The organism is Ruegeria sp. BB10 (genome assembly GCF_056535725.1).
Genome location: NZ_JBQFIW010000001.1, coordinates 3,310,345 through 3,365,731, shown reverse-complemented (window position 1 = coordinate 3,365,731; position 55,387 = coordinate 3,310,345). Strand labels below are relative to the sequence as shown.

57 protein-coding genes and 1 tRNA gene (2 of these 58 running past the window's edge) are annotated in these 55,387 nt (G+C 58.1%); 27 read left to right on the top strand and 31 right to left on the bottom strand.

The genetic code is table 11. The annotated features are described in order from the left end of the window. The 3 genes in view from ACR3EP_RS17325 to ACR3EP_RS17315 are tightly spaced (each overlapping or abutting the next) and all read left to right on the top strand, a layout consistent with a single transcriptional unit that may run on beyond the window. Nucleotides 1-733, top strand: partial view of a hypothetical protein gene (locus tag ACR3EP_RS17325; protein ID WP_480638780.1) — the 3' portion only. 599 nt of this gene lie to the left of the window's left edge; only the last 733 of its 1,332 coding nucleotides appear in the window; its start codon lies beyond the left edge, outside the window; the stop codon is at nt 731-733. Further along, the gene (locus ACR3EP_RS17320) at nt 730-1,575 is read left to right on the top strand and encodes a hypothetical protein (protein ID WP_480638779.1); all 846 of its coding nucleotides are present in this window, start codon (nt 730-732) and stop codon (nt 1,573-1,575) included. The genes ACR3EP_RS17325 and ACR3EP_RS17320 overlap by 4 nt, the downstream gene beginning before the upstream one ends. Next, nucleotides 1,568-2,989, top strand: a complete 1,422-nt coding sequence (locus tag ACR3EP_RS17315) for an AMP-binding protein (RefSeq protein ID WP_480638778.1) — start codon at nt 1,568-1,570, stop codon at nt 2,987-2,989. Before ACR3EP_RS17320 ends, ACR3EP_RS17315 begins: the two co-directional genes overlap by 8 nt. A 139-nt stretch (nt 2,990-3,128) precedes the next feature. On the opposite strand, the gene ACR3EP_RS17310 is transcribed toward ACR3EP_RS17315, so the two are convergent. From ACR3EP_RS17310 to ACR3EP_RS17300, 3 genes are all read right to left on the bottom strand, one after another. After that, nucleotides 3,129-3,205: transfer RNA gene (locus ACR3EP_RS17310), tRNA-Arg, on the bottom strand. 21 nt (nt 3,206-3,226) lie between these two features. Further along, nucleotides 3,227-3,721 (bottom strand): GNAT family N-acetyltransferase, encoded by a 495-nt coding sequence (locus tag ACR3EP_RS17305; RefSeq protein WP_480638777.1) that lies wholly within the window; start codon nt 3,719-3,721, stop codon nt 3,227-3,229. After that, nucleotides 3,718-4,029 (bottom strand): ETC complex I subunit, encoded by a 312-nt coding sequence (locus ACR3EP_RS17300; RefSeq protein WP_170350520.1) that lies wholly within the window; start codon nt 4,027-4,029, stop codon nt 3,718-3,720. Before ACR3EP_RS17300 ends, ACR3EP_RS17305 begins: the two co-directional genes overlap by 4 nt. Nucleotides 4,030-4,182: 153 nt before the next feature. Between ACR3EP_RS17300 and uvrB the strand changes: the two genes are divergently transcribed. From uvrB to ACR3EP_RS17285, 3 genes are all read left to right on the top strand, one after another. Further along, entirely contained in the window at nt 4,183-6,453 is a 2,271-nt protein-coding gene (uvrB, locus tag ACR3EP_RS17295; RefSeq protein ID WP_480638776.1) for an excinuclease ABC subunit UvrB, read from the top strand. Further along, nucleotides 6,454-6,981 (top strand): hypothetical protein, encoded by a 528-nt coding sequence (locus ACR3EP_RS17290; protein WP_480638775.1) that lies wholly within the window; start codon nt 6,454-6,456, stop codon nt 6,979-6,981. It abuts the gene before it with no gap. A 461-nt stretch (nt 6,982-7,442) separates the two neighbouring features. Then, entirely contained in the window at nt 7,443-8,150 is a 708-nt protein-coding gene (locus tag ACR3EP_RS17285; RefSeq protein WP_480638774.1) for an ORF6N domain-containing protein, read from the top strand. Here ACR3EP_RS17285 and ACR3EP_RS17280 read toward each other — a convergent pair. The 4 genes from ACR3EP_RS17280 to ACR3EP_RS17265 all read right to left on the bottom strand — a co-directional run bounded on the left by ACR3EP_RS17280 (nt 8,147) and on the right by ACR3EP_RS17265 (nt 9,743). Beyond that, the gene (locus ACR3EP_RS17280; protein WP_170350525.1) at nt 8,147-8,500 is read right to left on the bottom strand and encodes an MmcQ/YjbR family DNA-binding protein; all 354 of its coding nucleotides are present in this window, start codon (nt 8,498-8,500) and stop codon (nt 8,147-8,149) included. The genes ACR3EP_RS17285 and ACR3EP_RS17280 overlap by 4 nt on opposite strands. A gap of 77 nt (nt 8,501-8,577) precedes the next feature. Further along, nucleotides 8,578-8,985, bottom strand: a complete 408-nt coding sequence (locus tag ACR3EP_RS17275) for a hypothetical protein (protein ID WP_480567532.1) — start codon at nt 8,983-8,985, stop codon at nt 8,578-8,580. Between the two features lie 63 nt (nt 8,986-9,048). Further along, a complete protein-coding gene (locus ACR3EP_RS17270; RefSeq protein WP_480638773.1) occupies nt 9,049-9,339 on the bottom strand; it encodes an antibiotic biosynthesis monooxygenase family protein in 291 nt (96 codons plus the stop codon). A 98-nt stretch (nt 9,340-9,437) separates the two neighbouring features. Continuing rightward, nucleotides 9,438-9,743, bottom strand: a complete 306-nt coding sequence (locus ACR3EP_RS17265; RefSeq protein WP_254438779.1) for an excalibur calcium-binding domain-containing protein — start codon at nt 9,741-9,743, stop codon at nt 9,438-9,440. Between the two features lie 242 nt (nt 9,744-9,985). Between ACR3EP_RS17265 and ACR3EP_RS17260 the strand changes: the two genes are divergently transcribed. After that, nucleotides 9,986-10,489 carry a HugZ family pyridoxamine 5'-phosphate oxidase gene (locus ACR3EP_RS17260; RefSeq protein WP_170350531.1) on the top strand — a complete coding sequence of 168 codons (504 nt, stop codon included), beginning with the start codon at nt 9,986-9,988 and terminating at the stop codon, nt 10,487-10,489. Here ACR3EP_RS17260 and ACR3EP_RS17255 read toward each other — a convergent pair. Together ACR3EP_RS17255 and ACR3EP_RS17250 are read right to left on the bottom strand one after the other, a co-directional pair. After that, entirely contained in the window at nt 10,474-10,881 is a 408-nt protein-coding gene (locus ACR3EP_RS17255; RefSeq protein WP_170350532.1) for a universal stress protein, read from the bottom strand. The genes ACR3EP_RS17260 and ACR3EP_RS17255 overlap by 16 nt on opposite strands. A gap of 62 nt (nt 10,882-10,943) precedes the next feature. Next, nucleotides 10,944-11,270 carry an antibiotic biosynthesis monooxygenase family protein gene (locus ACR3EP_RS17250; RefSeq protein ID WP_170350533.1) on the bottom strand — a complete coding sequence of 109 codons (327 nt, stop codon included), beginning with the start codon at nt 11,268-11,270 and terminating at the stop codon, nt 10,944-10,946. A gap of 146 nt (nt 11,271-11,416) precedes the next feature. Between ACR3EP_RS17250 and ACR3EP_RS17245 the strand changes: the two genes are divergently transcribed. Further along, entirely contained in the window at nt 11,417-12,079 is a 663-nt protein-coding gene (locus ACR3EP_RS17245; protein ID WP_480638772.1) for a hypothetical protein, read from the top strand. Between the two features lie 45 nt (nt 12,080-12,124). Here the strand turns inward: ACR3EP_RS17245 and ACR3EP_RS17240 are convergent, their stop codons facing one another. The 5 genes from ACR3EP_RS17240 to phhA all read right to left on the bottom strand — a co-directional run bounded on the left by ACR3EP_RS17240 (nt 12,125) and on the right by phhA (nt 17,858). Then, the gene (locus tag ACR3EP_RS17240) at nt 12,125-14,413 is read right to left on the bottom strand and encodes a glycosyl hydrolase family 28-related protein (protein WP_480638771.1); all 2,289 of its coding nucleotides are present in this window, start codon (nt 14,411-14,413) and stop codon (nt 12,125-12,127) included. Between the two features lie 134 nt (nt 14,414-14,547). After that, nucleotides 14,548-14,949, bottom strand: coding sequence for a DUF4864 domain-containing protein (locus ACR3EP_RS17235; RefSeq protein WP_170361506.1), 402 nt, complete (start codon nt 14,947-14,949; stop codon nt 14,548-14,550). Nucleotides 14,950-14,997: 48 nt separating this feature from the next. Next, a complete protein-coding gene (locus tag ACR3EP_RS17230; protein WP_480638770.1) occupies nt 14,998-16,572 on the bottom strand; it encodes a lysine--tRNA ligase in 1,575 nt (524 codons plus the stop codon). Nucleotides 16,573-16,696: 124 nt separating this feature from the next. Beyond that, nucleotides 16,697-17,050 (bottom strand): 4a-hydroxytetrahydrobiopterin dehydratase, encoded by a 354-nt coding sequence (locus ACR3EP_RS17225; RefSeq protein WP_480638769.1) that lies wholly within the window; start codon nt 17,048-17,050, stop codon nt 16,697-16,699. 7 nt (nt 17,051-17,057) lie between these two features. Beyond that, entirely contained in the window at nt 17,058-17,858 is an 801-nt protein-coding gene (gene phhA, locus ACR3EP_RS17220; RefSeq protein ID WP_480638768.1) for a phenylalanine 4-monooxygenase, read from the bottom strand. A 109-nt stretch (nt 17,859-17,967) separates the two neighbouring features. On the opposite strand from phhA, the gene ACR3EP_RS17215 reads away from it, so the two are divergent. Continuing rightward, nucleotides 17,968-18,435 carry an Lrp/AsnC family transcriptional regulator gene (locus tag ACR3EP_RS17215; protein WP_480638767.1) on the top strand — a complete coding sequence of 156 codons (468 nt, stop codon included), beginning with the start codon at nt 17,968-17,970 and terminating at the stop codon, nt 18,433-18,435. 80 nt (nt 18,436-18,515) lie between these two features. Beyond that, the gene (locus tag ACR3EP_RS17210) at nt 18,516-18,938 is read left to right on the top strand and encodes a tellurite resistance TerB family protein (protein WP_170350540.1); all 423 of its coding nucleotides are present in this window, start codon (nt 18,516-18,518) and stop codon (nt 18,936-18,938) included. A 2-nt stretch (nt 18,939-18,940) separates the two neighbouring features. Here the strand turns inward: ACR3EP_RS17210 and dacB are convergent, their stop codons facing one another. The 3 genes from dacB to ACR3EP_RS17195 all read right to left on the bottom strand — a co-directional run bounded on the left by dacB (nt 18,941) and on the right by ACR3EP_RS17195 (nt 21,609). Then, the gene (dacB, locus tag ACR3EP_RS17205; RefSeq protein WP_480638766.1) at nt 18,941-20,419 is read right to left on the bottom strand and encodes a D-alanyl-D-alanine carboxypeptidase/D-alanyl-D-alanine endopeptidase; all 1,479 of its coding nucleotides are present in this window, start codon (nt 20,417-20,419) and stop codon (nt 18,941-18,943) included. A gap of 66 nt (nt 20,420-20,485) precedes the next feature. Beyond that, nucleotides 20,486-21,106 (bottom strand): nicotinate-nucleotide adenylyltransferase, encoded by a 621-nt coding sequence (locus ACR3EP_RS17200; RefSeq protein WP_480638765.1) that lies wholly within the window; start codon nt 21,104-21,106, stop codon nt 20,486-20,488. Between the two features lie 32 nt (nt 21,107-21,138). Further along, nucleotides 21,139-21,609: an MOSC domain-containing protein gene (locus ACR3EP_RS17195; RefSeq protein ID WP_170397262.1), complete on the bottom strand. Its 471-nt coding sequence runs from the start codon at nt 21,607-21,609 to the stop codon at nt 21,139-21,141. Nucleotides 21,610-21,744: 135 nt separating this feature from the next. Between ACR3EP_RS17195 and ettA the strand changes: the two genes are divergently transcribed. The 5 genes from ettA (at nt 21,745) to ACR3EP_RS17170 (ending at nt 26,225) form a co-directional block, all read left to right on the top strand. Beyond that, a complete protein-coding gene (gene ettA, locus ACR3EP_RS17190; RefSeq protein WP_170327107.1) occupies nt 21,745-23,412 on the top strand; it encodes an energy-dependent translational throttle protein EttA in 1,668 nt (555 codons plus the stop codon). Beyond that, on the top strand, nt 23,409-24,155 hold the full coding sequence (locus ACR3EP_RS17185) for a hypothetical protein (RefSeq protein ID WP_170361491.1): 747 nt from the start codon (nt 23,409-23,411) through the stop codon (nt 24,153-24,155). The genes ettA and ACR3EP_RS17185 overlap by 4 nt, the downstream gene beginning before the upstream one ends. Nucleotides 24,156-24,301: 146 nt before the next feature. Continuing rightward, complete coding sequence (locus ACR3EP_RS17180) at nt 24,302-24,739, top strand: hypothetical protein (RefSeq protein WP_480638764.1); 438 nt, start codon at nt 24,302-24,304, stop codon at nt 24,737-24,739. Nucleotides 24,740-25,266: 527 nt separating this feature from the next. Continuing rightward, nucleotides 25,267-25,473, top strand: coding sequence for a cold-shock protein (locus ACR3EP_RS17175; RefSeq protein ID WP_170350547.1), 207 nt, complete (start codon nt 25,267-25,269; stop codon nt 25,471-25,473). A 191-nt stretch (nt 25,474-25,664) separates the two neighbouring features. After that, a complete protein-coding gene (locus ACR3EP_RS17170; protein ID WP_170350548.1) occupies nt 25,665-26,225 on the top strand; it encodes a L,D-transpeptidase in 561 nt (186 codons plus the stop codon). Here the strand turns inward: ACR3EP_RS17170 and ACR3EP_RS17165 are convergent, their stop codons facing one another. Further along, nucleotides 26,226-26,885 carry an arylesterase gene (locus ACR3EP_RS17165; RefSeq protein ID WP_480638763.1) on the bottom strand — a complete coding sequence of 220 codons (660 nt, stop codon included), beginning with the start codon at nt 26,883-26,885 and terminating at the stop codon, nt 26,226-26,228. It abuts the gene before it with no gap. 26 nt (nt 26,886-26,911) lie between these two features. Between ACR3EP_RS17165 and ACR3EP_RS17160 the strand changes: the two genes are divergently transcribed. Further along, nucleotides 26,912-27,607, top strand: coding sequence for an ABC transporter ATP-binding protein (locus ACR3EP_RS17160; RefSeq protein ID WP_480638762.1), 696 nt, complete (start codon nt 26,912-26,914; stop codon nt 27,605-27,607). Then, a complete protein-coding gene (locus ACR3EP_RS17155; protein ID WP_480638761.1) occupies nt 27,604-30,132 on the top strand; it encodes an ABC transporter permease in 2,529 nt (842 codons plus the stop codon). Before ACR3EP_RS17160 ends, ACR3EP_RS17155 begins: the two co-directional genes overlap by 4 nt. A 2-nt stretch (nt 30,133-30,134) precedes the next feature. Here the strand turns inward: ACR3EP_RS17155 and ACR3EP_RS17150 are convergent, their stop codons facing one another. After that, entirely contained in the window at nt 30,135-30,581 is a 447-nt protein-coding gene (locus ACR3EP_RS17150; RefSeq protein ID WP_170350551.1) for an RrF2 family transcriptional regulator, read from the bottom strand. A 94-nt stretch (nt 30,582-30,675) separates the two neighbouring features. Between ACR3EP_RS17150 and ACR3EP_RS17145 the strand changes: the two genes are divergently transcribed. Beyond that, on the top strand, nt 30,676-31,287 hold the full coding sequence (locus ACR3EP_RS17145) for a gamma-glutamylcyclotransferase family protein (RefSeq protein ID WP_480638760.1): 612 nt from the start codon (nt 30,676-30,678) through the stop codon (nt 31,285-31,287). A gap of 26 nt (nt 31,288-31,313) precedes the next feature. Here ACR3EP_RS17145 and gltX read toward each other — a convergent pair whose 3' ends face one another. Then, nucleotides 31,314-32,639 (bottom strand): glutamate--tRNA ligase, encoded by a 1,326-nt coding sequence (gene gltX / locus ACR3EP_RS17140; RefSeq protein WP_480638759.1) that lies wholly within the window; start codon nt 32,637-32,639, stop codon nt 31,314-31,316. Nucleotides 32,640-32,698: 59 nt separating this feature from the next. Further along, the gene (locus ACR3EP_RS17135; RefSeq protein WP_170397254.1) at nt 32,699-33,133 is read right to left on the bottom strand and encodes a DUF1801 domain-containing protein; all 435 of its coding nucleotides are present in this window, start codon (nt 33,131-33,133) and stop codon (nt 32,699-32,701) included. Between the two features lie 116 nt (nt 33,134-33,249). On the opposite strand from ACR3EP_RS17135, the gene ACR3EP_RS17130 reads away from it, so the two are divergent. Continuing rightward, a complete protein-coding gene (locus ACR3EP_RS17130; protein ID WP_480638758.1) occupies nt 33,250-34,182 on the top strand; it encodes an MBL fold metallo-hydrolase in 933 nt (310 codons plus the stop codon). 3 nt (nt 34,183-34,185) lie between these two features. Here the strand turns inward: ACR3EP_RS17130 and ACR3EP_RS17125 are convergent, their stop codons facing one another. The 3 genes from ACR3EP_RS17125 to ACR3EP_RS17115 form a co-directional block, all read right to left on the bottom strand. Then, nucleotides 34,186-35,514, bottom strand: coding sequence for an NAD(P)/FAD-dependent oxidoreductase (locus ACR3EP_RS17125; protein ID WP_480638757.1), 1,329 nt, complete (start codon nt 35,512-35,514; stop codon nt 34,186-34,188). 160 nt (nt 35,515-35,674) lie between these two features. Further along, nucleotides 35,675-35,908: a hypothetical protein gene (locus tag ACR3EP_RS17120; protein WP_480638756.1), complete on the bottom strand. Its 234-nt coding sequence runs from the start codon at nt 35,906-35,908 to the stop codon at nt 35,675-35,677. Nucleotides 35,909-36,222: 314 nt separating this feature from the next. Further along, on the bottom strand, nt 36,223-37,881 hold the full coding sequence (locus ACR3EP_RS17115; protein ID WP_480638755.1) for an NAD+ synthase: 1,659 nt from the start codon (nt 37,879-37,881) through the stop codon (nt 36,223-36,225). A 146-nt stretch (nt 37,882-38,027) separates the two neighbouring features. Between ACR3EP_RS17115 and ACR3EP_RS17110 the strand changes: the two genes are divergently transcribed. Beyond that, entirely contained in the window at nt 38,028-39,473 is a 1,446-nt protein-coding gene (locus tag ACR3EP_RS17110; protein WP_170551526.1) for an MORN repeat-containing protein, read from the top strand. A 4-nt stretch (nt 39,474-39,477) separates the two neighbouring features. Here ACR3EP_RS17110 and ACR3EP_RS17105 read toward each other — a convergent pair whose 3' ends face one another. Continuing rightward, on the bottom strand, nt 39,478-40,143 hold the full coding sequence (locus tag ACR3EP_RS17105) for an SDR family NAD(P)-dependent oxidoreductase (protein ID WP_480638754.1): 666 nt from the start codon (nt 40,141-40,143) through the stop codon (nt 39,478-39,480). Between the two features lie 291 nt (nt 40,144-40,434). Between ACR3EP_RS17105 and ACR3EP_RS17100 the strand changes: the two genes are divergently transcribed. Then, on the top strand, nt 40,435-42,003 hold the full coding sequence (locus tag ACR3EP_RS17100) for a 2-isopropylmalate synthase (RefSeq protein ID WP_170377680.1): 1,569 nt from the start codon (nt 40,435-40,437) through the stop codon (nt 42,001-42,003). Between the two features lie 164 nt (nt 42,004-42,167). Here the strand turns inward: ACR3EP_RS17100 and ACR3EP_RS17095 are convergent, their stop codons facing one another. Continuing rightward, the gene (locus ACR3EP_RS17095) at nt 42,168-42,953 is read right to left on the bottom strand and encodes a 23S rRNA (adenine(2030)-N(6))-methyltransferase RlmJ (protein ID WP_170350562.1); all 786 of its coding nucleotides are present in this window, start codon (nt 42,951-42,953) and stop codon (nt 42,168-42,170) included. Between the two features lie 154 nt (nt 42,954-43,107). Between ACR3EP_RS17095 and ACR3EP_RS17090 the strand changes: the two genes are divergently transcribed. Genes ACR3EP_RS17090 through ACR3EP_RS17065 form a run of 6 tightly spaced genes read left to right on the top strand, consistent with a single transcriptional unit; the run spans nt 43,108 to nt 49,672 of the window. After that, a complete protein-coding gene (locus ACR3EP_RS17090; RefSeq protein WP_008756832.1) occupies nt 43,108-44,154 on the top strand; it encodes a rod shape-determining protein in 1,047 nt (348 codons plus the stop codon). A gap of 56 nt (nt 44,155-44,210) precedes the next feature. Beyond that, complete coding sequence (gene mreC / locus ACR3EP_RS17085; RefSeq protein ID WP_170350563.1) at nt 44,211-45,113, top strand: rod shape-determining protein MreC; 903 nt, start codon at nt 44,211-44,213, stop codon at nt 45,111-45,113. After that, on the top strand, nt 45,106-45,642 hold the full coding sequence (locus ACR3EP_RS17080) for a rod shape-determining protein MreD (protein WP_480638753.1): 537 nt from the start codon (nt 45,106-45,108) through the stop codon (nt 45,640-45,642). Before mreC ends, ACR3EP_RS17080 begins: the two co-directional genes overlap by 8 nt. Then, nucleotides 45,639-47,588: a penicillin-binding protein 2 gene (gene mrdA / locus ACR3EP_RS17075; protein ID WP_480638752.1), complete on the top strand. Its 1,950-nt coding sequence runs from the start codon at nt 45,639-45,641 to the stop codon at nt 47,586-47,588. Before ACR3EP_RS17080 ends, mrdA begins: the two co-directional genes overlap by 4 nt. Continuing rightward, nucleotides 47,585-48,724, top strand: coding sequence for a rod shape-determining protein RodA (gene rodA / locus ACR3EP_RS17070; RefSeq protein WP_170350566.1), 1,140 nt, complete (start codon nt 47,585-47,587; stop codon nt 48,722-48,724). Before mrdA ends, rodA begins: the two co-directional genes overlap by 4 nt. A gap of 15 nt (nt 48,725-48,739) precedes the next feature. Further along, a complete protein-coding gene (locus ACR3EP_RS17065; protein ID WP_480638751.1) occupies nt 48,740-49,672 on the top strand; it encodes a 2-hydroxyacid dehydrogenase in 933 nt (310 codons plus the stop codon). Here ACR3EP_RS17065 and ACR3EP_RS17060 read toward each other — a convergent pair. The 5 genes from ACR3EP_RS17060 to ACR3EP_RS17040 form a co-directional block, all read right to left on the bottom strand. Continuing rightward, nucleotides 49,669-51,684, bottom strand: coding sequence for a M3 family metallopeptidase (locus tag ACR3EP_RS17060; protein ID WP_480638750.1), 2,016 nt, complete (start codon nt 51,682-51,684; stop codon nt 49,669-49,671). The two genes, ACR3EP_RS17065 and ACR3EP_RS17060, sit on opposite strands and share 4 nt — an antisense overlap. Before the next feature lie 198 nt (nt 51,685-51,882). After that, on the bottom strand, nt 51,883-52,932 hold the full coding sequence (locus ACR3EP_RS17055; protein ID WP_480638749.1) for a HesA/MoeB/ThiF family protein: 1,050 nt from the start codon (nt 52,930-52,932) through the stop codon (nt 51,883-51,885). Then, the gene (gene dut / locus ACR3EP_RS17050) at nt 52,932-53,387 is read right to left on the bottom strand and encodes a dUTP diphosphatase (RefSeq protein WP_425081650.1); all 456 of its coding nucleotides are present in this window, start codon (nt 53,385-53,387) and stop codon (nt 52,932-52,934) included. The genes ACR3EP_RS17055 and dut overlap by 1 nt, the downstream gene beginning before the upstream one ends. 15 nt (nt 53,388-53,402) lie before the next feature. Then, on the bottom strand, nt 53,403-54,599 hold the full coding sequence (gene coaBC / locus ACR3EP_RS17045; RefSeq protein WP_480638748.1) for a bifunctional phosphopantothenoylcysteine decarboxylase/phosphopantothenate--cysteine ligase CoaBC: 1,197 nt from the start codon (nt 54,597-54,599) through the stop codon (nt 53,403-53,405). A 63-nt stretch (nt 54,600-54,662) separates the two neighbouring features. Then, nucleotides 54,663-55,387 carry the 3' portion of a ChaN family lipoprotein gene (locus ACR3EP_RS17040; RefSeq protein ID WP_480638747.1) on the bottom strand. Its footprint extends 91 nt past the window's final position, so the window shows 725 of its 816 coding nt (coding positions 92-816); its start codon lies beyond the right edge, outside the window — the gene reads right to left on this strand; it ends in the stop codon at nt 54,663-54,665.

The window sequence follows — 55,387 nt, the reverse complement described above, 5'->3', positions numbered from 1 at the left end:
GGCCCAAAGCTGGCGGGGTTTTGACAACCTGTTCCTCCCACTTGGTCTCCTGATTTTTCTGAGCGTACACTTCGACAGTTCCTTGATTGAGCTGGCGACCATAGCCTTGGTTTTTCTGGCCTCGCTCGGCGGTTTCAGCATCCTGGGCGCAAGGCTGGGTCTTACCAAACATGCCACACGGGTTTACGTCATCACCGTTTTCCTCTTGCTGGCAGTCACTGCACTTCAAAATGCGGTCCTGCCTATTTTGGTACTAGCGACGCATCTTTGGGCACGGGTATCGACCCCCTGTGACAGCAAATACCCGGATCTGGATGTCGTAGCGTCTCTGGGGTTGTTCAGTTTCGGATGGCTGGCGCTTGGCAATGCGACCGGGTGGAATGCCGTATCGTTTTATGGCCTCAGTGCGATGGGGCTGGCCATGGGGTTCAGCGTTCTGGCGCTGCGAGGCAAAATCCTTGCGATCCTTGTGGTGGCCACAACATTATTCTTAGTCAGACACTTTGCTACTGCGCTGAACCCGGAACCTGCACGCTGGGCCGAACCGCTGACAATTCTGGCGCTGCTTTCCTTAATCTGCATGACGGCCGTACCGTGGATCAGACCGCAGTGGTTTGAAAAAGATCGGGTGCTGAGGTTAACAGTATTGGCCCTTGCCCTTCCGTTGATCTATTACGCGTACTCCGTGGCGGGATCGATCGGTGCAGGTTTTTTTGCCGGAGTCGCGTCATGACCAAAGAGACAATCAAAACCGCTGATGCGAAGCTGACCGTTTACCTGAACGGCCCCAATTGGGAGGGCGTACAAGCGGCAACATTCGGTGACTTTTCATGCAAATCACCCGAAGCCGGTGCCGAAATTCTGGATACGGGTATAGAACTGGTCAGAAACGCAGGCACCGACCGGGTCATTGGGCCGATGTCGGGGGACACCTGGCACAGTTACCGGTTCGTCTCCTACAGCGACGGTTCCTCTCCGTTCCTGATGGAGCCGACCAACAAAGCGCATGAACCCGAAGTCTTCCGGTCCGCGGGTTTTTGCGAAATCAGCCGGTATTTCTCGGCCCGTGTAGAGTTGGAAGATACCGACACAGTGGCACCGCCTGAAAACGATGGTTTTGAGGTGGAAGCGTGGGATGGAAATGATCCTGAGGGCTTGTTTCGCCAAGTGTTCGCGCTGTCTGCACAGGCGTTTTCGGAAAACGCGTTTTACAAACCGATTTCCGAGTCCGAGTTCCTGGCCATGTACCTGCCTGTCGTGCCGATGATGAAGCGTGAACTGATCCTGTTTGCGCGTCGCCACGATGACAATTTGGCGGGTTTTCTGTTCGGCATTCCCAACTATGCCGAAGGGCCCACCCCCAGTTCCGCGATCCTCAAAACCTATGCAAGCCTGGAACCGGGCGCAGGGCGGCATCTGGCCCACACGTTTCACAAAGCGGCTGCAGAGATGGGGTGCAAAACCGCCATCCATGCCCTGATCCACGACGACAATAAGTCCGCTGATCGCAGTGCGGCAGAAGGGGCGACTATATTCCGGCGATACTCTCTGCTTGGACGTAAGCTGAATGGCTGATTTGATAGCACATTTTGCTGCTGCGGTTGAACGGTTTCCGAACAGAACCGCCATAGTGGACGGAAAAGGCCGTCAGATCAGTTTTCAGCAACTGCACTCTCGCATGCAGAAACTGGCAGGCCGATGGCACGCAAAAGGTATCAGGCCAGGCGACCGCGTATTGCTGGCAATGCCCGTCGACGCGGACCTATATGCAAGCCTGGCGGCCCTGTGGTCGTTGGGTGCAACCGTTGTGCTGCCGGAACCGGCAATGGGACTGGCCGGTTTGCGCCACGCTGCGCGGGCCACTTCGCCCAAGGCGTTCTGCGCAGCTGGCGTGTACTCTTTGCTCAAGTTTCTAATTCCAGAGCTTTGGAGGCTGCGTCTTTTGACACCCAATGAAAGCCCTGGCTCGCCGCCCAATCATCAGATTCGGGCGGATGACACAGCCTTAATCTCATTTACCTCTGGAACGACATGCCAGCCCAAGGCCATCCCGCGCACGCATGCGTTTTTAATGGCGCAACACGACGCCATTGCGCCCCTTCTAGAAAGCGACAAGGCCGAAAGGGATTTGGTGGCCTTTCCGGTGTTCACCCTGATCAACCTGGCCGCAGGGCGCACCACAGTTATGCCAAACTGGCGGCTGAGCAAGCTTGACCGCCTTGCGCCCACCCACTTGGCGGACTGGATTCAAAAGCAGCAGGTCACCCGCGCCCTCATTCCACCCTCAATTTGCGAAAAACTGACCCAAACCCAAAATACCGGACAGTTGAACACGGTCTTCACGGGTGGCGGTCCGGTTTTTCCGGACCTTGTCGACACGCTGCAAACCAGAAACGAGCTTTCAGTGGTTTGTGTTTATGGATCGACCGAGGCTGAGCCGATTGCCCACCTTGATGCCACAGATATCTCGGAAAACGATCACCGACAGATGGCCGAAGGGAAAGGTCTACTTGTGGGGTATCCGGTTCCTGAAATCATACTCCGCATCTGCGACAACGAGATACAGGTCGCCGGGGCGCACGTGAATGACGGCTATCTTGATCCCGCACATTCGGGCGAAAATAAAATCATAGAAGGCGCCGTCATCTGGCATCGCACCGGAGACGCCGGCACGTTGGATGAAGAGGGACGCTTGTGGTTGTGGGGTCGGGTGGGGTCTGAAATAGAAGTGAAATCGGGCCTGCTCTTTCCCTTTGCGATTGAAGTCGCGGCAAGACAATGGCCGGGTGTTGCGCGCTGTGCGTTGATCAACACTGGGACCAGACCGACGCTATGTGTCGAAGGGCGGCGTGATCACCTTCAGGATTGGCGTAAATTCGCGTCTGAATTTGGCGTGCCCAATGTGATTTCAGTTCACAAAATCCCCATGGACAAACGCCACGCATCTAAAGTTGACCGCTCGGAACTTGAACGTATCGTTGCCCGCTAGTGCAACACGGGTCGAAATCATGGCGAAGCACCTTCCCACTGAAATCCAAGTAATCTCCAACAATTGCGACCGGCCTTGGTACAGCGACAACGGACGTGATCAAGATTTCTTTCTTTGGTATTTCGTTGATTTGGCGAAATGGCGATCCCTGAAGGACTCGAACCCTCAACCTGCTGATTAGAAGTCAGCTGCTCTATCCAGTTGAGCTAAGGGACCGCTGCGCCCTTCTTGCGGTTTTTACGGGCGGGGTTCAAGACCCAAGCGCATGAAGGCGCTGTTCGGGTCGACTTCATATCCAAATATCGGTCCGCAATAGGTATATCCCAGCGCCTCATAAAGTTTGCGCGCGGCATCATATTCCGTCAGATGTTCCGCCCCAGTTTCCAGCACCAGGGCCGTCACACCTTCTGAACGGGCAAGGTCAGCCAGGTAGGTCATGATCACTCGCGCCAGACCACGGCCACGTGCGGCGGTCACGACATGCACTGATTTTACCTCAGAGGTGCCATCGGGCAAGGCTTTAAGCGCTCCGCATCCCAGCGGTTTACCCGCTTCATACAATGCCCAGAATCGAATGCCGGGCTCTCGCAATGCATCGACGTCCAGGGTGTGGTTCGAGGTCTGGGGCGTGGCATCCCAGCTATGGGCCAAATGCGCTTGAATGATCGGGCGCATGTCCTGCGCTCCGGGATCCACTTCGCGGATGTCGATCATTCCAAGGGTTTTGGTCAATGGGTCCAGGGTGCCCGACGACTCGGGGCGAAGTTTTCACCATACCCACCTGCGCGCACGTTGGGCTTGCGCTTATGCGGTTCGCTGACCTGCGCATCAATCCCGTTGTCCTTGGCGTAATCCAACGCCTCTTCCTTGGTGTCGAACTTCAGGCGCACCTGGGTCTGCGTGTCATTGGACGAGGTCCAGCCCATCAGCGGATCAACCTCGCGCGATGACGCGGGGGCGTATTCCAAAACCCACTTGCGGGTCTTGGCCATTCCCGAAGTCATTGCATTTCTTGCGGGCTGGTAAATCCGTGCGCGCATGTCGCCTCTCCGTACTCACTTGGCTAGGGATGTTTATGCGTCAGGCAGGCGGCGCGGACAAGTCCGCAATTGTCGCAATTTCGGCAATTGGAAATGCCCCCTTGAACAAGAACAAAAACAGATCAAAATCAGGCGCGAAAGGAATCTTCCCCTATGGCCTATGCTCATTCCGACAAGACCCAGATGAATGCCGAGGATGTCCGCGCTCGGCTGAAGCTGGAAGGCGGCAAGGAATTCGTTATGCATACCGAGTTCGCACCAGCGGGTGACCAACCAACGGCCATCAAGGAGCTGGCCGGGGGCGTGATGGACGGTGAACGCGATCAGGTTCTGCTGGGCGCGACGGGGACGGGCAAGACCTTTACCATGGCCAAGGTGATCGAGGAGACCCAGCGCCCGGCTATCATCCTTGCACCCAATAAGACGCTGGCAGCGCAGTTGTATGGCGAATTCAAAGGCTTCTTCCCCGAGAACTCGGTCGAGTATTTCGTGTCCTACTATGACTACTACCAGCCCGAGGCCTACGTGGCGCGGTCGGACACCTATATTGAAAAAGAGTCTCAGATCAACGAACAGATCGACCGGATGCGCCACTCGGCCACGCGGGCACTGTTAGAGCGGGACGATGTGATCATCGTGGCCTCGGTGTCATGCATCTATGGTATCGGTTCGGTCGAAACCTATGGGGCGATGACGCAGGATCTGAAGGTCGGCAACGAATACGACCAACGGCAGGTGATGGCCGATCTGGTCGCCCAGCAATACCGCCGCAACGATCAAGCGTTTCAGCGCGGGTCTTTCCGGGTACGCGGCGATTCCTTGGAAATCTGGCCCGCCCACCTTGAGGATCGCGCCTGGAAATTCTCGTTCTTCGGCGAGGAACTGGAAACCATCACCGAGTTCGACCCGCTGACCGGCGAACGCGCGGCCACAATGGAGCAGGTGCGCGTTTATGCGAACTCACACTACGTGACGCCGAAACCAACGATGCAGCAGGCCATCATTGGGATCAAAAAAGAACTCCGCATCCGTCTGGATCAACTGGTGGGCGAGGGCAAATTGCTGGAAGCGCAACGACTGGAACAGCGCACCAATTTCGATCTGGAAATGCTTGAGGCCACCGGCGTCTGCAATGGGATCGAGAACTACTCGCGCTATCTCACAGGCCGCGCACCGGGCGAGCCGCCCCCGACCCTGTTCGAGTTCATCCCCGACAACGCGATCGTCTTTGCCGACGAATCCCACGTCAGCGTTCCGCAGATCGGCGGTATGTACCGGGGCGACTATCGGCGCAAGTTCACGCTGGCTGAACATGGGTTCCGGCTGCCCTCCTGCATGGACAACCGCCCCCTGAAGTTCGAGGAATGGGACGCCATGCGCCCCCAATCCGTCTTTGTCTCGGCCACCCCGGCAAAATGGGAGATTGAACAGACCGGCGGCGTCTTCACCGAACAGGTGATCCGCCCCACCGGCCTGCTAGACCCTGAGGTCGAAATCCGCCCTGTATCCATGCAGGTGGACGACCTGCTGGACGAGGTGCGCAAGGTGGCCGCCGATGGCTACCGCACGCTGGTCACGACCCTGACCAAACGCATGGCCGAGGATCTGACCGAATACCTGCATGAACAGGGCATCAAGGTCCGCTACATGCACTCGGACATCGACACGCTGGAACGTATCGAGATTCTGCGTGACCTGCGGCTGGGGGCGTTCGACGTGCTGATCGGCATCAACCTGCTGCGTGAAGGCCTCGACATCCCCGAATGCGGGCTGGTCGCCATTCTGGACGCGGATAAAGAGGGTTTCTTGCGGTCCGAGACCTCTCTGGTTCAAACCATCGGCCGCGCCGCGCGGAACGCCGATGGCCGGGTGATCATGTATGCCGACAAGGTCACCGGTTCCATGGAACGCGCCCTGAACGAGACCAACCGCCGCCGCGCCAAGCAACTCGCTTACAACGAGGAACACGGCATCACGCCTGAGACGGTGAAGAAGAACGTCGAGGACGTTCTGGCCGGTCTCTACGAAGGCGACGTCGACATGAACCGCGTCACCGCCACCATTGACAAACCGATGCACGGAGCGAATTTGGAAGCCCACTTGGACGGGCTGCGCGAGCAGATGCGCAAGGCCGCCGAGAACCTGGAATTCGAAGAGGCCGCCAATATCCGGGATGAGATCAAACGTCTGGAAGCGGTCGACCTCGCCATCGCCGACGACCCCATGGCGCGTCAATGGGCGGTCGAGAAAGCCTCGGAAGACGCCGTGAAGTCGCGCGGTCGGTCAACGGCTGGCAGGCCGGGGCAAAGGGGTGGGAATGTGAAGAGAAGGAAAGATAGTGAAAGAGTCTCTTTGAAGACACTGGCCGAGATCTGCAAAACCAAAGAATGCGCCAAATTGGCGCTCGTACGTTTATCCACCTGAATGGCACCGCTGCAAGGGTGGTTCACGGCTCAAGCTCTTACACCGGTAAAAATTTGGGTGGCAGCCATTCCAACAATTGCAATTATTGAATCGATTGCCCCCGTCACATTGTCGACAAGTGAGTTGAAAATAACACTCGGGGGAGAATTCAAAGCACCGTTCAACATTCAATTGTCCTATTTGGCTGCATTGTCCTACTTGTTCAGTTATTTTCTCTTCCAGATATTTTGCCCAAAGTTTGTCCTTCAACACCCAGCAAAATTTGATTCACCACCCGAGTGCACTACACGAACCGATATTGCGAGAGCCTTTCGCGAAACGTTCATAAAAGACATGCCGCGAGTTAGTGAATTGACGACTGGGAATACCCTTAAGAAAAGCACTTATGGGTTCTTTAAAATTAGGGATTCTTCAGGCAACAAGTTGGCTTTTCCAAGCGAAGACGAAGCCAAAGAAGCAGAGGAAATACTGAAAGAAAATGCGAATTACACCTCAAAAAAATTAATTTACGGAGACGCATCCCGTTGAGAATTTCCAAATCTCAAGAGATCCTCGATAGTTTTTGTGTCAGATGGTTACGGAGGATTTAGTTGGAAGTACGATCGCGGATCGCTTTCAGAAAATGCCTTCTGGGCAATTTTGCACCAGATATCAAGTTAAGGAATTATCAGAAGATAAGAATTTAATTGCGACAAAGACTTTCAACAATCTTTACTTTACGCTTTCCGAATCCCGATCAATCGCGAGATTCTTTATGAGTATGTTCTTTTATATTTCTGTTGCAGCGGGTCTGGTAGTCCTTCTGCAGATCATATTTCGAGGAATGCGCCTTATTTGGTAGGCTTTGACTTCTTTTGTCTTGTGTAGACTTAATTTTTGACAGTGATAACTGCATTTCACTGATGCCAACTCCCCAACACTCCACCCTTGCAGCCCAGCGCGCACTCCGCCACGTTTGAAATCACAAATTGTGATTCCAAACGGTTGCCATGACAAACCCAAACACCCTGCCCAGCACGTATGAGGTCCAAAGCGCCATTCACCGGGTGCGCGGCACCCGTGTGGTGCTGGCCGAGGATCTGGCGCAGTTCTACGGAAAATCCGTCAGCGCCTTCAATCAGGCCGTCTCGCGCAACAAGGACCTGTTCGAGGGCTATCGCTTTCAACTGACCGACGCCGAGGTCGCCGATTTGCAATCACAGAATGTGATCTCAAAACCCCAAGGCCGCGGTGGGCGGCGGGTCAATCCGTGGGTCTATACGGATTACGGCGTGGCCATCGCCTCGGCCCTGTTCAAGGATCCGCGCGCGATCAAGATTACTCGGATGATCACCGAGGCCTTCGTCGACGGCGCAAATGCATTGGCCGAGACCCCGCGTAGCGTGCCGGAAATTCTGCCTCCCGAGGATGCCCCTGCCCCGTTGCTGCCCAATGGGGATCAGCTGCGCAATCTGGCGGAAAACATCCTCGATTCCGGTCAGCAGAGCCTTGTCGATTATATCGCCAACCCAACCACCAAGCGGCAACAGGCCGTGGCGGTGATCATGAAAACGCTGGCCGAAACCGCCGGAGAAGAAGTGCGTACCCAGCACGAACGCCTGCGCCTGAACATCGCGCAACGTCTGGCAACTGGCGATTACGCCGATGATGACGACCGGAAACGTCTTCTGGAATTGCTGCACGCGATGAAGGGTTAAACCCCCAGTTCGGCCCGCGCCTTTTTGGTCAGCTTGGCCACAACCAGATCATAGGACGTCACGATATGCTCGCGCAGGGAAGTATCGCTCATCCCGCGTTCCTCATAGACCTGCAGCCACTTCATCCCCCGCGAGGCCAGATAAGGCGCTGGGCGGATGCCGGGCTCATCACCCAGCACCTCAAAAGCCAGATCGGTGGCCTTGAAGGTGAACGCATCACGCCCGTCGTTCCAACCGCAGATCGCAAAGACCTTGCCGCCCACCTTCCACACATCCGCATTGCCCCATTGCACCACATGGCTGGTGGCTTTGAGGCTGGCGCAAAAGCTGTTGAATTCATCACGGGTCATGGCCCGATCTTGGCTTGCAGGATCAACTGAAAGCAAGCGAGAAGATCAATCCTCTCGCTTACTTTCTTTCCATGCGTTTAGTAGCTGACCCACCAATCATGTAAGTTGCGTTTGCCGTCAGTGAATCTCAGGTCGCGGCCCATAAAATAGACCTTCGAACAGCGTTCGCCCTTACCAGAGGTATCAGATTCCCGGCATAGTTCATTGCCTTTCACCGACCAGGTTCCTTTGTCTGTCCATGACCCGTCATTTGCCGTCGAAGATTGTTTTCCATCTTTTTCAAACGTCCAGGTCCAGTTGGAACTCTTGAGAGTGTTCCCCGAGACGATCTTTTCTATCGACGCCCCGTCCATTTGCTGTGCGCCCATATCCTTAATCTGGGACACCTTGGTCGCCGTCAGGAAATCTTTGGATGAGTCGGCAATGGCCGCACCGGAAAACAGGGTTGCGATCAAAGCCATAGCTGCGCATTTCGAAAAGTTCATTGAACATTCCTCCTGAAGAAGTCTGGCACTAGAGTTGAGAAATTTGGCCCTGAATACGCGGACCTATCCTTTATCCCAATGGACAACCACGTCGAACCCGGCCGGTGATGGCGGGCCTTCTAGGAATTCGGCAAAATGTCCCCAAAGCGCCGCCACTTTGGGGGCGTTGGCGTTCGAGGTTTCCTCGCTTTGAACCACGGCCACAACAAAACCGGTACCGTCCTCATTCATGACATTGGTAAAGCTGTGCATGCCTTCCATGCCCATAATCTGATCTTTAAGCTCGTTCATCTTTGCCTCGGCCGCATCCCGCATTCCGGGCTTCATCTTGAACTTAGTAATACGTGCAAACATGATTTTCCTCGCTATCTGGGCGAAATCCCCCAATGACGGCCAAAACGGCGCGTCCGGCGGAGTGTACCACAGTCACGGGGATTCTGTTAGAATTGGGGTCAGGGCCGCAGGAATTTGGCGTTGCCGACTGTCCGCGATCTGGGCATTTCAGCCGGTTGCGGCACTGCGCTCTGCCCGGAAATCGACCTTTGCGTTCCGCAGGCCACACCATCGCCATCGGGGTCATTGCGCGGGTGATACCCAGGACCGCCCTCAACGAATGGCCCCGGCACAATGGTTTCAATCGCGCCGCACCCGGCCAGGGCAATCAGGTGCAGCAAAGCTTCTTCGTGCCTATACTCAGACGTCCGCAGATAGACCCCCACGACGATACCCATAATCGTCACCGGCAGCATCAGGACCATGAGGAAAATTCGAACCGGGGATAATGCGCGTTTCCGCTGCGCCTCTGCCCGTTTTTGACGCCGCGAAACCTTGGGGGCAGAAGATTCCGTTTCAGGGGTGGGTTTTCTAAACTGCATGTCCCTCTGTTACCCTCGATTTGTGGCGAAACCGAGACCCCAATTGACCCGGAAACAAGCCCTCGCACAGGGAGGGCACAGGGGGTATCTTATGCTTGTTTCAAACAGCTAGAACCACGCACATCATGAGCCAATCCAGCCCATTTCACCCGGTCGATGAGACCGCCCGATGTTTGACTCGCGATCTGATCGAGGGCGCAACCTATGGTGCGCTTGCCACTTTGCGACCGGACTTAGGGGTGCCTTCGGTGTCACGCATCGCCCTGGCCACGGATGACGCGGGCAGCCCTATGACCCTGATTTCGACATTGGCGGATCATACAGCCGCCTTGCGTGCCAATCCGGTCTGCGCGTTGCTAATCGGAGAACCCGGCAACACCGGCGACCCGCTGACCCATCCCCGATTGACATTGCATGCCACAGCCACGTTCGTTGCCCGTGAAAGCGCCGAACATGCCAGCTTGCGGTCGCGGTATCTGACCTTGCGACCCAAATCGAAACTCTATGTCGATTTCACCGATTTCAGCTTTGTGCGTTTCGCCATTTCAGACGCCGTTCTGAACGGAGGGTTCGGCAAGGCCTGGCGCCTTGCCCCCAACGATTTGCGGCCTGATCAGCGCACCACGTGAACCGCACAGGCGGCGTGACGGACCACGTGGTTTGTGGTTGAGCCCAACAAAAGATCCTGCATGCCAGGCCGGTGTGAGGCCATGATGATCAGGTCAGGCTTGTGGGATTCCGCCCAGTCCAGAATGGTGCGCCCAGAATGCCCTTCGATCACCACACCCGTCGCATTGGACAGCTTGGCCGCCAACTCATCCAGCTCGCCCTGGACCGCCTTGCGGGCCGCGGTCAGATATTCCGGCGGCATGTAGGAAATCGCGTAGTTCGGAATATGCTCGACCACATGCAGCAGTGTCACCTGAGCATCTGGTGTTGCCAAAATCTCGGCCAGTTTCAGCGGGCCGGAGATATCCCGATCGGCATCAAATGAAATTGGAACAAGAATGTTGTGATACATGGTGAGCCTCTACTTTCTTCAGCCACCATACCTGATTTTATCGATTAAGGTTTTGATACAAGTCAGGAACTGCCAAAAGTTTCGGCCACGTCATACATCACCGGCTCAAAGCTTTTACACATCTCGTTGATCTTGCGATTGCGATCGCGCATTTCCGGCGTTCGCAACATTGCCAGAAAATCCTCACGACGGTTCCATTGGGAATAGTTGGCAATCCGCGTCTGCGCATCGTTCACATGCAGCCCTGCGGAAACAAATCCCGGCTGTTTCGAGATAAACTCGGCGTAGGCGTCGGTCAACGCATCCAACAGATCGTGGCAGGTGCCCGGTGTCATCTCAAAAGTGGTGATGACAGTCTGGACGCTCGCGGTCTTGGAAATCTTCGGCATCTGGAATCTCCCTTTTCTTTTGCAAGCTTAACACAGGATTTGGAAAGGTCTTGTGTTTCCTTAAACGACACGTCGCCTTGGATTGGTTTCCAGAAAATAAACAAAACACTAACCAACCGTTAACCATGCTTGCGGAAACTGCGTGCATGTTCCGGATTCTCGCTTTTCTGGTATTGCTGCTTGCCGCAGCCCCGGCTTGGCCCGGCGCATGGCTGCGTGAGAAGGACGCAGCGTTCACCGCGGCCTCGGTCACTGCATTCAAAAACCGTGACGGCAGCTATGATTACAAAACGGCGCTTTATGCTGAATTCGGATACAGGCCGAACCTCACAATCGGGGTGGATTTCGAACAAAGCCGGGATTTCTACGGCCACGCCCTGTTGTTTGCCCGGGTTCCCGTGGCCGATTTCAACAAATGGGGGCGTTTCGCGGCCGAGTTCGGGGCCGGTGCACACCACAAGCAACTTGACGCCTGGGCGATGTACAAACTGACCCTGTCCTATGGCAAAGGGTTTCAAACCGGTTGGGGCAACGGTTGGGTTGCGGTCGACACGGCTCTGGAAATTCGCACACATGACGCGGTTTATCGCAAACTGGATATCACAGCGGGCCTTTCGTCAGATCGATTGCTCAATCCTCTGATACAGGTGGAAACGGCTTATACCTCTGGACACTCGTTATTTTGGAGGGCCAGGCCCTCGGTCATGATCCGTGCGCGCAACAAAGGGCCCACCTGGGTGCTGGGCCTTGAACGCAACGATGCCCGCAACGATACGGGGTTGAAAATCGCGCTTTGGGAAGAGTTTTGAGACCGGTGAAATGGCCACCCTGCAAAAGGGTGGCCATCCCAGTTGTCAGCTTTCCATACGAATGAGGGTCGAGACTTCTCCGCGGACCGCCTCGGGCCAGCGCAAGTTGATCGCGTTTCTCGACGCACCTTGTTCTAACTGCACATAGGGGGTGGCATAGGACACCGCGCCGAATGTATTTCTCAAAGCTCCCAATGCCGTAACCGCGTCGCAACTACGCGCATAGCCCCCGAAAGGCAGCTCTCCGGCTGTCTGAACGGACCAGGCTTGCGCCGCAGTTCCTTGCGTATGCGTGACCCGCAATGGGTTCGCAACTTTTTGGTCAACGCCGTGAAAGGTATTGTTTTCAAACATCACATTGCGATGCGCATAGTTGTTCATACTGGCAAATGAAGTGTCCACCCGTTCCACCCGCGTGATACCACCGCTTGTTGCGCGGAACTTATTTCCGGTCACGATCACACCGTTCAGGAAGTGTCCTGCACCATGGGGACGAACAATGAGGTAAGTGAACCAGGGCGGGGCCTCGCTGGAATAGAAAATATTGTCGGTAATGGCCATCGAGCTGAAGGAAAACCCGGTTGTGTAAACCGGATCTGCGTCCCGTTCGTTGGTCCACAGGATCGAGCAATTGTCGATATAGTTCCCCGAGATTGTCGAGCTGTTGTAAGTGCCGATCATAACCAACCCAGGGCTGCGCACACCTTGTGGAATGCTGTCGCCCTGAAAAAAGTGATTGCCGAGGATCATATTGTTGGTGCCACCCAAAACTGCAAAATGGCGGAACCGTACGGCCCGGTTGTGGCGCAGTTTGACGTCGTTGGCCGTCGCGTTCAGCGCGATTGACGAACGGTCTAGAACATTAAAGGATTCTTCGGTGGACAAGAACTGACACGTGTCGATCAACATGCCCTGACATCCGGTGCCAATAGACGTGATCCCGCGATCTTTGGGGCGGCTGACAAAACAGTTCGCCAATGCAAAAGTGCTGCCTGACGGGGCCAGACGGATCGCGCTGCTGCGGCCGTTACATTGGAATTCGATCTGCTCCATTCCAAATTTGCGCAGCGTGCTGAAACCGCTGAAATCCAGCAGGTACTTGAAGGACAGGAACGTGAATGTCTGCGTACCAGACGCATCGTAGAGTGGCGCGCTGAGCGTGATTTCACCCGCGCCGTCGTTCTTCGAACGCACGTAAATCTCGCGGCCGACCCCGCTCCCCTGTACCAGACAACCAACCGGAATATTGGCCACATTCGCCACGTTTACCAACCGGGTGGGATCGTTCGGGTTGTAGGTCGCGACCGATGTAAAGGTTTCGGTATCCCAGGCCGTACTGCTTTTGACGTCGAACTGTCCGTTGCGGATCACACGGCGCGTTGAGAATCCGGTTTGCCGGTTCGGAACAGCAGCGGCCATATCGATGGGCTCGGTTACCGATACCTTGCGCCCACCCATATCCAGCGATTCATGGTCAGAATTGTTCAACAACGCCTGAAACGCCTTTTTAAAGGCCCGCATTTCATCACCAAACGCATTGATATAGGTCGGCAGATCAAAATTCTTGGTCAGCAGCAGCATCTTGTCATCCGGCATCGTTACGGTGCCTTCAAATTCGATCTCGGATGCCACCGACGTGTTTTGCGCCAGCAGATAGGTCCCCTCGGGCACGAAAATGCGACGACCATTCGCAGCCTGATCCGCGGCCTCGAACGCAGCTGAGTCATCCGTCACGCCATCCCCGACCGCGCCGAAATCGCGGACATCGACCAGACTGATGAGATTGCGAAGGAACACACCGGTGACATCCGAGATCTCGATATCATCTACCCGGATCACCGCCCCATTTGCGCCGTCGATATCCAGACCGAAATGCCCGTAAAGGGCTTGTACACCCCATGGCATATCCACGCCAGGGCGTTGACCGGTGCCGACAATGGCCGTGATCTCGTGCACAGTGCCATAGCCCGAAAGCTGCGTGGCCGGGCCTTGCTCGACCACACCGGTAACCTGAACATCCCCGGCACCGCCAGCCCATCCGGCGATACGTACCTCGGGCAGCGGGCCGCTGATGGCTTTGACCCGAGCCTTGATTTGCAGGTAACAGCCCGGCAGCAACGGCGTCTGCCCCATGTAACGCAGGCGCTGGGTGGTGCTGACTTTCAGGATTTCCAGACAGCCCGCAAAATCCGCATCCGCCGGAACAAATGCGCCGGTGCCCGATCCGTCATAGGTAGGCGAGCCGGGCGTCCCGTCGCCGCTGGACCACACATTCAAACCATTTGCGAAAGCAGGCGGCGTGAACACGATACCGTCGGTGATTGCCTTGTTCATAGAAATCCCTTTCCCAATCGCGCAGCATCAGCGCGCATAAACCCAGTGCCCGGAGACACACGCCCCGAACGCAAAAGCCTGAGTACCGAAAAGGAATTAACCGCCGCTCATATCACCGTGACGGTGGTGTTGCATCAAGCTGCCGGATCAGAATTGCCCAGCAGTTGCACGCCATTGATCTTCCAACCGTTGTCCATCTGCACCATCTGATAGTCCAGGATATGCACCCTGCCAGCGTCATCAGTGATCATGACCTTTTGCCACAGCGCCCCGGCCACCTCGCGCAATTCCAGAAAACGAACCTCCGCCGGACGCCAGACCATCGGATAGCCGCGCCTTACCATGACGCCGAAATTCTCGGGCGTTTGAAACAGTTGCTGGATATTGGGGCTGGCAAAGGTAAAGGCGGTGGCAAAATCATCAGCCTCAAACGCCTTAATCTGCGCCGCGATGTTTTTCTCGATCTCGGCGCTTTGGGCAAACGCGCCCGAGGCCAAACCGGCGCTGAGGGATAGTGCAAGCAGTATTCGACGCATGGGGCCACCTCCTGTTGAAAGAGTAGCCCCACGCGGTATCAGGTCAAATCAGACCAGCTCACCGGCCAACGCCTTATCGATCAGCGCGATCGTTTCCGGCACGCCGTACAGCGCGATAAAGCCGCCAAAACGTGGGCCCTGCGAGGCGCCCAGCAACACCTCATACAGCGCAGTAAACCAACCCCGCATGGGATCGAACCGCTCTCGCCCGATCGAATAAACCACCGATTGCAGCGCTTCATCCTCAATGGGGCCGTCATAAGCTTCCAACGCAGTTTTCAGTGCCTCCAACGCTTCACGTTCCTGATCCGTCGGGGCGCGGTGCTGACGTGTTGGTTTGACGAAATCGTTGAAATAGCGCACGGCAAAGCCAGCCGCCTGATCCAAATCCGGATGCGTTTCAGCGGTCGCCTCAGGCGCATAGCGGCGAATGAACCCCCACAACGCCTCTTTATCCTCAGCCCCCGAAACGGACGCGAGGTTCAACAACATCGCAAACGGCACCATCAGCGTGGATGCAGGAACATCACCACCATGGATATGCCAGACGGGGTTGTTCAACTGCGCCTTCAGCTCCTGCCCCGGATAGGCTCGCAGCTGTTGATGATACTCATCCACTGCCTTCGGGATTACGTCAAAATACAGCCGCTTGGCCGTTTTCGGTTTCTGAAACATGAAGTACGACAGGCTTTCAGGCGCGGCATAGGTCAGCCATTCCTCCATCGACAAGCCATTGCCCTTCGATTTGGAAATCTTCTGGCCCTGCTCGTCGTTGAACAGCTCATAGCTCAGTGCCTCGGGTGGCTTCTGGCCCAGCGCTCCGCAAATCTTGGACGACTGCGTGACCGAGTCGATCAGGTCCTTGCCCGACATCTCATAGTCCACACCCAGAGCAGCCCAGCGCATCGCCCAATCCGGCTTCCACTGCATCTTGACGTTACCGCCTGTGACCGGGATTTCGACCTTCTCGCCGTCAGGTTCCTGATAGACGATCGTGCCCCTAGCGACATTGCGCTCCAGCGTCGGCACCTGCAGCACGTGCCCGGTTTTCGGGCTGATCGGCAGGAAGCACGAATAGGTCTCGCGCCGTTCCGGCCCAAGCGTCGGCAGCATGATCTCTTGAATTTTGTCGAAGCGCTCCAACGCGATCAACAGCATCTCATCAAACCGACCGCTGGTGTAGTAATCCGTGGCCGAGGCGAACTCGTACTCGAACCCGAAACTGTCCAGGAAATCGCACAGCATCGCATTGTTGTGCTGGGCAAACCCGGCATGGGTGCCAAACGGATCGCGCACCTTGGTCAGCGGCAGATGCAGGTCTTCTTTCAGCTCTTCCTGCATTGGCACGTTGGTTGGCACCTTGCGGAAACCGTCCATGTCGTCCGAGAAACAGATCAGCTTGGTCGGGATGTCACTGATTTGTTCAAAGGCGTGACGGACCATCGAGGTCCGTGCAACCTCGCCAAATGTACCGATATGCGGCAGACCCGACGGGCCATAGCCGGTCTGAAACAGCACGTATCCCTTTACCGGAGCCGCTTTCTGATAGCGTTTGAGCACCCGGCGCGCCTCTTCGAAAGGCCAGGCCTTGGACGCAATCGCGGTTTCACGCAGTTCAGACATTTTTAGACAAGCTCCATCGGGGAAAACAGCGCCGGTCACCCTATGCAACCGACCGGACCCTCCTATTGTGCCGGTGCAGCATGAGTCAATAAAGCGCTGGTTTTTTCCTGTATGGAAGGCTGATCTATATGGTCAACTGGTCCAGTTTGGCCGCCCAGATGAAATCATTCTCGCTTAGACCACCAATTTCATGCGTGGTCAGTCTGACATCCACATAACCCCAGCCAAAGGTGACATCCGGGTGGTGCCCCTGCTGATCGGCGAGCCACGCGCAAAGATTGGCCAGATAGGTCGCCTTGGCGAACCCTTTGAACTTGTAGTGACGGCTCAGTTCTTTCGCATCAGCGTCCAGATGCCAATCGGGCGAAAGCTCCGCCATGTGCGTGTTCGCCTCATCCCGCGTCAAAGCTGGAACGCCACCTGAACAGGGCACACAGGTTCGGTCCGATAGGCTGCAGGTTTCTCCTGTTAGTGTCATGATCCGTTCACTCCGCTGCGGTTGCCTTTTCCGGGAACTTGTTTGGCAACAATCCCAGGAATTGTGCCTGTCGCACGTCTGCCAGCAAATCGCGGTCGGCGGCGGCAAAAAGTTCCTCGGGTGAGTTTAGCACGAAATAGCCCATCTGGTGCATATCGATCCGATAAGGCGTGCGCAGGATCGTCAGCACATCGAACGGATCCCGATCAGGAATGCCGCTTTCGACGGCATAGACAAGCTCTGTCGGCGAGGACGCCAACCCCGACCCCAACGCCTTGATCACACCATCCTGACGACGCAACCCAAATTCGATCGAAAACCAATACAGTCGGATCAGCCAGGCATAGTCCTTGTCATCAGCCTGCACGCCTGCCTTACCGATGGCATGGCTGAACGCCGCAAAGCGTGGATCGCTCAGCAGCGGGGTATGACCGAAAATTTCATGAAAAATATCCGGTTCCTCAATGTAATCGAAATCCTCGCGTGACCGAATAAAGGACGCAGCGGGAAACACCTTATCTGCCAGCATGCCAAAGAATGTCTTGAACCCGATAAGCGCTGGCACAGGCTGAACCCGCCAGCCGGTCATGTCCAACAGCCGTTCCGAGATATCCGCGCAAGAAGGCACGCGGGTCTTTGGCAAGTCGAGCCTTTCCAACCCTTCAAGATACTCTCGCGCCATATAACGCTGTACGTTCTCTGCTTGCGCAGCATAGAGGTCAGCCCAAACGGCGTCCTCTTCTTCTGTATAGGCGATATGGCCGCGTTCATCGGCCACTTTGGCGATGTATTTGGTCGACTTTGGCATCTGCATTCCCTCCGCAGGAAAAGTATAGCCACGCGATTTGAAGGTTTTGATTTGGACAATCGATGGTTTCGGATTATTTTGGCAAATATATATCGAAAGGTGACAATTTGTGAAACAAACCATCCAACCTGCTGATATCGCCATCCTGCAAGAGCTGCAGACCAACGGCCGCCTGTCTATGCAAGAACTTGCCGACCGAACCGGTCTTTCCGCCTCGCAATGTTGGCGGCGCGTACGCGATCTTGAGGCATCCGGGGTGGTATCAGGCTACATTGCGCAGGTGCGGGCCAAATCGGTCGGGCTGGACGCCATTGCCTATGTTCACGTCGCATTGCGCGATCACCAAGAGGACAGCATCAACTCATTCCTGCGATTGGTCGAAACCGAGCCGCAAATCGTCGAATGCGCCTCAATCACCGGGGACCACGACTTTATCCTAAAGGTTTATGCCAAGACGCCCGAGGACCTTGAACATTTCATCATGCAACGGCTGCTGAAATCCGGCCTTGTCCGCGACACGCGCAGCAATTTTGTGCTGCGCCAGACCAAAACGCGCGGCCCGTTGCCCATTCTCTGATCGGTCAGGGGCAAAATCCGTTGAACCTGCCCGCCAGCCCTCCTATCGTGCGAGCGCAAAAGCCCAATCAGGACGACACCATGACCGAACAAGTACCCCACCCGATGTCCCCACAGGATTGCCTGGTTGCGATCATGGTCGCGGTCTCTGCATCGGATGAAACCATTCGCACGGCCGAGCTGGTCAAGATCGAAGGCGCCGTCAACATGTTACCTGTCTTTGCCGAATACGATATCGACCGCACGCGCCGTGTATCTCAGACGGTGTTCGACCTGTTCGAGCAAGAAGACGGGCTGGATGCACTTTTCGGCCTGATCCGCGATAACCTTCCCGAGCGGCTGAATGAAACGGCCTATGCGCTGGCTTGCGATGTGGCTGCTGCGGACGGGTCGCTTGCGGAAACCGAACTGCGCCTGCTGGAAGAAATCCGCTACGAGCTGAGCATTGACCGTCTGCACGCCGCAGCGATCGAGCGAGGCGCACGGGCGCGCCACACGACCTGATCCTAGCTGCCCTGTAACGTTCCCCAACGTTCGATCAACGCGCGTTGCAGCTTGCGCGACCTGTTGTTCCAGCTGCGCGCGCCTTCCGGACGCTCGCGCAGCGCACGGGGAATGGTCGCGCGGTGATCAACGTCAGCGGTAAAGATGGCAAAAGCCAATTCGGAGCCATCCGGTGCAGTTATGAAGCCGCCCAATCCCGACACGAAATTCAGCGTCCCGGTCTTTGCGTCTACTTTGATCGGGTGATCCTTGACCGGCCGTCCCTGACGGTCCGCCAGGGTAAATTTCTTGAGCAAGGGCCGCAGCGCGCCATCTTTGCGCGCCACCACCAGCGCGGTAACCAAATCCGCGGGTGCAACGCGCGACGCATCGCCAAGCCCCGAATGATCCACCATCGCAATCCCGGTCACACCATAGGTCTCGACCGCCCAGCGATTCATTTCAGCGGCGGAATCGGCGAGGCTTTGCATATTTGCTCCGCGGGCTTTCGAAGCCGTCATGCCGACCATTTCCGCCGTTATGTTGGTCGAGTATTTCAGCATACCGCGCAGAATACTTTCCAGCGGATCACTCTGATGCACCACCAAAACAGTGCCCTGCGGGGGCTGCCGCGTGATCTGTACGCGCCCCAGCACAATGCCATTTGCCCGCGCCAGAGTACGGAATACATCCCCCGCATAAAGCGCAGGTTTGCGAACGGGCAGCCAACGTGCGCCACCATTGCCCAGCGCACCGCGGGCAACGGTCCAGCGATCCTGCCGCGCACTTGGCTGATAGGTGTATATCGGCAAACTGCGCTTTTCGACCTGCATCGACGCCATATCCACAGACGGAGTATATCGGGCGGTGCGCGCATCCATACTCACGTCATAACTGGCACCAGCGCGCTTCCATTCGAAATGGACGCGATTGAAATTGAGTGAGATGCCGCTGATGGCCGGGCTGTAACCCAGGTGATCCGGCTGCCCGGGGTCAATGCTAAACACATAGGGCAACGCTCCGTCATAGACCTTGAAGGCCCCGCGCACCTCGGTGATTCCGGCCTCGCGCAGATTGGCGGCCATCGTGGCCAGATCATCTGTGTCCAGCAACGGGTCGCCGCCCCCGACAAGGATCAGGTCACCATTCAACACGCCATTCTCAATCGGCCCATCCGCCATCAACGCGGTTTCAAACCGATAATCCGCGCCCAGAACATCCAGCGCATAAAGCGCGGTCAGCGCTTTGGCGACACTGGCGGGCGGCAAGCCTTGATCGCCGCCAAACGCCTCAACCTGCGTACCGGTCTCTGCATCAGCGACTGCAAACACAACCTCTCCGCGCAACCCGGCGGACTGGATAAGGCGCTCTGCCCCGCTGGGCAGGTCCCCCCGCAGCTGCGGTCGCAAGGATTGAACAGGCGCGTCGGCCAACGCTGAGCCCGACGCAATAGAGGCCCCTAGGCCCGCAAGAAACAAACGACGCGAAATACGATCAACCATGGGTCAATTAAAATCCCAGAGATCACAGGCAAACAACCACTGAATGTGATTATGCCCGCATGGGGGCTATTCAGGCAACACCCCTCCATCCCAGCCACCGCGTGTGCGAATCTCGGTCGAGCTGACATCGACCATCGGTACATTCACGAAACACCACGCCGGTGCCTGCGCCCGCCCCAGCAAATGCCGCGCTTGGCCGTCAATGCGATATTGAGCGTAAAGCCGCGCCGCAGGCGACATCCGTGCCGAGATCCGATCCCCCGGCCGTGCGACAACCCCCACCGGCACGCTGTCCATGATCAGCCGCCAATCCTTCCAGCGATGAAACTGCGCCAGATTGTCCGCGCCCATCAGCCAGACAAACCGCACCTGCGGATAAAGTTTTTGCAAGGCCGCCAGCGTATCCGCCGTCGCCCGCGTCCCGGTCAGCGCCTCGATATCCGTCACCTCGACCTTGGGGTGCTGCGTGACGTCCCGCGCAGCCTTGATGCGCCGCTGTAGCGGGGCAGGTCCACGCGCCTTTAACGGATTGCCCGGAGACACCAGCCACCAAACCCGATCCAGCCCAAACGCCTTCATCGCTTCAAGCGAGACATGCACGTGGCCGCGATGCGGTGGATCAAAAGACCCGCCGAACAGACCAACGACCTGGCCAGGCCGTGCATATGGAATATCGCTTCGCAACATCCTTTGCTGATGTTCAGAACTGAAGCGGCTTGTCAATCAACCGGTTGCACCAGATCGCCCAGCCGGACCCGTCCGGACCTGATGACCTCGGCGCACCATCCCCCGTGCCCACGCACGGCGGAATAGCCGCCCTTGCCCAGCGCCTCCTCCATCCGGCTGCACGGCGCGCAGATGATTGTAAAGCGCAATATAGCCCCGCCAACCTGCACCTCACGCCCCTTGAGCGCCGCCAGATTGATCCCCGACACGACCAAGTTGCGCCGTAGGATGTCGGCGGCAATCGGCCCTTGCCCCAAATAGGAACCAATCGCCGCCAGATGTTCTTGCTGGATCAGAGTCACAGCCCTTTTGCCAGCGCGACCCCGGTCGCCCTCTAGGCCGTCGGCTGAAATCATAATATTATCAACCGCGCGCATTTCTTTGCAGCGCTCAGGTCGCAATCCAATCCAATCGACACAACCCGGCTTGGCCCAGCCAGCTATCAATTCCGCCAAATTCGACATTTTAGCTCCCACTCAGCGAATAGATCTAACTAAATTCGACGCCATTAGAAATTCACAAAACCACCAGCTTGCCCCGCCCGCCCCGCTTAGATATCTAGCGTTTCAACCCAATTTCCCCGACCCAAAGGACGCGACATGGCCGCCTATCAATATGTCTACCACATGCAGGGTGTCTCAAAGACCTATCCCGGTGGCAAGAAGTGCTTTGAAAACATCCACCTGAGCTTTCTGCCTGGCGTGAAAATCGGTGTTGTCGGCGTCAATGGCGCGGGTAAATCGACGCTGATGAAGATCATGGCCGGCCTCGACACCGATTTCACTGGTGAGGCTTGGGCGGCTGAGGGCGCCAAGGTTGGCTACCTGCCGCAGGAACCGCAGTTGGATGAATCGCTGTCAGTCCGCGAAAATGTCATGCTGGGCGTGGCCGCGAAAAAGGCCAAAGTCGACCGGTTTAACGAGATCGCCATGGAGATCGCCGAGAATTACTCGGACGAGCTGATGGAGGAAATGACCACCCTGCAAGACGCGATCGATGCGGAAAACCTGTGGGATCTCGACAGCCAGATCGACGTCTCGATGGAGGCGCTGCGTTGCCCGCCGGACGACGCCAACATCGCCAACCTCTCGGGTGGTGAGAAACGCCGCGTGGCGCTGTGCAAACTGCTGCTCGAAGCGCCCGACATGCTGCTGCTCGACGAACCGACCAATCACCTGGACGCCGAGACAATCGCATGGCTGCAACAGCACCTGATCGACTACAAGGGCACCATTCTGATCGTCACCCACGACCGGTATTTTCTGGATGATATCACCGGCTGGATCCTCGAACTCGACCGTGGCCGCGGCATTCCTTACGAAGGCAACTATTCCGCGTGGCTGGAACAAAAGGCCAAACGGTTGGAGCAAGAAGCGCGCGAAGACAAGTCCAAGCAGAAGACCCTGCAGCGCGAGCTGGAATGGATGCGTCAGGGCCAGAAGGCCCGTCAGGCCAAATCCAAAGCCCGGATCAACGCCTATAACGAACTGGCCGAACAGTCCGAACGCGAAAAGCTTACCCGCGCCCAGATCGTCATACCCAACGGCCAGCGCCTTGGTGGCAAGGTGATTGAGGTCGAAGGCCTGTCGAAACACATGGGCGACAAGCAACTGATCGAAGGTCTGGACTTTGCCCTGCCCCCCGGCGGCATTGTCGGCGTCATCGGCCCCAACGGCGCCGGTAAATCGACCCTGTTCAAGATGCTCACCGGTCAGGAACAGCCCGACAGCGGCACCATCACGCTAGGCGACACGGTTGAGCTGTCTTATGTCGACCAGTCCCGCGACGACCTGAAAGACAACGACACCGTGTGGGAGGCGATCACCGGCGGTGCCGAGATCATCCAGTTGGGCGACGCGCAGGTCAATTCCCGCGCCTATTGCTCGTCCTTCAACTTCAAGGGCGGCGACCAGCAGAAGAAAGTCTCGCTGCTGTCCGGGGGTGAGCGAAACCGCGTCCACATGGCCCGTCTGTTGAAAGAGGGTGGCAACGTCCTGCTGCTGGACGAACCGACCAACGATCTGGATGTCGAAACCCTGCGAGCGCTAGAAGACGCCCTGGTCGATTTCGCCGGCTGCGCGGTGGTCATCAGCCACGACCGTTTTTTCCTGGACCGTATCTGTACGCATATACTGGCCTTCGAAGGTGATGCCCATGTGGAATGGTTCGAGGGCAACTTCGAAGATTACGAAGAGGACAAGAAGCGTCGTTTGGGACCAGATGCGCTGGAGCCCAAGCGGTTGAAGCACAAAAAGTTTGCGCGATGAACGGTTTCATCGAAGCACGTATAGACAAATGGATGCGCAGCGTACGCAAAAGGCTGGCCCCCCGGCGTTTGAAGCGCATCCCGCAAAACGCGCCGGAAAATTGCGTCATCGTCGCCAGCAATGGCCGGTCAGGTAGCACAATGACCTTTCTGGCCCTTGCGGATTCGCTAAGGGACGTTGATAGGGAAGCTGCGAAAAAATCGAACTTCATCGCCCGGCTGGACGACGCAACATTTCACGCGCCTTGCGTGTACAAGACACACGATTACCCTCAGCCCCTCTCTTCATGGCCCGAGAACACTCGGGTCGTTTTTTGTTTTGGGTCTGCTAAGGATTCCGCGTTTTCCGTCTATTCCGCGCTGGACAGATACGGTGCAGATTGGATCGACCTGCATTTTCATCACCTGCATGCCACCGGTACCTATGACGAACTGTTTCAGCGCGATGTGCTGCAGCAGGCGCGGCAGATCAAGGAATGGGTGACATATGAAGACGTCCCTGTTCTGTGCGTTCACTATGACGCGCTTTGGGAATATCAGGAAACCATCTCGCGCTTTACCGGATTGGACTTCAGGCCCCCTGAACGGCGCGAGCGTGTGCCAAAGGACATTCCGGCAGAACTCAAAGCTGCAGCCGATCTTGTTTACGATCCGATCGACGAAGTGATCGAACACCTGCCACGGTGTTTTGTTGCGTCAAAACAATACCGAATGACTGTCGAAGAGCTACCGATTTCCAACTGAAGACCGCAGATCAAAGCACCCTGACTGGATGTTCGACGATGCATCACCCAGGTCAGACCAGCTTGGCAATTGGAAAAAAGTGGGTCAGGTTGCAACTGTTGGTCACATCACAGCCGCAGCAGACGAGTAACAAAAGGACAATATTTGTGAGAGTGCTTTTCTCAAAGGGGCTTGTTTTCATATCCAAGCCACGCTGTGGTTCCACATCAATCCGCAGACATCTGGGCCCTTTTCTTTCAAAGGATGACGGTGATTTTGCTGTCGATGTGGCCAAAACGGTCGAGCATTTTCACCCGCATGATACGGCGCCCTATGTCAAAGCAAAGCTGGCAGAGTTGTACCCGGATCACCCAAAGCTGACCTATTTCATGACCATCCGTAATCCGGTTGATATGCTCTGGTCATATTATCGGTTTTTCGACCTGATGCTGATTGTCTCTACAACTATCAATCCGATTGGAATGAAAACTCGACAATCGACTTTGAAGAATGGATTCAATTCGGCAAAGTTGGCAGGAACCCTGCCTGGCAGGAACTTGCGCCCAAATGGATCTCGACCCAGAACCTTCCCCCGCTCAGCCTAGAGGCACATGCCATCGACCGCGCAGGCGTCAACCACGTCAAAAACGTGTTTCAGCTTGAAAACACTGAGAAACTGAACAGGTGGCTAACCAGCAAGCTGGAAAATCGCAGATTCCCAGCTTTGTCCGAGGCTTGGCGGTCTCGCAGACTTAAGCCACTTTCCAGCGCCAAGAACAAACAAAAGGCGCTTCCACACGTTAATCAATCGGATGGGGTTGGAAAGGCCGCAAGTGATCAACGACCCGTTGTTCTGTCAGACCAAAGTCTGAAGGCGATCCGAACAATGTTTCCTGAGGAAAGCAAGATTTACAAGATTTGACTCGCCCTTAACCGAACGGCCAATTGCCTACTGAAGGATATTGCCTTCAGCACTCTCTTGCCCTGCGCTTGTGCAAATGTCATATCTGACGGGCACACGTTTTTCTATTTCGACCTACTGTCTCCTTCTACGGCGCTCAGTCTATCGATACAGACAACGACGCCGGGCTGCCGCAACACCGTGGGCAGCACTAAACAGGAGACAACGGATATGCCCGCAGGCACCGTAAAATGGTTCAACACCACCAAAGGCTATGGCTTTATCGCACCCGAAGATGGCGGCAAAGACATCTTCGTACACATCTCAGCTGTCGAGCGTTCGGGTCTGACCGGCCTGGCCGACAATCAGAAAGTCACGTACGAGCTGCGCTCGGGTCGTGACGGCCGCGAAAGCGCCGACGACATTCAGTTGGCGTAAGTCAATGAAAGGGCAGAGCATTTCTCTGCCCTTTTCCTTACTGGACGACCACTTTTGCGTTTGACCACCGTCCGCAAGTGTGTCCCGGCGAATACATCACAAACAGGTTACTTCTCTCCGGCGATTGACCAGATCGGCTATCATTCCGACATTAGGGTCAAGATTTTTGTGTTTTGTTGAAGAGAGCTGCCATGTTCACGCGCCGTACTTTCCTGACAGCAACTGCTGCCACCAGCCTTTTGCCCGGTGTTGCAATCGCAAAGCAAAAAGCTGTCGAATACGATCCCACGCCGCAATACGTGCGGATCAAGAAAGAGTTTTTGCCGGGTCAGTTGCTTGTCGTTCCCCGGTCCTTCTACCTCTACTACGTTACCGAACCGCGCAAGGCGGTCCGCTATGGGTGCGGGGTGGGTAAAGCGGGGTTGGAATTCACCGGCACCGCCACGATCGACGTCAAGAAGGAGTGGCCGACCTGGCGCCCGACTGATGAGATGATCGAACGCGAACCCGTCACCTATGCCAAGTTCAAGGACAATGACTATGTCCAACCTGGTGGAGGCGACAATCCATTGGGGGCGCGGGCGCTGTATTTGTTCCAGAACGGTGTCGATACCTATTTCCGCATTCACGGCACCACGCAGCCGCAAACCATTGGGCGGGCAGCATCCAACGGCTGTATTCGCATGCTAAATTCACATGTGGTCGATCTGTATGAACGTGTGCCCATCGGCACCGTGGTCACTGTCGTCTGATCACTGCCGGGTGGCGTTCACAAGCTCCAACACGTAAGGACCTAGGTTCTCAACGATCAAGGACACACCTGCGGCATTCGGATGAATGCCATCTGATTGCATGTAGTTGCGGGCGGCGTCGGGATCGCCCCCGGCTGTCAGCCCAGCAAAGAAACTGGGCGCATAACCCGTTTCATACGCTGTCGCCAAGTCGGGATAGATCGCGTCAAACGCTTCTTTGTAGTCCGCCCCATAATTCCCCGGCGCTTGCATGCCGACCAGCAGGATATCGACCTCCGAGCTGTCTGCCACTTTTACAATTGCCTCAAGATTACTGCGCGACACTGCCGGATCGATCCCCCGCAGCAGATCATTACCGCCTAGCGCCACGATCATACCATCCACGTCCGGCGTCAAAGTCCAGCCCACGCGCGCGGCGCCTCCGGCTGTGGTATCGCCGGATACACCGGCGTTGATCAGGCGTACATCCGCGCCTTGTGCCGTCAACCACCGGTCCAACTGCGGTACAAACCCGTCCTCTTCCGGCAACCCATAGCCTTGTGTCAGGGAATCGCCTAAGGCTGCGATTACGACCTGTTCGGCTGTGGCCCCAAAACCGCAGCAAACAAATATCACCGACATCAAAGCCTTGCGCACCATCAGAACCGCTCCATATCCCATTTGACCGCCTTCATTTGGAAAGACCTATGACGACACCTGTTCTTTCGCTCCAAAATGCCGCTTTGTCGCTGGATGGCAATGCCGGGCGGGTCAATATCCTACATGACATATCCCTGACCGTAGCCAAAGGCGAGACACTGGGGCTGGTGGGGCCGTCCGGGTCGGGCAAATCCTCGTTGTTGATGCTGATGGGCGGGCTGGAACTGGCGACGGCGGGCAAGATCACCGCCCTTGGCAACGATCTGACAGAAATGGACGAAGACGCCTTGGCCCGTTTCCGGCGGGACACGATGGGGGTGGTGTTTCAGAACTTCCACCTTATCCCGACCATGACCGCGCTGGAAAACGTGGCCACGCCGCTGGAACTGGCCGGCCACAGGGATGCGTTCGACAGCGCCGAGGCCGAACTGGAAGCGGTCGGCCTGTCCCATCGGCGCGATCATTACCCGGCGCAATTGTCGGGGGGTGAACAACAACGGGTGGCGCTAGCCCGGGCATCGGCCCCGCGACCGCAGATATTGCTGGCGGATGAACCCACGGGAAATCTGGACGATGCAACTGGTGCCGCCATTGTCGATCTTCTGTTTGGTCTGCGTGACAAACACGGCGCAACACTGGTTCTGGTCACGCACAGCCACAGTCTGGCGCGCAAGTGCGACAGGGTCGTGCGGTTGCGAGACGGAACGATTGCCGAAGACGTTCAGCAAGAGGCCGCGGAATGAGCCTGCGGCTGGCTGGCCGTCTGGCCCGGCGCGAGCTGCGCGGCGGCCTGCGCGGTTTTCGGGTGTTTCTGGCCTGTCTTGCGCTGGGTGTTGCCGCCATCGCCGCCGTTGGATCGGTGCGTCAGGCCATCCAGACGGGACTTGCCCAGGAAGGCGCTGCGCTTCTGGGTGGCGATGCCCAATTGGAATTCACCTACCGCTTCGCCAATGAGGATGAGCGTGACTGGATGGAACAGACCGCAACGGCTGTGTCTGAAGTGGTCGACTTCCGCTCTATGGCCGTAGTCCAGCAAGGCGAGGAAGCCCAGCGCGCGCTGACCCAGGTGAAATCGGTGGATGCGGCTTATCCGTTGTTGGGCACACCCGTGCTGGACCCTGACCAAACGCTATCCGCCGCTCTGGATGGTGATCAGAACCTGCCCGGAGCGGTCATGGATCCGGTGCTGATGGATCGGTTAGGTCTGTCCGTCGGAGACCGCTTTTCCCTTGGTACGCAAGAGTTTGCCCTGACCGCCGCCCTGATTCACGAGCCGGACGGGGCTGCCGACGGGTTCGGATTGGGGCCGCGTACTTTGGTACGAACCGAAGATTTACAGGCGTCGGGCCTTTTGGCGCCGGGGACGTTGTTTTCCACCAAATACCGGCTGGCTTTGCCACCCGATACTGACCTTGCGGCCTTGTCCACCACAGCACAGCAAAGTTTCGACAGTACCGGTATGCGCTGGACCGATGCCCGCAATGGCGCTCCGGGGATCGCGGAATTCGTCGCCCGCCTCAGCGCCTTTCTGGTTCTTGTGGGACTGTCGGGTCTGGCGGTTGGCGGTATTGGCGTCTCTGCCGCCGTCCGGGCCTATCTGAGGCAAAAGACCGAAACCATCGCCACGCTGCGCACTTTAGGGGCGGATCGCGCGACGATTTTGCAAACCTACATGATCCAGATCGGTGTGTTGTCCGGTATTGGCATCCTTATAGGCATAACATTGGGTGGGCTACTTCCCCTGCTACTGGCCCCGCTGATCGAAAGCCAATTACCTGTCCCGGCGGTCTTCTCGCTTTATACGCGTCCGCTGGCCGAGGCCGCGCTATACGGGGTTCTGACAGCCTTCCTGTTCACCCTCTGGCCCCTGGCCCGCACCGAAGAAGTGCGCGCCGCGACCCTGTTCCGCGATGCGTTGTCTTCGGCCCGCGCCCTCCCGCGCCCGGTATTCATCCTCGCGACTGGCATCGGGCTGGTCCTGCTGGTCGCATCAGCATCCTGGTTCAGCGGTTCGGCACGTCTGACACTCTGGACCAGCGGAGGGCTGGTCGGCGCGCTGCTTGTGCTGTCTCTGTCGGCTTTGGCAATCCGCAAGTTTGCCCGTTTCGGTGCCAAACCAGCACGTGGTCGCCCGGCCCTGCGATGGGCCTTATCGGCCATCTCGGACCCGCGCGAAGGGGCTGCGTCGGTCGTGCTGTCCTTGGGGCTGGGGCTTTCGGTACTAGCCGCCGTTGGCCAGATTGAAGGAACCCTGCGCAATGCTATCGCAGGCAATTTGCCGGACGTGGCGCCATCCTATTTCTTCGTCGACATTCAAAAAGACCAGATGCCCGGTTTTACCGAACGGCTGAACGCTGACCCGGCTGTCACCCGTGTTGAAAGCGCACCGATGCTGCGGGGGATCATCACCCAGATCAACGGACGCCCTGCCCGTGAGGTAGCTGGCGACCACTGGGTTCTAGACGGTGATCGGGGCGTGACCTATTCCGCCGCTCGGCCACAAAACACCCGCGTCACGGCAGGCGAATGGTGGCCGGATGACTATTCCGGTTCACCGCAGGTCAGTTTCGCGGCAGAAGAGGCCGAGGAAATGGGCCTGTCCCTAGGCGACGAGTTGACCGTAAATATCCTTGGCCGGGACATCACCGCCGAAATCACCTCACTACGCGAGGTCGATTTTTCAACCGCCGGCATCGGCTTTATCATGTCGATGAACCCTTCGGCGCTGACCGGAGCCCCACACAGCTTTATCGCTACCGTCTATGCCGAAGAACAGGCCGAGGCTGCCATTCTGCGCGATCTGGCCGGGCAATATCCGAACATCACCGCGATCCGGGTGCGTGATGCGATTGATCGTGTCTCGGGCCTGCTGGCCGGGCTGGCGGCGGCGACCTCCTATGGAGCGGGTGTGTCTTTGCTGACCGGTTTCTTGGTCCTGATCGGGGCCGCCGCAGCAGGCGAAACCGCGCGCCGCTACGAATCTGCGATCCTCAAGACATTGGGCGCAGACCGGCGGCGCATCTTGCTCAGCTTTGCGCTGCGTTCGATCTTGCTGGGCGCGGCCGCCGGATGTGTCGCCCTGCTGACCGGGATATTAGGAGGTTGGGCCGTGGCCACATACATCTTTGACACCGGGTTCACGGTCATCTGGAGTTCAGCCCTGGGTATCGTGCTGGCTGGAATCCTTGTGACACTGGGCGCAGGTCTGGTCTTTGCCCTGCGCCCACTGGCGGTACGCCCGGCCAGCATTCTGCGCGCCGCTGACTAGGATCAGCGCACGCAGGCCACCGGTTGCAGGATTTGCAAAAGCTGTTCGTTGTCACAGACCAGCGCATCCAGCGTGATCTCGTCCAGCGAGGCATAGAAAACCTCGGCAGCGTCGCTAAGCGCCACCCGCAAGCGACACGCATCGGTCAGTGGACAAGTATTGTCGGCATCGGCAAAACACTCAGCGATCGGCAAAGCGCCCTCGACATGGCGAAAAACCGACCCGACGCGAATTTCGTCAGCTGGGCGCGCCAGAGACATACCGCCATTGCGACCACGCTGGGTGCTCAGGTAATTTAGCTGGCTCAATTGATTGATCACCTGTGCCAGATGGTTTTCCGAGATATTGCACACATCCGCAATCTCGGCCTTTGTCACCAATCGATCCTGATGCGCCGCACAATACATCAAAAGGCGCACTGCTATGTTTGTCCGTTTGGTAATCCGCATGTTGGCCTCCCAAATTTCAAGGTGGGACCTTATTGCATGTCTGGCAAAAAAGCGGTTTGACATACATCAATCGCTTAGAAGGACATGTAGGCGCATGGCGGACCCTTATTTCTTTGGCTATGGCAGCCTTGTGAACCTTTCGACCCATGATTTCCCCGATCCGCACCCGGCCCGGTTAAAGGGATGGCGGCGCGCCTGGCGCCATACCGATCTGCGCCCGGTGGCCTTTCTGACCGCAGTGCCGGACCCGGATTGTGAGATTGAGGGGATGATAGCCCATGTCCCGAAAAACGACTGGGCGGCGCTGGATGAACGGGAGTGGGCCTATGATCGGGTTCCAGCCACGCAGGCGGTGACACACTCTCTGACACATGACGTTGAAATTGCCGTCTATGCGGTGCCGCATGACCGTCATACCGCACCCAGCAACCACCACCCGCTGATACTCAGTTATATAGACGTGGTTGTGCAGGGTTATCTGCGTGCCTTCGGACCCGATGGAGTGGATCGGTTTTTTGCAACCACCGATGGTTGGGACGCGCCAATCCTGAATGATCGCGCAGAACCTCGGTATCCGCGCCATCAGCAACTAAAACCGGCAGAGACCGAATTGGTGGATGATCGTTTGCAACAGGTTTCGGCACAAGTGCTGCAGACCGGCCAACAAAAAAAGGCAGGCGGTTTGCCTGCCTCATTCGTGTTCTAGGCTGATTAACACCGGATCAGGTACATTCACCCGCGCGCGCGAATCACCTGCAGCAACGGCAGCAAGGTCGCCATTTCCGGGCCCCGCTCCATGCCGGTCAGCGCCTTGCGCAACGGCATGAAAAGGCCCTTGCCCTTGCGGCCGGTGGCCTCTTTCACCGCCTTGGTCCATGCGCCCCATGTTTCACCATCGAAAGGCCCTTCGGGTAGCAGCGCAACGGCTTCGGCGATAAACTCACGGTCCTCATCCGCGATCAAGGGTTCAGCCCCGTCGCGGCACAGCTCCCACCAGCCTTTCAGATCGGCCAGGGTGGTGATGTTTTCGCGCGCCATCGACCAGAACTGCTCGGCCAAGTCGGCTGGAACGCCTGCGTCGGCAACGGCGTCGGCCACATCGGCCAGCGGCAGCGATTGCAGGTGCTTCGCCGTCAGCGGGAACAGGTCCTGCACGTCGAACTTGGTTGGTGCAGCCCCGAAACGGTTTACATCGAATCCTTCGATCAGTTCAGCCATGTCCGAACGCAACTCAACCGGATCGGACGAGCCCAGACGCGCCATCAGGCTCAGCAGAGCCATTGGTTGCACACCCTGTTCACGCAGATCGCGCAGGGCCAGCGTGCCCAGACGCTTGGACAAAGCCTCACCCTGCGGGCCGGTCAGCAGCGAGTGGTGCGCAAAGCGTGGGCAAGTGCCGCCCAGTGCCTCGATGATCTGAATCTGCGTCGCGGTGTTGGTCACGTGGTCCGAGCCGCGCACAACGTCAGTAACGCCCATTTCGGTGTCATCCACCACTGACGCGATCGTATACAATACCTGACCGTCCCCCCGGATCAGCACCGGGTCAGACACCGAGGCCGCATCGATTGAGATGTCGCCCAGAATGCCATCGGTCCATTCGATCCGCTCATGATCCAGCTTGAACCGCCAGACACCATTACCACGCTCAGCCCGCAACGCGTCTTTCTCAGCCTCAGAAAGGTTCAGCGCGGCGCGGTCATAAACTGGCGGCTTGCCCATGTTCAGCTGTTTCTTGCGCTTCAGGTCCAGCTCGGTCGGCGTTTCAAACGCCTCATAAAACCGTCCCATCTCACGCAGTTTGTCCGCAGCTTCGGCATAACGGTCCAGCCGTTCGGACTGGCGCTCGACCCGGTCCCAATGCAGACCCAACCATTCCAGATCCTGCTTGATGGCGTCGACATATTCTTCCTTCGACCGCTCGGGATCGGTGTCGTCGATACGTAGGATAAACGTACCACCTGCCTTACGGGCGATCAGATAGTTCATCAAGGCGGTGCGCAGGTTGCCCACATGGATATAACCGGTGGGCGACGGGGCAAAACGGGTGGTGGTCATGGAGTTCTCCTGTTGGCGCGGCTCATGTCACAAAGGCGCGTTTTTGTCCAGCAGGGGTTTCAGGTCGGCTGTACCGGCCAGTGCCGATCAAGGTCCTTCAACCCGGCGCGGATCAGCTCGGAGAGCACATCCAGATCAATATCCGCCAGCTTGTTCACATAAAGGCAGGATTTGCCCAGTTTGTGTTTGCCCAGGCGCGTCAGGATATCCCCGAAATCCGCATAACCGGGCATGATATAGATCGACAGCGCGGATTTACGTGGGGAAAACCCGGTGGCCAGAAAATCACCCTCGCGCCCGGATTTATATCGGTAATGGTATCGTCCGTACCCGATCATCGACGCCCCCCACATAACAGGTGCAAATCCCGTCGCGTTGCGGAATACTGCATCCAGTACCCGTGCCTCCTCGGCTTTTCGCGTTGGCTGTACCGCCGAAAGGAAACTCTCAACGCTTTGCCCTGTTGGGACGGTTTTGTTTACAGATCGCGCCATGAACAAAATTTAACACGTAATGTTCAACCACACAGCCCATGTCTTGGGTGTATAGAGTGGCAAGTGACCCTCTCCGCCCTACCTAACATCCTGATATTCTGACAGGGAGATCGAAAATGACCATCAAATTGACTCGCCGCGCGGCCATGGGAGCCGCAGCAGCATTGCCATTCGCATCCGCCGCCGCCCCGGTTTTGGCCGCCGGGACCGAGACCAAGGCCAATTCAACCATCGCCAAATCCTTGAAGTTGGGCGACTTCACCGTCACCACATTGTTGGACGGTAGCCTGCCCCGTGACGGCGCCAAGGATATCTTTGGCGGCGGCGCTTCGGACGAGGATTTCGCCAAGGTCTCAGCCGACAACTTCATCTCGCCCGAGGTGGCGCAGTTCTTTTTTACCCCAACACTGGTCAATACCGGGTCTGAGCTGGTTCTGTTCGACACTGGCCTGGGTCAGGGCGGCATTCAGGCCGCGCTGGCGGATGCGGGCGTGACCCCAGATCAGATCAATACCGTTGTGATCACCCATATGCATCCCGACCATATCGGCGGTATGACCACGAACGACGCGCCGACCTTCCCGAATGCGCGCTATGTCACTGCATCGCCTGAATATGATTTCTGGGCCGCGCAAGACGCAGGCAACCGCGTCGGCGATCTGGTCGCAGCCAAAGTGACACCGCTGGCCGAAAAGATGACCTTTGTCGAAGACGGGGGCGAGGTTGCATCGGGCATCACCGCAGTCGCAGCCTATGGGCATACTCCGGGTCACACAGTTTACCACTTGGAAAGCAACGGGCAACGTCTGGTGCTGACCGCTGATTTGGCCAATCACTATGTCTGGTCATTTGCCCACCCGGAATGGGAGGTGCGCTTTGACATGGACAAGGCGGCAGCCACTGCATCCCGGCGCAATGTGCTGGGCATGCTGGCCGCCGACAAGGTGCCTATGATCGGCTATCACATGCCGTTCCCGGCGGCTGGCTTTGTCGAAACGCGCGGTGACGGGTTCCGCTTTGTCCCGGTCAGCTATCAGATGATGGGCTAAGCCCTAGTATCCAGGGTCCGGCCGCACCATTGAGCCATCCGTGAAACGGGACAGGCGAAAAGCGGCCGGATCGACGCAAGGCGTGGTTTCGGCGACCAGGTCAGCCATCAGACGGCCTGCTGCGGGGCCGATACCAAACCCGTGACCGGAAAAACCGGTTGCAATATACATTCCCGCCATCTCATCCACCCCCGAGATTACCGGCACCGCATCCGGTGTTACATCGATCATGCCCGCCCAGCTTTGTACAATCTCGGCCTGTTCAAGCGCCGGAAACGCATTGCGTGCTTTGGCCCATGCCTTGCGCAACACTTTTAACGACGGCTCGGGGTCCAGCACACGGTATTTTTCGAACGGCGTCACATCGGTTGGCAGCCAGGTCTGATCCTGCTGCGCCTCGGTGCGCCAGCGGCCCGACAATCGAAAGCGCAAAGACCGCCATTCCTGTTTAAAGGCAGGCAGGAACTGTCGGCCCAGACGAAAGCTATCGGGCACGATATCAACCGTATTCTCACGACCGGACGCGATGCTATAGCCGCCATCGGCACGCTTTCGCATTGCGAATTCATCCGCCCAAAGCGCTGTTTCAGGACCCTCGACAGGTGACGTGCGCAGAACCGTGTTCAGTACCTTCAGTTGCGGCAGATCAATCCCGGCATTCCCGGCAAACAGACGTGACCACGCACCACCGGCCAGAACCACATAATTACATGCCACCCGACCACGCTCGGTGAACACACCAGAAACGCGGCCATCCCTAAGATCGACACTGCGCACTGCGCAATTGGTCATCAGCACCGCCCCACGGTCCCGCGCCGCCTCGGCGATGGCGGGTGCGGCCCATTGCGGCTCGGCCCGACCGTCCTGCGGCATAAAAAGGGCGCAATCAAAATCCGCTGCAGTATCAGGCAGCATCGCGTCCAACTCACCCCCGGCCACCAATCTGGCACCGGTTTGCAACCCGTCGACATGGCGTAGCCAGCGTTCCAGATTTCCGCTGCTGCGTTTGCCCGAGGCGCCAAACAGGATGCCTGCACGGGTATAACCTGTCTTGCGGCCGGTCCGCTGATCCAGTCCTTGCCACAGGTGCAGCGCCTCGACCATCAACGGGATTTCCCGCGGGTCGCGCATACCCAGACGCACCCATCCCCAGTTGCGCGAGCTTTGCTCGCCCGCGATCTGCCCCTTTTCACACAGCAGCACCGAAGCACCGCGTTCAGACAGTTCCAACGCGGTGGACGCGCCGATTATGCCGCCGCCGATGACAACGACATCCACGGTTTTGGGCAAGTGCAAATCAGGTTCGACGGGGGTTGGCTTGGGGCCGGGCATCAACCGCTCTTATTTCATGGCTCGAACCGCTATGAAGGCCCAGAGCGAGCGCACAGGCAACGTGCCTTGTGCCGCAGGGGTGATGATTTTCAAAAGTTGTGGCGAACACGCCAATAGGCGCGAGAAAACACGCGCCATTCCGTCCGGATTCAACTGGAAATTAAGCCGCGCCGCGCAACTCTGCCAATTTCTGGCGCAGGGTCGCCCCCAACCCGCTGTCTTTCGTCTCGACCTCTTCATCCATCTCGGCCTGATGAGGCAGTTCAGGAAAGACGGTCGGTGCTTTTGTGGATTTCACCTCAGGCTCGGGGTCTTCGGGCTCATCCTCGCGAAGAAGATCCGCGATGGCAGAATCCAACTTAGCTTCGTCCAGAACCCGCGCCTCGGACTCCATTGATTTGTACCTCAACGGCGGGTGAAGCGGTTTGTCATATCCCTCATACATAATAACACCAAATCGTTAACTCAGACATCCAACACCAAGTGCGCCACAATTCGATACTTTCGAAATAAGGTCACACCGCCCCAGATGGGGCGTGAATTAAGCTAAAATGTGGCAAAAAAATGTCTCAATTTCAAGCCATCTATTCCAAGAGAGGCTGGAAAATTAGAGTGTTATCGGAAAATTTGAAACAATGCTCACCCCTCTGGGCAAACTAGCCTAGCGAAGGAGACAATCATTTATTCCTTAGTTGGTTCCAGAGCAGTTCAGCCTTTGTCCCGCCAGCGATTCACAATCGGATAGCGGCGATCCAGCCAGAAAGCCCGATGTGTCAACCGAGTTCCGGGGGCGGACTGAAAGCGTTTGTATTCGCTGATATAGATCAGATGCTCGACCCGCCGCGCATCAGCCTCGTCAAATCCGGCAGCGACACAATCGGCGATCGAGCCTTCACGATCGACCAGAATATCCAGAAGGGCATCCAAAACCGGATAGTCGGGCAGGCTGTCGCTGTCCTTTTGGTCCTCACGCAGTTCGGCACTGGGCGGTTTGTCGATGACCGAAGGGCGGATCACCACACCTGCGGGCCCCATCATCCAGTCGCGATGGTTTGCATTGCGCCAGCGGCAGGTCTCGAACACACGGGTTTTGTACAAATCCTTGATCGGGTTATAGCCGCCGTTCATGTCGCCGTAGATGGTGGCATATCCCACCGCGACCTCGGATTTGTTGCCTGTGGTCAAAAGCATCTCACCAAACTTGTTCGAGATCGCCATCAACAGCAATCCGCGCAAGCGGGATTGGATGTTCTCTTCGGTCAAATCCGCATCACGCCCAGTAAACAGCGGGGCCAAGGTCTCGGTCACGGCTGCCCTGCTGTCCGAGATCGGCACATAGTCATAGTGAACGCCCAACGCCTTGGCGACGGCTTCGGCATCGTCCAACGACGCCTGACTGGTGTATTCCGAAGGCAGCATCACACAGCGAACATTCTCAGCGCCAATGGCATCCACTGCGATAGCCGCGACCAAGGCAGAATCAACGCCGCCCGACAAACCCAGCAGCGCTTTTTTGAACCCGGTCTTGCCCATATAGTCGCGCAAGGATTGCACCATGGTGCGATAGTCCTGCTCCCATTCGTCGGGCTGCGGCACGATTTCAGCGGGCACGATGCGCCAGCCATCATCGCCACGCTCCAGATCGATCTGCGTCACGGCCTCGTCAAAGACAGGCATCCGAAACGCCAGCTCTCCGCCCGGGTTCAGGCCAAACGTGGCCCCGTCGAATACCTGATCGTCCTGACCGCCAACCATGTTCAGATAGATCAGCGGCAGGCCAGTCTCGACCACGCGGGCCACCATATGGTTCAGGCGCACGTCGTATTTGTTGCGGAAATACGGCGAACCATTGGGGATCAGCAGAAACTCGGCCCCGGTTTCCTCAAGCGTTTCGGCCACGTCCGGATGCCAGCTGTCTTCGCAGATCGGGCTGCCGATGCGGGTGTTGCCAACCGCATAAGGCCCGCCCAAAGGCCCGGCATCGTACAGGCGCACTTCGTCGAACACGGTTTCATTGGGCAAATGATGTTTCAACGACTTGCTGCTGATCCGCCCGTTCTTGAGGATCAGGTACGCATTAAAAAGATTGCCATCTTCTGCCCAAGGTCCGCCAATCGCCACCGCAGGGCCATCGGCGCATTGTTTGGCCAGATCCACGACCGCCGCCATCGCCGCCCGGTGGAACGCAGGCTTCATCACCAGGTCCTGCGTGTTGTAGCCGGTGATGAACATCTCGGGGAACGCCACCAGATCGGCCCCGGCCTCGCGCCCCTGCTTCCACGCGGCCAACGCCTTGGCAGCGTTACCGTCGATATCCCCCACGGTGGGATTGAGTTGCGCCAGAGTGATACGGAAACGGTCGGCCATTGTGCCCTCTTGCCCTCGTCAGTCTTACAGCCATTTAGCAGATCATTGCGCAAGTAAAAGGCAAATGCGGCAAAACCCGTTGCTCTGCCCCCACCGGTACCTTAGTTTTGCGCAAAAGGATGAACACTGGGCAGGCAGGACAGATTATGAACGCTTTTCGCATTTCCATTGCCGCATCAGCAATCGCTCTGATCGCTGCAGGTGCCGCCGCGCAGAACGGTCAGGTAATCACCACAGACGATGAAGTTGGCGGCGTCTATGAAGGCACGTTCGAAAACGGCCTGCGCCACGGGACCGGCACGTATCGCCTGCCTAACGGATTCGAATATAGCGGCGAATGGGCCGAGGGTGAGATTCAGGGCAAAGGGATTGCCCGTTATGTCAACGGCTCGATCTACGAAGGCATGTTTGTAAAAGGGCAACCCGAAGGGCGCGGCAAGATCATCTATGCCGACGGCGGCAGCTATGATGGTGAATGGGCCGACGGGTCGCTCAATGGCGCTGGCATCGCGATCTATGCCAATGGCGCGCGCTACGAGGGCAATTTCAAAAACGCGCGTTATCACGGCAAGGGCGTGATGACGGACCCCAGCGGCTTTAGCTATGACGGGGACTGGGTTGATGGTGTCAAACAGGGCAGTGGCAAGATTACCTATGCCGAAGGCGGTATCTACGAGGGCGAAATCAAGGATGGTCAGCGCCACGGTCAAGGCAGCCTGACCCTGCCCGACGGGATGACTTACGTCGGCGATTGGGTCGAAGACCGCATAACAGGCTCCGGACGCATGACCCTTGTCAACGGTGACGTCTACGAAGGCGAACTGATCGAGGGTCGGCGGCAAGGCAAGGGCAAGATGATTTATGCCAATGGCGACGTCTACGAAGGCGACTATGCCAACGATCTGCGCCATGGTCAGGGGGCCTATACCGGCACTGACGGATTTGCATACACCGGCGAATGGACCGACGGGCTGCTTGAGGGTTTAGGTGAGATGACCTATCCGGATGGCTCGGTCCATGTCGGCGATTTCAAGGCTGATCTGGCCGAGGGCAAGGGCCTGATCACCTACCCCGACGGCTCGACCTATGATGGCGATTGGATCGCTGGCGTGATTGAAGGTCAGGGTATTTCCACCTATCCCAACGGCACGGTCTACAAGGGACAGTTCAAAAACGCCAAACCGAGTGGCAAGGGCATTCTGACTTCTGCTGACGGGTCCAGCTATGACGGGGATTGGGCCGATGGTCTGCGTCAGGGCAAGGGCTTGTCCACGTATCCCGATGGCACCACCTATTCCGGCGAGTTCAACGCAGGCAAACGCCACGGGCAAGGTGAAATCGTCATGGCCAACGGGTTCAGCTATTCTGGCCAATGGACCGAAGGCAAGATCACCGGTGACGGGATCGCCACATACCCAAGCGGCGATGTTTACGAGGGCAGCTTTGTCGACGCCAAACGGCACGGCAACGGCACAGTGCGCTATGCCAACGGCGAAGAGGAAACCGGTGTCTGGGAAAACGGCGCATTGGCGACATCGAACAGCACAACCCCTGAGACGGATACAACAGACACCACCGATTCGGACGGCTGAACCATCACCACGGCACGGGGTCTCCGGCCGAATCGAAAAACCCTCCAGTTTCGGCTGGGGTTAAATGCGCCATCACGGTCAACAGGTTCTCGGCGGCTTCATCCGGTGCAACAGCGGGATGACGTCCCAGGTATTTTCGGGTGAATTCAGTTTTCACGGTGCCGGGATGCAGGGCAACGCAGATCGCTTGCTGGTGGGTACGATGCAGTTCGATCGCCCCCGTATGTACGATCTGGTTCACCGCGGCTTTCGCTGCGCGATAGCTGACCCAACCGCCCAGCCTATTGTCCCCGATGGACCCGACGCGTGCCGATAGCACAGCAAAAATCGCCCGGCGATCCCGCGGCAGCAGGCGTGATGCATGGCCCAGAATCAGCGCAGGTCCGACAGCGTTCAACGCAAACTGGTCCATCATTGTCTGTACTGTGACCGCACGCATTGTCTTTTCCGGGGCCGCCCCGTTGATCTCTAAAGCGCCCGAGGCGACGAGGATCAAATCGAAGGGGCCGGATAACTTGCCCAATACGCTCTCAATACCGGCGGGATCGGTTAAATCAAACCCGTCCGTAGACCGCGACAAGGTGGTCACCGCCGCGCCCTGCCGCCTCAGGCGGTGACATACCGCCTGACCGATTCCTCCTGACGCGCCTATGATCAACGCTGTTTTCATCACTAACCACCTAGACGTCCTGTTACGCGGATCAATACGCCACTCTTGAAAGAAAGCCCTGCAACAGCAGTTAAGGCGCAAATGGGTCTTTTCATTCTGGGCGGGCTCTGTATAAAATCCGCCCCATGATCAACCGCGCAGATATCCCTTTTGCCGACACCGCCCTGCGCGGTGCGTCTCTGCGTGGCCTACTGATCCTAATCCGCCTCTGAGCGTGCCATCCGGCGCGCCCGCTCAGAGGAGGACGCCCGCGCGCCATAGGCTTTAGGACAGAAGAAGAAAGAGAATCCCATGACCAACGTGACCGACCAAGACCGCGTCTTGATCTTTGACACCACTTTGCGCGACGGCGAGCAAAGCCCCGGCGCAACCATGACCCATGACGAAAAGCTGGAAATCGCAGAATTGCTGGATGAAATGGGCGTCGACATCATCGAGGCCGGTTTCCCCATCGCATCCGAGGGCGATTTCAAAGCGGTATCCGAGATCGCCGAGCGTTCCAAAAACAGCCGCATCTGCGGCCTGGCGCGTGCCAATTTCGCGGATATCGACCGCTGTTGGGAAGCCGTCAAGCACGCCGGGAAGAACCGAATTCACACGTTTATCGGCACCTCACCACTGCACCGCGCCATTCCGAACCTGACACAGGACGAAATGGCCGAGAAAATCCACGAGACTGTCAGCCACGCGCGCAACCTGTGTGAAAACGTGCAATGGTCGCCGATGGATGCAACGCGGACCGAGTGGGATTATCTGTGCCGCGTGATCGAGATTGCGATCAAGGCCGGCGCCACGACGATCAATATCCCAGACACTGTGGGCTATACGGCCCCGATGGAATCGGCTGACCTGATCAAGCGCCTGATCGAGACGGTGCCGGGTGCAGATGAGGTGGTATTTGCCACCCACTGCCACAACGATCTTGGCATGGCGACGGCGAACTCGCTTGCCGCTGTCGCGGGCGGGGCACGTCAGATTGAATGCACGATCAACGGCCTTGGCGAACGCGCTGGCAATACGGCGTTGGAAGAGGTCGTTATGGCGCTGCGCACCCGCAACGACATTATGCCGTGGAACACCGGCATTGATACGACCAAGATCATGCATATCTCGCGACGCGTTGCGACGGTGTCGGGCTTCAACGTGCAGTTCAACAAGGCCATCGTTGGCAAGAACGCCTTTGCCCATGAAAGCGGTATCCACCAGGATGGCATGCTGAAGAACCGCGAAAACTTTGAGATCATGCGCCCCGAAGATATCGGCCTCTCGGGCACGTCCTTGCCTTTGGGAAAACACTCGGGCCGTGCGGCGTTGCGCGACAAGCTGGAAACGCTGGGCTATGAGGTTGGTGACAACCAGCTCAAGGATATCTTCGTGCGGTTCAAGGATTTGGCTGACCGCAAGAAAGAGGTGTTTGACGACGATCTTATCGCATTGATGACGCTGGATGACGAAGACGATCATCTGCAATTGGTGTCGATGAAGGTGACCTGCGGCACTGGCGGACAGGCGGAGTCGACGGTCGAGTTGGAAGTGGACGGCAAGGATACGATCGCAACCGAACACGGCGACGGCCCGGTGGATGCGACCTTCAAGGCAATCCGCGCGATCTTTCCGAACAAAGCCCATCTTCAGCTGTATCAGGTGCATGCAGTAACAGCGGGCACCGATGCCCAGGCCACGGTGTCAGTCCGTCTGGAAGAAGACGGCATGATCGCAACGGGTCAATCGGCCAACACGGATACGGTTGTGGCTTCGGCCAAAGCCTATCTTCACGCCTTGAACCGCCTGATCGTACGCCGTGAAAAAACCGGCCCCGGTGCCGACGCACGCGAGATCAGCTACAAAGACCTGACCTAGGGGCAATGGCTCCCGCACCCGCGGCGGCCCGGCTTCGCCGAACCTTCTTGGGTTTTGGGCCCGGCAGCGCGCCAAAGGCGCGCTGCCGGGCCCAACTCGGTTGGCTGCATCTTTGATGCGGGCAAGCGAGGCGGGAGCATTCTGGAATTGACTGTAGACTGTGTTCAGAGCGCCTTGAACAACTTGGTCAACCGGGCGGCTTCGTTTTCCAGACCGAATGGTGCATTGACGATAAACATACCTGAACCGACCATGCGGTGCCCTTCTCGCACCGGGTCAAACCGAACCTCGTGGCAAAACGCCTTAGGTAGATTCTGCGCCTTCAGCGCCGAAACCATGGCCCGGTGACGGTCATCCGTTAGAAGCGGATACCACAGGGCAATGACGCCAACATTCCACTTGCGATGCAGTTTGGCGATGATGCCGGGCAGACGATCATATTCCGATTTCACCTCGTAGCTTGGGTCGATCAGCAACATCCCTCGCCGCGGCGTCGGCGGCAGCAGGGATTGCGCCAGTTCGTACCCGTCCTGTTGGTACACTTTGGCTCCATAGGGTGACATCGCCATAGCCAAAGCCGCGTGTTCCTGCGGGTGTAGCTCCGCAAAGTGCAAACTGTCCTGATCGCGCAGCAAACTGGCCGCGATCATCGGAGAACCGGGATAGGCCACGCTCCCCTGTCGCTGCTGAACCGCCGCAATTGCCCGGCTCAGTGGATGATCCGCATCGAACCAGTCGGCCTTTTGGGCTCGCCCGATACCCGCCGCCGCCTCGCCCGTGCGCAGTGCCTCAACCGCATCCAGCTTATACAGCCCCCGTCCAGAGTGGGTTTCAAGGTATGTCAGCGGCTTGTCTTTGCGGGTCAAATAATTCAGCACCCATGCCAATAATGCGTGCTTTTGCACATCAGCCAGATTCCCGGCGTGGTAAATGTGTTGATAAGAGAGCATATTGCCTTCTAAAGTCCCTCTCAATAAGGCGGAAAGGTGCTGATTGTCGCGGAATCAGCCCTTTAACCGGGCGTATTGACACCCTATAAGTCATCCGTCCCGGAACCGTCGAGTCGCGGGCAGTAGAAAACCGACATACAGGATCAGGGGAATCATGGGGATCTTTGGCAATCTAGGCGGCCTGTTCACAGCGGACATGGCCATCGACCTTGGGACAGCGAACACGCTGGTTTATGTCAAAGGACGCGGCGTGATCCTGTCGGAACCGTCCGTTGTCGCCTACCACGTGAAAGACGGTGTGAAAAAAGTGCTGGCCGTGGGCGAGGATGCCAAGCTGATGTTGGGCCGGACGCCGGGTTCGATTGAAGCCATCCGCCCGATGCGTGAAGGCGTCATTGCCGATTTCGACACCGCCGAAGAGATGATCAAACATTTCATCCGCAAGGTGCATAAGCGCTCGACCTTTTCGAAACCCAAAATCATCGTCTGCGTTCCACACGGCGCAACTCCGGTTGAAAAGCGTGCGATCCGTCAGTCGGTTCTGTCCGCAGGTGCGCGTCGCGCCGGATTGATTGCGGAACCTATTGCTGCCGCGATCGGTGCTGGCATGCCAATTACTGACCCGACCGGCAACATGGTCGTTGATATCGGCGGCGGCACCACCGAGGTGGCCGTTCTGTCGCTGGGCGACATCGTCTATGCCCGTTCAGTCCGTGTGGGCGGAGACCGGATGGATGAAGCCATCATCTCGTATCTGCGTCGCCAGCAGAACCTGCTGGTGGGTGAATCGACCGCCGAGCGGATCAAGACCACCATTGGCACCGCCCGTATGCCCGATGACGGCCGCGGTCAGTCGATGCATATCCGTGGCCGCGACCTGCTGAACGGCGTGCCGAAGGAAATCGAAATCAGCCAGGCGCAAGTGGCCGAGGCATTGTCAGAGCCAGTTCAGGCGATCTGCGAAGCCGTCATGACCGCGCTGGAAACTACTCCGCCCGATCTGGCTGCGGACATCGTGGACCGAGGCGTCATGCTGACCGGAGGTGGCGCGCTGCTGGGCGACCTGGATCTGGCCCTGCGCGAACAAACCGGGCTGGCCGTGTCGATTGCTGATGAAAGCCTGAATTGTGTGGCTTTGGGCACCGGCAAGGCGTTGGAATATGAAAAACAGCTGCGCCACGCGATTGACTACGAAAGCTAAGGCGCGCACCCTTTAAGGGACAACACTCGGGCAAGAGCAGCACGGGAAGGTAACCTGTGGCAAAGGACCGATCACAGCGCGACGAATACACCACCCCCCTGCGCCGTTTGCTGTTGGGGATTGTGGTGCTGTGCCTGCTTGCCATCTTTCTGGTCTGGCGGATCGACAGCCCGCGCGTGGAACGGTTCCGCGCGCAGGTCGTGGACCGGGTGGTGCCCTCGATGGAGTGGGCAATGGTCCCGGTCACCGCCGTGGTCAACCTGGCCCGCGATTTCCAAAGTTACCAACGCCTGAGCGAACAGAACCAGGAGCTGCGCAGCGAGCTGCGCCTGATGCGCGCCTGGAAAGAAGCAGCACTTCAGCTTGAACAGGAAAACGCCCGGCTGTTGGATTTGAACAACGTGCGTCTCGATCCCCGTCTGACCTATATCACCGGGGTCGTGATGGCCGATAGCGGGTCACCCTTCCGGCAGTCGGTTCTGCTGAATGTGGGGGAACGCGACGGTATCACCGATGGCTGGGCCACAATGGATGGGATTGGTGTGGTCGGGCGCATTTCCGGCGTGGGGCCGGACACGGCACGGGTGATCCTGATGACTGATGCCTCCAGCGCGATCCCTGCCACAATCCAACCCTCTGGCCAGACCGCCCTGATCACCGGCGACAACACGTCCGCACCGGCGGTCGAGTTTCTGGAGAACCGAGAGCTGGTCCGCCCCGGCGACCGGGTCGTAACCTCGGGCGATGGTGGCGTGTTTCCCGGCGGTTTGCTGATCGGTCAGATCACTGCTGATCCCGGCGGTCGCCTGCGGGTGCGCCTGTCAGCTGATTTTGAACGGCTCGAATTTCTGCGGGTGCTGCGCTATCAATCAGCGCCTCAGATCCGCGATACGGGTGATATCGTCGGTCCACGAAACCCCGAGGCCGCCCTGACCCCGTCCGAGGTCGGCGATGGATAACGCAACCTCACAGCTTTGGTCCAAGCGTGGGCTGTATCTTATACTGGCCGCCCTTGTGCTATTTCTGCACTTGCTGCCACTGGACACGAAACCGGACCGCTGGCCATTTCCCGACTTTTTGATCGCACTGACTTTTGCCTGGGTATTGCGGCGGCCCGAATTTGTACCGACCCTGCTGATCGCCTTCGTCATGCTGATGGCTGATCTGTTGTTACAACGCCCGCCCGGCTTGTTGGCCGCGCTCGTAGTGTTGGGCTCGGCTTATCTGCGCTCGGCTGCATTTGGAATGCGGGATTCAGGTTTTGTTAGCGAATGGTCCACCGTTGCGGTGGCGATCACGGGAGTTTTCATGCTGAACCGTGTCATTCTTGCTATTGTGTCTGTACAACAAGCGGCATTGGGGCCTGTAGTGATACAAGTGGTTCTGACAATTGCGGTTTATCCTTTGATCGTTCTGCTTAGCCAGAACGCGCTTGGCGTGCGGCGCGCAACCGTGGCCAATACCAATGCCGTGGGGGCACGGGGATGAAACAGCGCAAACCCAAAGCCCCGAGCCTTGCCTATAAACGCCTGCCTCGTCGAGCATTGCTTTTGGGTGGGTTACAAGCCGCCTTCATCGGCGGGCTCGCCGCCCGGATGCGCTATATGCAGGTGGATCAGGCCGATGAATACCGCCTGCTGGCCGAGGAAAACCGGATCAATATCCGCCTGATCCCGCCAACCCGTGGACGGATCTACGACCGGAACGGCGAGATCATCGGCCAGAACTCGCCCTCATACCGTATCGTCATGGTGCGCGAAGATGCCGGTGACGTCGATCAGGTTATCGCCAAGCTTTCAGAGCTGATCCCCCTGACGGCAGATGAGATTGAACGCGCCAAGACCGAAATGCGCCGCTCGGCCCCGTTCCTGCCGGTCACGCTGGCCGATCAGGTCACGTGGGAGGATATCTCGAAGGTTGCCGTCAACGCACCCGCCTTGCCCGGTGTGATCCCCGAAGTGGGACAGACAAGGCAGTACCCGCGCTATGAGGATTTTGCCCATGTCGTCGGCTATGTCGGCCCGGTCAGCGATTATGACTTGAGCCAGATCGAAGACCCTGAGCCGGTCCTACGAATTCCGCGGTTCCAGATCGGCAAGGTCGGGCTAGAGGCCAAGCAAGAGATTGCCCTGCGCGGCAAAGCCGGGGCGAAACGGGTCGAGGTCAACGCCACTGGCCGCGTGATGCGTGAACTGGACCGGCAAGAAGGTGAGACCGGGGCCGATCTGCAGCTTTCTGTCGATGCAGATCTGCAGCAATACGCGCAGGCACGTCTGGCCGGGGAAAGTGCCGCCGCCGTGGTGATCGATTGCGAGACCGGCGATATCCGTGCCATCAGTTCAGCCCCCAGTTTTGATCCGAACCTGTTCGTGCGCGGTATCTCCGTCGGCGACTACCGGACACTGACACAGGACAATTACCGCCCGCTGGCCAACAAGACGGTTCAGGGCACCTATCCGCCGGGCTCGACCTTCAAGATGATCACCGCCATGGCCGCGCTTGAGGCCGGGGTGATCGGGCCATCGAACACAGTCTACTGCCCCGGTCACCTGAAGGTGGGCAGCCGCCGCTTTCACTGCTGGAAACGCGGTGGGCATGGGACCGTTGATCTCAATCTATCGCTGAAACGCAGCTGCGATGTCTATTACTATGACGTAGCTCTGCGCACCGGCATCGACAATATATCAGAGATGGCCCGCATCTTCGGACTGGGCGTCAAGCACGATATCCCGATGTCGGCCGTAGCTGCCGGACTGGCCCCGAACCAAGAATGGAAAGAACGTGTTCACGGTGAAAGCTGGTTGGTTGGTGACACCGCAAACGCGTCTATTGGTCAGGGCTTCATGCTGGCCTCCCCCCTGCAACTTGCCGTGATGACAGCGCGAATTGCGACAGGGCGTGCGGTCAAGCCGCGTTTGGTGCGGTCCGTGAACGGGATTGAGCAGCCTTCCGGCGCTGGTGAGCCGCTGGCCGTCAATCCGAACAATCTGGAACGGATCCGCAAGGCCATGTTCTCGGTTTCGAATGAACGAGGCGGCACCGCCTATCGCAGCCGTATCATCGCGGATGACCTGCGCATGGCGGGTAAAACCGGCACCAGCCAAGTGCGCAACATCACCAAGGCGGAGCGCGCAGCCGGTGTGATCCGCAACGAAGACCTGCCATGGGAACGCCGCGACCACGCGCTGTTTGTTAGCTTTGCGCCTTATGACAATCCGAAATACGCCATAGCCGTGGTGGTGGAACATGGCGGCGGTGGGTCCAAGGCAGCGGCCCCGGTCGCACGGGACATCATGTTGCAAGCGCTCTACAACGGCACACCTCCGCTTGAAGCTTATCCGGCTGGCGACCGCGACCGCATCAAGGAACAGCAAAAACGGCTTGAGGGCGATCGCCGCCCCAAAGCGCGTCCCTCCGAGAAGGACCGCGCATGAGCTATCTTGAATATGCCGTCAAATCCACACCGTCGGGGTTCCGCAAATTCCTGTATATGAACTGGCCACTGACCCTGTTGCTGATCAGCACGGCAAGTGCCGGATTCCTGATGCTGTATTCGGTTGCGGGGGGATCGTGGATGCCCTGGGCGGAACCGCAGATGGAACGCTTTGGGCTGGGTCTGACAGCGATGTTCATCATCGCGCTGGTACCGATCTGGTTCTGGCGAAACATGTCTGTCGTGGCCTATCTCGGGTCAATCGTATTGCTTGTTTTCGTTGAGCTTTTTGGCACCATCGGCATGGGCGCGCAGCGCTGGATCGACCTGGGATTCATGCGACTGCAGCCGTCCGAGGTTATGAAAGTTGCGCTGGTTATGGTTTTGGCCGCCTATTACGACTGGCTACCGTCTCATAAAACGTCACGCCCGCTGTGGGTGCTGATCCCGGTGGCGTTGATCCTGATCCCCACGTTCATGGTTCTGAAACAGCCCGATCTGGGCACCTCAATCCTGCTGTTGGCGGCAGGTGGCGGGCTGATGTTTTTGGCTGGAGTCCACTGGGCCTATTTCGCCGCCGTCATCGCCGCTGTGGTCGGCCTGATTGCCACCGTGTTCAACAGCCGCGGGACCGAGTGGCAGTTGCTCAAGGATTATCAGTTCCGACGGATCGACACGTTTCTGGACCCGTCTACCGATCCGCTGGGCGCAGGGTATCACATCACCCAGTCCAAGATCGCTTTGGGATCGGGGGGATGGAACGGGCGCGGGTTCATGCAGGGTACGCAGTCGCGTCTGAACTTTTTACCCGAAAAACATACCGACTTCATCTTTACCACGCTGGCCGAAGAGTTCGGCTTTGTCGGTGGCATCACCCTACTGACTCTGTATGGCCTGATCCTGGTGTTCTGCCTAATCACCGCGCTCTCGACAAAAGATCGATTCTCATCACTGGTGACGCTGGGCATCGCGCTGAATTTCTTCCTGTTCTTTGCTGTCAACATGTCGATGGTGATGGGTCTTGCCCCGGTGGTGGGAGTGCCGTTGCCGATGGTCAGCTATGGCGGTTCCGCCATGCTGGTTCTGATGGCCGCCTTCGGCATCGTCCAAAGCGCCCATATCCACCGCCCCCGCTGATCCGAAAGGCCCCTTATGCCCGTGAACGTCCTGTTTTCCGCGCGCCCAGCCCAATGGCCGATCTATAAGCCTCTATTGACCAAAGGCCTGACCGAGGCCGGGGTAAACTTTCACCTGGCCACCGAGTTTGAACCGGATCAAGTCGACTATATTGTCTATGCCCCAAGCGGTGGGTTACTGGATTTCACCCCATACACCCGGCTGAAGGCTGTGCTTAGCCTGTGGGCCGGGGTAGAAAAAATCGCGGGGAATGCGACCCTGACCGTGCCGCTGGCGCGGATGGTGGATCACGGCCTGACGCAGGGTATGATCGAATGGGTGGTGGGCCACGTGCTGCGCCATCACCTCGGCATGGATCGGCACATCACCGTGCAGGATGGTGTCTGGACCCCTGCACCACCCCCGCTGGCAACCGGACGTCAGGTCTGTGTTCTGGGCCTTGGCGCGTTGGGCGAAGCGGCGGCGCGTGCGCTGTCGGCGCTGAATTTCGATGTCACCGGCTGGAGCCGCACAGCCAAGGATATCCCCGGTATCACCTGCCTGCATGGTCCCGACGGGCTGCGCAAAGCCTTGTCGCGGGCCGAGATCGTGGTTTTGCTGCTGCCTGACACTCCCGCCACCGTGAATATATTGAACGCCGACACTCTGGCCCTGCTGCCAAAGGGTGCTTGCATTATCAATCCCGGTCGGGGACCGTTGATCGACGACGATGCCCTGCTGGCGGCACTGAATGCGGGTCAGGTTGGCCACGCGACGCTGGACGTGTTTCGGGTTGAGCCCCTGCCTGCAGATCACCCCTATTGGGCGCATCCGAACGTGACGGTGACCCCGCATATCGCCTCGGAAACCCGACCCGAAACAGCAGCGCAGGTGATCTGCGAGAACATCCGCAGAGGTGAGGAAGGCAAACCCTTCCTGCACCTCGTTGATCGGTCTCTGGGGTACTAGGCCGCGATCAGGCCGCGCCCTTTCAGCAAGGCCTCAACCCCCGGCAACCGACCGCGGAAGGCAAGGTACAGCTCTTCGGCCTCGCGTGAGCCGCCGGTGGACAGGATATTTTCTTCCAATGCTTTGGCGCGTTCGGGGTCAAAGGCCCCTCCGGCCTCTTCAAACGCGGCAAAGGCATCGGCGTCCATGACCTCGGACCACATATAGCTATAATAGCCCGCGCTATAGCTATCGCCCGCAAAGACGTGAGCGAAATGCGGTGTGGCGTGGCGCATCCCAATGGCTTGCGGCATACCGATACTGTCCAGAACCTCAGCCTGTTTCGCCATCGGATCAGCCGGGGCATCGCCATCGTGGAACGCCAGATCGACCAGCGCCGAGGCGACATATTCCACCGTCTGAAACCCCTGATCGAAATTGGCGGCCTTGAGCACTTTTTCTAGCATCTCCTGTGGCATCGCTTCGCCGGTTTCGGCGTGGGTGGCAAATTCGGCCAGAACCTCGGGCACTTCCAGCCAGTGTTCATATAGCTGGCTGGGCAACTCTACAAAGTCCCGCGCCACGCTGGTGCCCGAAATGCTTTCATAGGTCACATCGGACAGCATCTGATGCAGCGCGTGACCGAACTCGTGGAATAGGGTCCGGGCATCGTCGTAAGACAACAACGCAGGATCGCCCTTGGCAAAGTTGCAGACGTTGATCACGACCGGCGCCTGCACTTTGGGGAACTTGGCCTGCGACCGCATCGCACTGCACCACGCCCCTGACCGTTTAGACCCCCGTGCGAAGTAGTCGCCTATGAATACGGCTATATGTTGCCCGTTGCGCGTGACTTCCCACGCGCGGCAATCGGAGTGATAAAGCGGCACATCCAACGGTGCGAATTCAAGCCCGAACAGGCGGTTTGCGCAGGCAAAGGCAGCCTCGATCATCCGATCCAACTGCAGGTAAGGCTTCAACGCGGCCTCATCCAGATCATGCTCGGCCTTGCGGCGTTTCTCGGCATAATAACGCCAGTCCCACGCTTCCAGCGGGCCGTTGACGCCGTCCTCCTGCATCATCTGCGTCAGGATTTCAGCATCGGCATCGGCGCGTGACTTGGCGGGACCCCAAACTTGCATCAGCAGGTCGCGCACCTTGTCAGGCGTGCGGGCCATTTCAGTTTCCAGCTTGAAACCGGCGAAGCTGTCATAGCCCAGCAGCTTGGCGCGTTCTTCGCGCAGTTGCAGGATTTCAGCTGAGATATTGCGATTGTCGGTCTCACCGCCATTGGCACCACGCACCGCCCAGGCCCGATAGGCCTTTTCCCGCAGGTCGCGCCGGGGCGAGAATTGCAAGAACGGCACAATCAGCGAGCGCGACAGGGTGACCACCGGACCCTTTACTCCCTTTTCCTGCCCCGCAGCGCGGGCGGTATCCACCAGGAATGCAGGCAACCCCTCAAGATCGTTTTCGGATAGCTCCATGTACCAATCACGTTCGTCGGCCAGAAGGTTTTGCGTGAAAGACGTTCCCAACGAGGCCAGCCGTGCCTTGATGTCCTGCATCCGAGCGTCCTTTTCGCCCTCTAGCGCCGCACCCGCACGGACAAAACCGCGATGGGTCAGCATGAGAACGCGGGCCTGTTCATCCGTCAGGTTCAGATCCTCCTTGCGAGACCACAGATCGGCCAGCCGTTGAAAAAGAGCCTTATTCGAAGAAATACCCGAGAAATGCGCCGCAAGTTTGGGCGAGAAGTCTCGTTGCAGCTCCTCTCGTGCCGGGTTGCTGTCTGCCCCTGCGACCGTGAAAAAGACCGACAACACCTTGTCCATCTGCTCTCCAGCAGCTTCCAGCGCTTCGACCGTATTGGCAAAGGTGGGCGCATCGGGGTTGTCGGCAATCGCGTCGATCTCGGCGTTATGCGCCTGCATGGCCTGCTCGAGCGCGGGGGCGAAATTGTCGTCTGAGATTGCGTTGAACGGAGCGATTTCAAACGGCGTGGTCCAGTTGGACAGGATCGGGTTGGTCATGCAAATCTCCTTTGCTGGTCAAGCTAGGGAGGCGGGCTGGAATGGTCCAGAGGTGGCGTATCAAATTCCGCGACAATCCAGTTTCGCGCGCCAGAAGCAGGGTGCGGTTTCAGGGGCTCCCGCCCCCGCAGCGCGCATCAAAGATGCGCCTTGGCGGCGTTGGGCCGGACCGCGCGCTGACGCGCGCAGCGGTTGCATCTAGTTTTTGGAACCTGCGCAAATGGGGCAATCTTCCCGACGTGATAGGGTGATTTTGCGACTTTCACCAAATAGCGCGTCGTAGATCAACATCTCACCGCGCAGAGCTTGCCCAGCCCCGGTGATTACCTTGATCGCCTCAACCGCCATCATTGAGCCTACCACGCCGGGCAACGGGCCAATCACACCAGCCTCGGCGCAGGAGGGGGCCAGACCGGGGGCCGGAGCCTGGGGGAAGATACATTGATAGCAGGGCGCACCATTGGCCGGGTCGAAGACGCTGAGCTGGCCTTCCCATTGTGACAGCGCGCCCGAGATCAGCGGCTTGCCCAGCGCGACAGCAGTGCGGTTTGCCAGATAGCGGGTGTCAAAGTTATCGGTGCCATCAAGGATCAGGTCAAAATCGGCAAACAGTTCAGTGGCGATTTCATCCGTCAGGCGTCGGTGATATGGCAGAACAACCACATTGGGGTTCTGCGCCAGCATCGCCTGTTGCGCCGAAAAGACCTTGGGCATGCCGATATCTGCGTCGCGATGGATAACCTGCCGTTGCAGATTGGCGTTTTCAACCTCGTCATCATCAATTACGCCGATAGTCCCCACCCCGGCGGCAGCCAGATATTGCAACGCAGGTGACCCAAGACCGCCAGCACCGATGACCAGAACCCGCGCCTGTTTCATCTTTTTCTGTCCCGGCCCGCCCAGCTCACGCAGGACGATATGGCGGGCATAGCGCTCAAGTTCGGTCTCAGAAAACTGGTCAGATGGCATTGCGGGCTCCTTGGCTGAGGCTGGCGCGGCGCGGTTTCGCAACGCTTTCAGAACACGTCCGTAAACCAGTACCAGCAGCACCGTACCCGCCAGTATCAGCCACATCGCCGCAGAACCGCCGGTCGCCTGACGCAACGGATGGCCATCAGGAAGCAGCAATTGAGCCGTAATCACACCCAGAAGCAGCACGGCCACCGAAGTCGTGCGGGCCGTTCTCGATACACCAGCCAGATAACCGATGCCCCACAGACCAGCCGCTAGAATCCCGACCAGAAGCATCAGCCGCGCCCGGTCGAGCCGAAACCACCCGCCCCGCGCGCCGTGTCGCTGAGCATATCAACCGCTTCGAACGCGGCTTGCACGACCGGGGCTACGACCAGTTGCGCGATGCGTTCGCCATGGGTGATCTCGAACGCCTCTTGACCTGCGTTCAGGACGATCACACCCAATGGACCGCGATAGTCGCTGTCGATTGTACCGGGCGCATTGGGCAGGGTGATCCCGTGTTTCAGAGCCAGACCCGAGCGGGGGCGCACCTGAACTTCGAACCCCTGCGGAATTTCGATCCTTAGACCAGTGGGCACCAGGGCGCGTTGGCCCGGTTCAAGCGTGATTGACGCACCGCCGGGCAGGTTTGCCCGCACATCTGCACCAGCCGCCCCCGCGGTTTCATAAGACGGCAAGGGTACTGAGGGGTCAGCGCCCTGTTCGCGGATCACACGAATTGCAACCATCACTGTTCCTCTTGTCTAGCTCGTCAAAGCGTCGGCGATCCTGGTCGCCAAACGCTCGGCCACTGCGCCTTTGCCCATGCGCGGCCATTCCTCGGCCCCGTCATCCGAGATCAGGATCACCGCATTCTCGGACCCGCCCATGATCCCAGTTGCCGGGCTGACATCATTGGCCACGATCCAGTCACAGCCCTTACGCCCCCGTTTGGCGGTGGCATGTTCGATCACATTGTCCGTCTCGGCGGCAAATCCCACAACCAGCGCCGGGCGACCGGTTTTCATATGCGATACGCGTTTTAGGATGTCGGGATTTTCGGCAAACTCCAGCGCTGGCATCCCATCGCGGCTTTTCTTCAGCTTTTTGTCCGAAGCGCTGGCGACCCGCCAATCCGCGACAGCTGCAGCGAACACGCCTGCATCCACCGGCAGCTCGGCATCTACGGCGTCCGACATTTGCTGCGCGGTTTCGACCTGCACGACCTGCACCCCTGGGGGCGGCGGAACATCCGCTGGGCCGGTGACAAAGACCACGTCAGCGCCCAGTGCAGCAAGCGCCCGGGCCACCGCCGTACCCTGCGCCCCAGACGAGCGATTGGCGATATAACGCACCGGGTCAATCGGTTCATGCGTCGGCCCCGAGGTCACAAGCACGCGCTTACCGCTAAGCGGGCCCTGACCCAGTTTCGCCTCAATCGCTGCGACGATCTCAAGCGTTTCGGACATACGGCCGGGGCCGTATTCGCCGCAAGCCATATCACCCTCGTTCGGGCCGACAAAACGGACGCCGTCGGCCTGTAATTGCTTCAAATTGCGCTGCGTCGCCGGATGGTCCCACATGCGCACATTCATCGCAGGGGCACACAGAACCGGCGTGTCGGTGGCCATCAACAGGGTCGAGGCCAGATCGTTCGCCAGCCCGGCAGCCATCTTTCCCATCAAATCCGCCGTCGCGGGGGCCACAACGATCAAATCCGCCGAGCGCGACAATTGGATATGCCCCATCTCGGCCTCATCTGTTAGATCGAACAGATCGCGATAGGCTTTCTCTCCGGCCAGAGCCGCCACGGACAGGGGTGTCACGAATTCCTCAGCCGCGCGCGTCAACACGGGCGTCACGGCCGCGCCGCGCTCTTGCAAGCGCCGGATCAGGTCCAGCGACTTATAGGCCGCGATCCCACCGCCGATAATCAGCAGAATGCGTTTCGATGCCAGCATGTTGAGCCCTTCCTGTCCCGGTCGGCCCCGACATTAGGCAAGGGGGCCTGACAGTTCCAGCGGTTAATTCTGCTTTTGAAACGCCAGACACGGGTCTTCGCGTTCGACGCTGGGACTGTCGATCACCGCGTCGAAGGTGCCATTTACCACGCCGTCTTCGGATTGACCCAGCACAAAGACCTTCAGCCCCGGGCGCAGTCGGGACAAAAAGGTGGGAATGCCCCGATCCTTACGTGCATGGCCATTCCCGGTGATCACCGCAACCGGGCCGCCAGTTTCATCGGTGGCGCGCAAGATGGCGCGCGTCAGCACAGCGTCGCGCAAGCGCTGAATGGCCACCAGTTGCGGCAAGGCACTTTCTGGGATCGCATCGCAATGGGCGGCCAGTTGATCGGCCTCGCGCGCGGCCTGTTCGTCGGCTGGCAAAGGCACGGTCAACCCGTAACGCGCTGCATCTGCGCCCAAAGCGGTGGCTGCCCCTCGCTCCATCGCCGCACGGGCTGCGGCACGTGGAACCATGGCCCCGTAGACGGGCGCGTCTGATGCCTGAAACACCGGGTAATACATGCTGAGCGGCGGCCAGCCCGATTCAAGCCATTCCAGAATGCGCGCAAGCTCTTCGGGGTTGGATACAGCCTTATCCGCCAGTCGCTGCGCACCTTCTTCGGTTACCATCTCCCACACAACAGCCGAGGGGGTGATGGCCTTCAAAGCTTCGGCCTGAATGACATGGTGTTGCGGGTTGTCGTGTATCTCGCCCAAAATGACTACATCCGCCGAGGTCATCG

What these genes read in the sequence shown, in the direction of transcription:
- ACR3EP_RS17275 (WP_480567532.1), bottom strand. Translation starts at nt 8,985, where the DNA reads ATGAACTTTTCGAAATGCGCAGCTATGGCTTTGATCGCAACCCTGTTT.
- ACR3EP_RS17105 (WP_480638754.1), bottom strand. Translation starts at nt 40,143, where the DNA reads ATGAAAACAGCGTTGATCATAGGCGCGTCAGGAGGAATCGGTCAGGCG.
- ACR3EP_RS17260 (WP_170350531.1), top strand. Translation starts at nt 9,986, where the DNA reads ATGAGCCAATCCAGCCCATTTCACCCGGTCGATGAGACCGCCCGATGT.
- ACR3EP_RS17280 (WP_170350525.1), bottom strand. Translation starts at nt 8,500, where the DNA reads ATGACCCGTGATGAATTCAACAGCTTTTGCGCCAGCCTCAAAGCCACC.
- gltX (WP_480638759.1), bottom strand. Translation starts at nt 32,639, where the DNA reads ATGACCACCACCCGTTTTGCCCCGTCGCCCACCGGTTATATCCATGTG.
- ACR3EP_RS17185 (WP_170361491.1), top strand. Translation starts at nt 23,409, where the DNA reads ATGAACGGTTTCATCGAAGCACGTATAGACAAATGGATGCGCAGCGTA.
- ACR3EP_RS17175 (WP_170350547.1), top strand. Translation starts at nt 25,267, where the DNA reads ATGCCCGCAGGCACCGTAAAATGGTTCAACACCACCAAAGGCTATGGC.
- ACR3EP_RS17165 (WP_480638763.1), bottom strand. Translation starts at nt 26,885, where the DNA reads ATGGGATATGGAGCGGTTCTGATGGTGCGCAAGGCTTTGATGTCGGTG.
- ACR3EP_RS17265 (WP_254438779.1), bottom strand. Translation starts at nt 9,743, where the DNA reads ATGGTCCTGATGCTGCCGGTGACGATTATGGGTATCGTCGTGGGGGTC.
- ACR3EP_RS17315 (WP_480638778.1), top strand. Translation starts at nt 1,568, where the DNA reads ATGGCTGATTTGATAGCACATTTTGCTGCTGCGGTTGAACGGTTTCCG.
- ACR3EP_RS17240 (WP_480638771.1), bottom strand. Translation starts at nt 14,413, where the DNA reads ATGAACAAGGCAATCACCGACGGTATCGTGTTCACGCCGCCTGCTTTC.
- ACR3EP_RS17135 (WP_170397254.1), bottom strand. Translation starts at nt 33,133, where the DNA reads ATGGCGCGATCTGTAAACAAAACCGTCCCAACAGGGCAAAGCGTTGAG.
- mrdA (WP_480638752.1), top strand. Translation starts at nt 45,639, where the DNA reads ATGAAACAGCGCAAACCCAAAGCCCCGAGCCTTGCCTATAAACGCCTG.
- ACR3EP_RS17250 (WP_170350533.1), bottom strand. Translation starts at nt 11,270, where the DNA reads ATGCCGAAGATTTCCAAGACCGCGAGCGTCCAGACTGTCATCACCACT.
- ACR3EP_RS17130 (WP_480638758.1), top strand. Translation starts at nt 33,250, where the DNA reads ATGACCATCAAATTGACTCGCCGCGCGGCCATGGGAGCCGCAGCAGCA.
- ACR3EP_RS17060 (WP_480638750.1), bottom strand. Translation starts at nt 51,684, where the DNA reads ATGACCAACCCGATCCTGTCCAACTGGACCACGCCGTTTGAAATCGCT.
- ACR3EP_RS17290 (WP_480638775.1), top strand. Translation starts at nt 6,454, where the DNA reads ATGGCACCGCTGCAAGGGTGGTTCACGGCTCAAGCTCTTACACCGGTA.
- ACR3EP_RS17160 (WP_480638762.1), top strand. Translation starts at nt 26,912, where the DNA reads ATGACGACACCTGTTCTTTCGCTCCAAAATGCCGCTTTGTCGCTGGAT.
- ACR3EP_RS17145 (WP_480638760.1), top strand. Translation starts at nt 30,676, where the DNA reads ATGGCGGACCCTTATTTCTTTGGCTATGGCAGCCTTGTGAACCTTTCG.
- ACR3EP_RS17115 (WP_480638755.1), bottom strand. Translation starts at nt 37,881, where the DNA reads ATGGCCGACCGTTTCCGTATCACTCTGGCGCAACTCAATCCCACCGTG.
- ACR3EP_RS17055 (WP_480638749.1), bottom strand. Translation starts at nt 52,932, where the DNA reads ATGCTTCTGGTCGGGATTCTAGCGGCTGGTCTGTGGGGCATCGGTTAT.
- ACR3EP_RS17195 (WP_170397262.1), bottom strand. Translation starts at nt 21,609, where the DNA reads ATGTCGAATTTGGCGGAATTGATAGCTGGCTGGGCCAAGCCGGGTTGT.
- rodA (WP_170350566.1), top strand. Translation starts at nt 47,585, where the DNA reads ATGAGCTATCTTGAATATGCCGTCAAATCCACACCGTCGGGGTTCCGC.
- ACR3EP_RS17090 (WP_008756832.1), top strand. Translation starts at nt 43,108, where the DNA reads ATGGGGATCTTTGGCAATCTAGGCGGCCTGTTCACAGCGGACATGGCC.
- dacB (WP_480638766.1), bottom strand. Translation starts at nt 20,419, where the DNA reads ATGGTTGATCGTATTTCGCGTCGTTTGTTTCTTGCGGGCCTAGGGGCC.
- ACR3EP_RS17200 (WP_480638765.1), bottom strand. Translation starts at nt 21,106, where the DNA reads ATGTTGCGAAGCGATATTCCATATGCACGGCCTGGCCAGGTCGTTGGT.
- ACR3EP_RS17230 (WP_480638770.1), bottom strand. Translation starts at nt 16,572, where the DNA reads ATGTCTGAACTGCGTGAAACCGCGATTGCGTCCAAGGCCTGGCCTTTC.
- uvrB (WP_480638776.1), top strand. Translation starts at nt 4,183, where the DNA reads ATGGCCTATGCTCATTCCGACAAGACCCAGATGAATGCCGAGGATGTC.
- coaBC (WP_480638748.1), bottom strand. Translation starts at nt 54,599, where the DNA reads ATGCTGGCATCGAAACGCATTCTGCTGATTATCGGCGGTGGGATCGCG.
- ACR3EP_RS17210 (WP_170350540.1), top strand. Translation starts at nt 18,516, where the DNA reads ATGACCGAACAAGTACCCCACCCGATGTCCCCACAGGATTGCCTGGTT.
- phhA (WP_480638768.1), bottom strand. Translation starts at nt 17,858, where the DNA reads ATGCCAAAGTCGACCAAATACATCGCCAAAGTGGCCGATGAACGCGGC.
- ACR3EP_RS17155 (WP_480638761.1), top strand. Translation starts at nt 27,604, where the DNA reads ATGAGCCTGCGGCTGGCTGGCCGTCTGGCCCGGCGCGAGCTGCGCGGC.
- ACR3EP_RS17285 (WP_480638774.1), top strand. Translation starts at nt 7,443, where the DNA reads ATGACAAACCCAAACACCCTGCCCAGCACGTATGAGGTCCAAAGCGCC.
- ACR3EP_RS17100 (WP_170377680.1), top strand. Translation starts at nt 40,435, where the DNA reads ATGACCAACGTGACCGACCAAGACCGCGTCTTGATCTTTGACACCACT.
- ACR3EP_RS17235 (WP_170361506.1), bottom strand. Translation starts at nt 14,949, where the DNA reads ATGCGTCGAATACTGCTTGCACTATCCCTCAGCGCCGGTTTGGCCTCG.
- ACR3EP_RS17300 (WP_170350520.1), bottom strand. Translation starts at nt 4,029, where the DNA reads ATGCGCGCACGGATTTACCAGCCCGCAAGAAATGCAATGACTTCGGGA.
- ACR3EP_RS17120 (WP_480638756.1), bottom strand. Translation starts at nt 35,908, where the DNA reads ATGGAGTCCGAGGCGCGGGTTCTGGACGAAGCTAAGTTGGATTCTGCC.
- ACR3EP_RS17080 (WP_480638753.1), top strand. Translation starts at nt 45,106, where the DNA reads ATGGATAACGCAACCTCACAGCTTTGGTCCAAGCGTGGGCTGTATCTT.
- ACR3EP_RS17255 (WP_170350532.1), bottom strand. Translation starts at nt 10,881, where the DNA reads ATGTATCACAACATTCTTGTTCCAATTTCATTTGATGCCGATCGGGAT.
- ACR3EP_RS17125 (WP_480638757.1), bottom strand. Translation starts at nt 35,514, where the DNA reads ATGCCCGGCCCCAAGCCAACCCCCGTCGAACCTGATTTGCACTTGCCC.
- ACR3EP_RS17065 (WP_480638751.1), top strand. Translation starts at nt 48,740, where the DNA reads ATGCCCGTGAACGTCCTGTTTTCCGCGCGCCCAGCCCAATGGCCGATC.
- ettA (WP_170327107.1), top strand. Translation starts at nt 21,745, where the DNA reads ATGGCCGCCTATCAATATGTCTACCACATGCAGGGTGTCTCAAAGACC.
- ACR3EP_RS17095 (WP_170350562.1), bottom strand. Translation starts at nt 42,953, where the DNA reads ATGCTCTCTTATCAACACATTTACCACGCCGGGAATCTGGCTGATGTG.
- ACR3EP_RS17225 (WP_480638769.1), bottom strand. Translation starts at nt 17,050, where the DNA reads ATGACACTAACAGGAGAAACCTGCAGCCTATCGGACCGAACCTGTGTG.
- ACR3EP_RS17245 (WP_480638772.1), top strand. Translation starts at nt 11,417, where the DNA reads ATGTTCCGGATTCTCGCTTTTCTGGTATTGCTGCTTGCCGCAGCCCCG.
- dut (WP_425081650.1), bottom strand. Translation starts at nt 53,387, where the DNA reads ATGGTTGCAATTCGTGTGATCCGCGAACAGGGCGCTGACCCCTCAGTA.
- ACR3EP_RS17110 (WP_170551526.1), top strand. Translation starts at nt 38,028, where the DNA reads ATGAACGCTTTTCGCATTTCCATTGCCGCATCAGCAATCGCTCTGATC.
- ACR3EP_RS17170 (WP_170350548.1), top strand. Translation starts at nt 25,665, where the DNA reads ATGTTCACGCGCCGTACTTTCCTGACAGCAACTGCTGCCACCAGCCTT.
- ACR3EP_RS17270 (WP_480638773.1), bottom strand. Translation starts at nt 9,339, where the DNA reads ATGTTTGCACGTATTACTAAGTTCAAGATGAAGCCCGGAATGCGGGAT.
- ACR3EP_RS17150 (WP_170350551.1), bottom strand. Translation starts at nt 30,581, where the DNA reads ATGCGGATTACCAAACGGACAAACATAGCAGTGCGCCTTTTGATGTAT.
- ACR3EP_RS17320 (WP_480638779.1), top strand. Translation starts at nt 730, where the DNA reads ATGACCAAAGAGACAATCAAAACCGCTGATGCGAAGCTGACCGTTTAC.